Source organism: Pseudomonas sp. P1.8 (assembly GCF_001269805.1).
Lineage (GTDB): Bacteria > Pseudomonadota > Gammaproteobacteria > Pseudomonadales > Pseudomonadaceae > Aquipseudomonas.
Map to the genome: position 1 here is coordinate 345,023 of NZ_LHVM01000007.1, position 55,753 is coordinate 400,775.

52 protein-coding genes, 2 tRNA genes and 2 pseudogenes (2 of these 56 cut by a window edge) are annotated in these 55,753 nt (G+C 59.5%); 24 read left to right on the forward strand and 32 right to left on the reverse strand.

Annotation, left to right across the window (positions count from 1 at the left end; translation table 11 throughout):
- Both AD668_RS30280 and AD668_RS30285 read left to right on the forward strand, forming a co-directional pair.
- Positions 1-277: pseudogene (locus AD668_RS30280) on the forward strand (PAS domain-containing protein) (its annotated part extends 392 nt beyond the left edge of the window); the annotation flags it as partial.
- A 129-nt stretch (positions 278-406) separates the two neighbouring features.
- Positions 407-823, forward strand: a pseudogene (locus AD668_RS30285) (methyl-accepting chemotaxis protein); the annotation flags it as partial.
- 123 nt (positions 824-946) lie between these two features.
- On the opposite strand, the gene AD668_RS05370 reads toward AD668_RS30285, so the two are convergent.
- On the reverse strand, positions 947-1,579 hold the full coding sequence (locus AD668_RS05370; RefSeq protein WP_053155449.1) for a glutathione S-transferase family protein: 633 nt from the start codon (positions 1,577-1,579) through the stop codon (positions 947-949).
- A gap of 134 nt (positions 1,580-1,713) precedes the next feature.
- Complete coding sequence (locus AD668_RS05375; protein ID WP_053155451.1) at positions 1,714-2,745, reverse strand: LacI family DNA-binding transcriptional regulator; 1,032 nt, start codon at positions 2,743-2,745, stop codon at positions 1,714-1,716.
- A gap of 215 nt (positions 2,746-2,960) precedes the next feature.
- Between AD668_RS05375 and AD668_RS05380 the strand changes: the two genes are divergently transcribed.
- Both AD668_RS05380 and AD668_RS05385 read left to right on the forward strand, forming a co-directional pair.
- Complete coding sequence (locus AD668_RS05380) at positions 2,961-3,494, forward strand: gluconokinase (RefSeq protein ID WP_053155454.1); 534 nt, start codon at positions 2,961-2,963, stop codon at positions 3,492-3,494.
- 82 nt (positions 3,495-3,576) lie between these two features.
- A complete protein-coding gene (locus AD668_RS05385) occupies positions 3,577-4,929 on the forward strand; it encodes a GntP family permease (protein WP_053155456.1) in 1,353 nt (450 codons plus the stop codon).
- Positions 4,930-5,084: 155 nt separating this feature from the next.
- Here AD668_RS05385 and alaC read toward each other — a convergent pair whose 3' ends face one another.
- A complete protein-coding gene (alaC, locus tag AD668_RS05390) occupies positions 5,085-6,302 on the reverse strand; it encodes an alanine transaminase (RefSeq protein ID WP_053155458.1) in 1,218 nt (405 codons plus the stop codon).
- Between the two features lie 139 nt (positions 6,303-6,441).
- Here alaC and AD668_RS05395 point away from each other — a divergent pair, with 139 nt between their 5' ends.
- The 3 genes from AD668_RS05395 to AD668_RS05405 all read left to right on the forward strand — a co-directional run bounded on the left by AD668_RS05395 (position 6,442) and on the right by AD668_RS05405 (position 8,243).
- On the forward strand, positions 6,442-7,104 hold the full coding sequence (locus AD668_RS05395; RefSeq protein WP_053155459.1) for a LysE family translocator: 663 nt from the start codon (positions 6,442-6,444) through the stop codon (positions 7,102-7,104).
- A 67-nt stretch (positions 7,105-7,171) separates the two neighbouring features.
- Complete coding sequence (locus AD668_RS05400; protein WP_053155461.1) at positions 7,172-7,657, forward strand: GyrI-like domain-containing protein; 486 nt, start codon at positions 7,172-7,174, stop codon at positions 7,655-7,657.
- Between the two features lie 97 nt (positions 7,658-7,754).
- A complete protein-coding gene (locus AD668_RS05405) occupies positions 7,755-8,243 on the forward strand; it encodes a GNAT family N-acetyltransferase (protein ID WP_053155463.1) in 489 nt (162 codons plus the stop codon).
- Between the two features lie 108 nt (positions 8,244-8,351).
- Here AD668_RS05405 and AD668_RS05410 read toward each other — a convergent pair whose 3' ends face one another.
- Complete coding sequence (locus AD668_RS05410; RefSeq protein ID WP_053155465.1) at positions 8,352-8,837, reverse strand: N-acetyltransferase; 486 nt, start codon at positions 8,835-8,837, stop codon at positions 8,352-8,354.
- A 140-nt stretch (positions 8,838-8,977) separates the two neighbouring features.
- On the opposite strand from AD668_RS05410, the gene AD668_RS05415 reads away from it, so the two are divergent.
- The 3 genes from AD668_RS05415 to AD668_RS05425 all read left to right on the forward strand — a co-directional run bounded on the left by AD668_RS05415 (position 8,978) and on the right by AD668_RS05425 (position 11,052).
- Positions 8,978-9,403, forward strand: a complete 426-nt coding sequence (locus AD668_RS05415) for a nuclear transport factor 2 family protein (protein ID WP_053155467.1) — start codon at positions 8,978-8,980, stop codon at positions 9,401-9,403.
- A gap of 67 nt (positions 9,404-9,470) precedes the next feature.
- Positions 9,471-9,815, forward strand: a complete 345-nt coding sequence (locus tag AD668_RS05420) for a YciI family protein (RefSeq protein ID WP_053155469.1) — start codon at positions 9,471-9,473, stop codon at positions 9,813-9,815.
- Position 9,816: 1 nt separating this feature from the next.
- A complete protein-coding gene (locus AD668_RS05425) occupies positions 9,817-11,052 on the forward strand; it encodes an RNA polymerase sigma factor (RefSeq protein WP_053155471.1) in 1,236 nt (411 codons plus the stop codon).
- A gap of 294 nt (positions 11,053-11,346) precedes the next feature.
- Here the strand turns inward: AD668_RS05425 and AD668_RS05430 are convergent, their stop codons facing one another.
- The 4 genes from AD668_RS05430 to rimO all read right to left on the reverse strand — a co-directional run bounded on the left by AD668_RS05430 (position 11,347) and on the right by rimO (position 14,623).
- On the reverse strand, positions 11,347-11,817 hold the full coding sequence (locus AD668_RS05430; protein ID WP_046816549.1) for a DUF1456 family protein: 471 nt from the start codon (positions 11,815-11,817) through the stop codon (positions 11,347-11,349).
- A 75-nt stretch (positions 11,818-11,892) separates the two neighbouring features.
- Positions 11,893-12,603, reverse strand: coding sequence for an rRNA pseudouridine synthase (locus AD668_RS05435; RefSeq protein WP_053155473.1), 711 nt, complete (start codon positions 12,601-12,603; stop codon positions 11,893-11,895).
- Between the two features lie 97 nt (positions 12,604-12,700).
- Positions 12,701-13,174 (reverse strand): GNAT family N-acetyltransferase, encoded by a 474-nt coding sequence (locus AD668_RS05440; protein WP_053155475.1) that lies wholly within the window; start codon positions 13,172-13,174, stop codon positions 12,701-12,703.
- A 111-nt stretch (positions 13,175-13,285) separates the two neighbouring features.
- Positions 13,286-14,623, reverse strand: a complete 1,338-nt coding sequence (gene rimO / locus AD668_RS05445) for a 30S ribosomal protein S12 methylthiotransferase RimO (protein ID WP_034146797.1) — start codon at positions 14,621-14,623, stop codon at positions 13,286-13,288.
- 291 nt (positions 14,624-14,914) lie between these two features.
- On the opposite strand from rimO, the gene AD668_RS05450 reads away from it, so the two are divergent.
- A complete protein-coding gene (locus AD668_RS05450; protein WP_053155477.1) occupies positions 14,915-16,816 on the forward strand; it encodes a potassium transporter Kup in 1,902 nt (633 codons plus the stop codon).
- Between the two features lie 148 nt (positions 16,817-16,964).
- Here AD668_RS05450 and AD668_RS05455 read toward each other — a convergent pair whose 3' ends face one another.
- The 4 genes from AD668_RS05455 to AD668_RS05470 all read right to left on the reverse strand — a co-directional run bounded on the left by AD668_RS05455 (position 16,965) and on the right by AD668_RS05470 (position 21,702).
- Positions 16,965-18,269 (reverse strand): virulence factor family protein, encoded by a 1,305-nt coding sequence (locus AD668_RS05455; RefSeq protein WP_053155479.1) that lies wholly within the window; start codon positions 18,267-18,269, stop codon positions 16,965-16,967.
- On the reverse strand, positions 18,269-20,911 hold the full coding sequence (gene mprF / locus AD668_RS05460; protein WP_053155481.1) for a bifunctional lysylphosphatidylglycerol flippase/synthetase MprF: 2,643 nt from the start codon (positions 20,909-20,911) through the stop codon (positions 18,269-18,271). Before mprF ends, AD668_RS05455 begins: the two co-directional genes overlap by 1 nt.
- 278 nt (positions 20,912-21,189) lie before the next feature.
- Positions 21,190-21,266: transfer RNA gene (locus AD668_RS05465), tRNA-Met, on the reverse strand.
- 359 nt (positions 21,267-21,625) lie between these two features.
- Positions 21,626-21,702 (reverse strand) — tRNA-Met (locus tag AD668_RS05470).
- Between the two features lie 301 nt (positions 21,703-22,003).
- Between AD668_RS05470 and dinB the strand changes: the two genes are divergently transcribed.
- Positions 22,004-23,065 (forward strand): DNA polymerase IV, encoded by a 1,062-nt coding sequence (gene dinB / locus AD668_RS05475; RefSeq protein ID WP_053155483.1) that lies wholly within the window; start codon positions 22,004-22,006, stop codon positions 23,063-23,065.
- Positions 23,066-23,160: 95 nt separating this feature from the next.
- Here dinB and AD668_RS05480 read toward each other — a convergent pair whose 3' ends face one another.
- From AD668_RS05480 to AD668_RS05495, 4 genes are all read right to left on the reverse strand, one after another.
- Positions 23,161-24,114: a hypothetical protein gene (locus tag AD668_RS05480; RefSeq protein ID WP_053155484.1), complete on the reverse strand. Its 954-nt coding sequence runs from the start codon at positions 24,112-24,114 to the stop codon at positions 23,161-23,163.
- 17 nt (positions 24,115-24,131) lie between these two features.
- Complete coding sequence (locus tag AD668_RS05485) at positions 24,132-25,847, reverse strand: proline--tRNA ligase (protein ID WP_053155486.1); 1,716 nt, start codon at positions 25,845-25,847, stop codon at positions 24,132-24,134.
- Positions 25,848-25,990: 143 nt separating this feature from the next.
- The gene (locus tag AD668_RS05490; protein WP_053155488.1) at positions 25,991-27,550 is read right to left on the reverse strand and encodes an AmpG family muropeptide MFS transporter; all 1,560 of its coding nucleotides are present in this window, start codon (positions 27,548-27,550) and stop codon (positions 25,991-25,993) included.
- A gap of 44 nt (positions 27,551-27,594) precedes the next feature.
- Positions 27,595-27,975, reverse strand: coding sequence for an MGMT family protein (locus AD668_RS05495; protein WP_371259763.1), 381 nt, complete (start codon positions 27,973-27,975; stop codon positions 27,595-27,597).
- A 135-nt stretch (positions 27,976-28,110) separates the two neighbouring features.
- Here AD668_RS05495 and AD668_RS05500 point away from each other — a divergent pair, with 135 nt between their 5' ends.
- Positions 28,111-29,118 carry a DUF481 domain-containing protein gene (locus tag AD668_RS05500; RefSeq protein WP_053155492.1) on the forward strand — a complete coding sequence of 336 codons (1,008 nt, stop codon included), beginning with the start codon at positions 28,111-28,113 and terminating at the stop codon, positions 29,116-29,118.
- 162 nt (positions 29,119-29,280) lie between these two features.
- Here AD668_RS05500 and AD668_RS05505 read toward each other — a convergent pair whose 3' ends face one another.
- Positions 29,281-29,490: a cold-shock protein gene (locus tag AD668_RS05505; RefSeq protein ID WP_002554837.1), complete on the reverse strand. Its 210-nt coding sequence runs from the start codon at positions 29,488-29,490 to the stop codon at positions 29,281-29,283.
- Between the two features lie 352 nt (positions 29,491-29,842).
- Between AD668_RS05505 and dcd the strand changes: the two genes are divergently transcribed.
- Together dcd and AD668_RS05515 are read left to right on the forward strand one after the other, a co-directional pair.
- Positions 29,843-30,409, forward strand: a complete 567-nt coding sequence (gene dcd / locus AD668_RS05510; RefSeq protein WP_007904652.1) for a dCTP deaminase — start codon at positions 29,843-29,845, stop codon at positions 30,407-30,409.
- Between the two features lie 107 nt (positions 30,410-30,516).
- Positions 30,517-30,726, forward strand: a complete 210-nt coding sequence (locus AD668_RS05515) for a hypothetical protein (protein ID WP_053155493.1) — start codon at positions 30,517-30,519, stop codon at positions 30,724-30,726.
- Between the two features lie 71 nt (positions 30,727-30,797).
- On the opposite strand, the gene pdeM is transcribed toward AD668_RS05515, so the two are convergent.
- Both pdeM and AD668_RS05525 read right to left on the reverse strand, forming a co-directional pair.
- Entirely contained in the window at positions 30,798-31,484 is a 687-nt protein-coding gene (gene pdeM, locus AD668_RS05520; protein ID WP_053155495.1) for a ligase-associated DNA damage response endonuclease PdeM, read from the reverse strand.
- Positions 31,481-33,970: a ligase-associated DNA damage response DEXH box helicase gene (locus AD668_RS05525; RefSeq protein WP_053155497.1), complete on the reverse strand. Its 2,490-nt coding sequence runs from the start codon at positions 33,968-33,970 to the stop codon at positions 31,481-31,483. Before AD668_RS05525 ends, pdeM begins: the two co-directional genes overlap by 4 nt.
- A 243-nt stretch (positions 33,971-34,213) precedes the next feature.
- Here AD668_RS05525 and AD668_RS05530 point away from each other — a divergent pair, with 243 nt between their 5' ends.
- Positions 34,214-34,594, forward strand: a complete 381-nt coding sequence (locus AD668_RS05530; RefSeq protein WP_156322303.1) for a hypothetical protein — start codon at positions 34,214-34,216, stop codon at positions 34,592-34,594.
- A 54-nt stretch (positions 34,595-34,648) separates the two neighbouring features.
- Here AD668_RS05530 and AD668_RS05535 read toward each other — a convergent pair whose 3' ends face one another.
- The 8 genes from AD668_RS05535 to AD668_RS05570 all read right to left on the reverse strand — a co-directional run bounded on the left by AD668_RS05535 (position 34,649) and on the right by AD668_RS05570 (position 44,398).
- Positions 34,649-35,413: an ABC transporter ATP-binding protein gene (locus AD668_RS05535; protein ID WP_053155501.1), complete on the reverse strand. Its 765-nt coding sequence runs from the start codon at positions 35,411-35,413 to the stop codon at positions 34,649-34,651.
- A gap of 13 nt (positions 35,414-35,426) precedes the next feature.
- A complete protein-coding gene (locus tag AD668_RS05540) occupies positions 35,427-36,545 on the reverse strand; it encodes a succinylglutamate desuccinylase/aspartoacylase family protein (RefSeq protein ID WP_053155503.1) in 1,119 nt (372 codons plus the stop codon).
- Positions 36,546-36,557: 12 nt separating this feature from the next.
- Entirely contained in the window at positions 36,558-37,268 is a 711-nt protein-coding gene (locus AD668_RS05545) for an ABC transporter permease (RefSeq protein WP_053155505.1), read from the reverse strand.
- Positions 37,265-37,993, reverse strand: coding sequence for an ABC transporter permease (locus AD668_RS05550; RefSeq protein ID WP_053155507.1), 729 nt, complete (start codon positions 37,991-37,993; stop codon positions 37,265-37,267). Before AD668_RS05550 ends, AD668_RS05545 begins: the two co-directional genes overlap by 4 nt.
- 56 nt (positions 37,994-38,049) lie before the next feature.
- Entirely contained in the window at positions 38,050-38,832 is a 783-nt protein-coding gene (locus AD668_RS05555; protein WP_053155509.1) for a transporter substrate-binding domain-containing protein, read from the reverse strand.
- Positions 38,833-39,057: 225 nt separating this feature from the next.
- On the reverse strand, positions 39,058-40,737 hold the full coding sequence (locus tag AD668_RS05560) for an ATP-dependent DNA ligase (RefSeq protein ID WP_053155510.1): 1,680 nt from the start codon (positions 40,735-40,737) through the stop codon (positions 39,058-39,060).
- Positions 40,734-41,768 carry a ligase-associated DNA damage response exonuclease gene (locus tag AD668_RS05565; RefSeq protein WP_053155512.1) on the reverse strand — a complete coding sequence of 345 codons (1,035 nt, stop codon included), beginning with the start codon at positions 41,766-41,768 and terminating at the stop codon, positions 40,734-40,736. The genes AD668_RS05560 and AD668_RS05565 overlap by 4 nt, the downstream gene beginning before the upstream one ends.
- A gap of 179 nt (positions 41,769-41,947) precedes the next feature.
- The gene (locus AD668_RS05570) at positions 41,948-44,398 is read right to left on the reverse strand and encodes a penicillin acylase family protein (RefSeq protein WP_053155514.1); all 2,451 of its coding nucleotides are present in this window, start codon (positions 44,396-44,398) and stop codon (positions 41,948-41,950) included.
- Between the two features lie 254 nt (positions 44,399-44,652).
- Between AD668_RS05570 and AD668_RS05580 the strand changes: the two genes are divergently transcribed.
- On the forward strand, positions 44,653-45,210 hold the full coding sequence (locus AD668_RS05580; RefSeq protein WP_053155518.1) for a cysteine hydrolase family protein: 558 nt from the start codon (positions 44,653-44,655) through the stop codon (positions 45,208-45,210).
- Positions 45,211-45,408: 198 nt separating this feature from the next.
- Here AD668_RS05580 and AD668_RS05585 read toward each other — a convergent pair whose 3' ends face one another.
- The 4 genes from AD668_RS05585 to AD668_RS05600 are packed head-to-tail and all read right to left on the reverse strand — an operon-like array spanning position 45,409 to position 47,130.
- Positions 45,409-45,621, reverse strand: a complete 213-nt coding sequence (locus tag AD668_RS05585) for an SEC-C metal-binding domain-containing protein (RefSeq protein WP_053155520.1) — start codon at positions 45,619-45,621, stop codon at positions 45,409-45,411.
- Between the two features lie 5 nt (positions 45,622-45,626).
- Complete coding sequence (locus AD668_RS05590; RefSeq protein ID WP_053155522.1) at positions 45,627-46,112, reverse strand: LEA type 2 family protein; 486 nt, start codon at positions 46,110-46,112, stop codon at positions 45,627-45,629.
- A gap of 39 nt (positions 46,113-46,151) precedes the next feature.
- On the reverse strand, positions 46,152-46,628 hold the full coding sequence (locus AD668_RS05595) for a YchJ family protein (RefSeq protein WP_053155524.1): 477 nt from the start codon (positions 46,626-46,628) through the stop codon (positions 46,152-46,154).
- A 4-nt stretch (positions 46,629-46,632) separates the two neighbouring features.
- Entirely contained in the window at positions 46,633-47,130 is a 498-nt protein-coding gene (locus AD668_RS05600; protein WP_053155526.1) for a DUF6231 family protein, read from the reverse strand.
- 189 nt (positions 47,131-47,319) lie between these two features.
- Between AD668_RS05600 and AD668_RS05605 the strand changes: the two genes are divergently transcribed.
- The 4 genes from AD668_RS05605 (at position 47,320) to AD668_RS05620 (ending at position 49,993) form a co-directional block, all read left to right on the forward strand.
- Entirely contained in the window at positions 47,320-48,009 is a 690-nt protein-coding gene (locus tag AD668_RS05605; protein WP_053155528.1) for an OmpA family protein, read from the forward strand.
- A 90-nt stretch (positions 48,010-48,099) separates the two neighbouring features.
- Complete coding sequence (locus AD668_RS05610) at positions 48,100-48,816, forward strand: OmpA family protein (RefSeq protein WP_053155530.1); 717 nt, start codon at positions 48,100-48,102, stop codon at positions 48,814-48,816.
- Between the two features lie 147 nt (positions 48,817-48,963).
- On the forward strand, positions 48,964-49,242 hold the full coding sequence (locus AD668_RS05615) for a DUF1145 domain-containing protein (RefSeq protein ID WP_053155532.1): 279 nt from the start codon (positions 48,964-48,966) through the stop codon (positions 49,240-49,242).
- On the forward strand, positions 49,235-49,993 hold the full coding sequence (locus tag AD668_RS05620) for a collagen-like protein (RefSeq protein WP_053155534.1): 759 nt from the start codon (positions 49,235-49,237) through the stop codon (positions 49,991-49,993). The genes AD668_RS05615 and AD668_RS05620 overlap by 8 nt, the downstream gene beginning before the upstream one ends.
- 60 nt (positions 49,994-50,053) lie before the next feature.
- On the opposite strand, the gene AD668_RS05625 is transcribed toward AD668_RS05620, so the two are convergent.
- Positions 50,054-50,518, reverse strand: coding sequence for a CopD family protein (locus AD668_RS05625; RefSeq protein WP_053155537.1), 465 nt, complete (start codon positions 50,516-50,518; stop codon positions 50,054-50,056).
- Positions 50,519-50,616: 98 nt separating this feature from the next.
- Here AD668_RS05625 and dinG point away from each other — a divergent pair, with 98 nt between their 5' ends.
- The 3 genes from dinG to AD668_RS05640 form a co-directional block, all read left to right on the forward strand.
- On the forward strand, positions 50,617-52,761 hold the full coding sequence (gene dinG / locus AD668_RS05630) for an ATP-dependent DNA helicase DinG (RefSeq protein WP_053155539.1): 2,145 nt from the start codon (positions 50,617-50,619) through the stop codon (positions 52,759-52,761).
- 96 nt (positions 52,762-52,857) lie between these two features.
- A complete protein-coding gene (locus AD668_RS05635) occupies positions 52,858-55,341 on the forward strand; it encodes a beta-agarase (protein WP_053155541.1) in 2,484 nt (827 codons plus the stop codon).
- 160 nt (positions 55,342-55,501) lie between these two features.
- On the forward strand, positions 55,502-55,753 hold the beginning of the coding sequence (locus tag AD668_RS05640) for a serine hydrolase domain-containing protein (RefSeq protein WP_053155543.1). The gene runs 894 nt beyond the window's last position; 252 of the gene's 1,146 nt are visible here — the first part of the coding sequence; the start codon lies at positions 55,502-55,504; the stop codon falls past the right edge of the window.

Sequence of the window (55,753 nt, forward strand, 5' to 3'; positions counted from 1 at the left end):
GGTGATCACCGCCAATGAGAACTTCCTGAAAACCATGCAGTACTCGCTAAACGAAGTGATAGGTCAACACCACAGCCTGTTTTGTCACCGTGCTGAAGCCGAGTCTCAGGCATACAGGAATTTCTGGGCTTCGCTCAATCGCGGGGAATTTCACTCCCATCGTTTCGAGCGCAAGAACAAGCAAGGTCAGACGGTATTTCTCGAAGCGTCCTACAATCCATTGTTCGACGCGAAGGGCCGGCTGTACAAAGTCGTCAAGTTTGCCAGCGACATCACCCAGCAGATGACGACCCTGCAAACTGCGGCCGAATCGGCCCACAGCACGTCTGTGCAAAACGACGTTTGTGCGCGCAAAGGGTCCGAAGTGGTGCAGCAAACGGTGCAGATCATCCAGGATATTTCCAAGGATTTGAACGAAGCGGCGGTGAGCATCGACGCCGTCAGCAAACAGTCCGACATCATTGGCACCATTGTGCAGACCATCCGCGGTATTGCCGACCAGACCAATTTGCTGGCACTTAACGCCGCCATCGAAGCGGCCCGTGCCGGGGAGCACGGACGAGGATTTGCGGTGGTGGCCGATGAAGTGCGCAGCCTCGCGGCGCGTACCAGCCAGGCGACACTGGAAATTGTCGAGGTGGTGCGCAAGAACCACGACCTGTCCCTGAGCGCGGTGTCGAGCATGCAATCGAGCCTGAGTCGAACCGGGCTTGGGGTGGAACTGGCGAACGAGGCGGGGGAGGTGATTCTGGAGATTCAGCAGGGCTCCCGGCATGTGGTGGATGCGATCAGCCAGTTCAACTCGACGTTGCAGCTGAACTAGTCGCAACGCTGAACCTGTGGCGAGGGAGCTTGCTCCCGTTGAACTGCGCAGCAGTTCCTTTTTTGGGGCCGCTTCGCTGCCCAGCGGGAGCAAGCTCCCTCGCCACAGGGGTTTCGTTTCCGTTCACGGCAAGCCGTTGCAGCCGTATTTGAGAAAGCCGGGGCGTTGTGCCAGGCGCTGGAAATACTCATCGACTGCCGGATAATCAGGCCGATCAATCGGTGTCATCAGCCAGCGATTGACCGACAAACCGATGACAATATCTGCCAGGGTGAAGCGTGGCCCGGCCACGTATGCCTTGGTGGTCGCGAGCTGGTGTTCGAGGATGCCCATCTTCTGATTCCAGCCGCGGGCGCTGACGTCGATACGGTGCGCATCCTGAAATTCCGGGTCTTTGCGCACCAACGCCATGAACGCGTAGCTCCAGGAGGAGTTGAGCTCGGTGGCTTGCCAGTCCATCCACTGTTCTACTCGGGCGCGTGCCGCTGGGTCGGTAGGCAGCAGGTCGGCGTGATGGTGTTTGGCGGTCAGGTAGCGGCAGATGGTGTTGGATTCCCACAACACCCCGGCGTCATCGACGATCACCGGTACCTGGGCGTTAGGGTTCAGCCGAAGAAACTCGGGACTGTGAGTGGACGCAAAGCCACTGCCCCAATCCTCGCGTTCGTAGGCAATACCCAGTTCCTCACAGGTCCACAGGACTTTGCGGACGTTGATGGACGAGGCTTTGCCGAGAATTCTCAGTGCATGTTCCATGGGTTACTCCATCGAAAATGACGTATATGCAGTGTAGGAGCTGCCGAAGGCTGCGATCTTTTGATCTGGATTTTTTCAACGCGGATCCGGAGATCGCAGCCTTCGGCAACGCTTACGCATGTCGAGGCGGAGAACTATGTGCTCTCGCGCACCTTCAATTCAAACCCCATGTCCTGCACCGGTTTGGCCACGGTGTTGCCGGCCATCAGCGTCAGCATCTGCTCCGCCGCACGACGGCCAATGGCTTCACGCGGGGTGTTGATGCTGCTCAGGCGCGGGACCATGTGTTCAGACATGGGCAAATCGTTGAAACCCAGAATCGCTACCTGCTCCGGGATCTTGATCCCGCAGCGCATGGCTTCTAGGAGGGCGCCCTGGGCCAGGTCGTCATTGCCGAAGAAAATGGCATCGACATCGGGGTGACTGGCCAGCAGTTGCAAGAACAGTTCGCCACCGAGGCCCACAGAGGAGGAACGCGGGGTGAGCACTTCCAGGTCTGGGTCATACAGGTCGGCCTTCTTCAGCGCCTTGCGGAAACCTTCGCCGCGCAACAAAGTGCGCTGATCCAGTTGCGCACCGATGTAAGCCAGACGTTTGCGCCCACGGGACAGCAAATGTTCGGCCGCCGTTTCCCCGGCTGCCAGTTGCGAGAAGCCGACGCAATTGAGCCCGGCTGCGCTGTCCAGCTCCATCATGTACACACACGGAATATTGCTGGCTTCGATCATCCGTCGCGAACTTTCGGTGCGGTCGAAACCTGTCAGCAACAGGCCGCGCGGTTGATAGGCCATGTAATTGCGCAGCAGGTTTTCTTCTTCGTCGCGTGAATAATGGAAGTTGCCGATCAGCACTTCGAAGCCCTTGGGGCGCAACACCTGATGAATGGCTTCCAGGGTGTCGATGAAGAGCAGGTTGGACAGCGATGGCACCAACACCACCACTGAGTGGCTCTGTGCCGAAGCCAGGGCGCGTGCTGCCGGGTTGACCACGTAGTTGAGTTCGAGCGCCGCTTTCTGGACTTTTTCCACCAGTTCGGTGGCCACCGTGCTGACCCCACGCAGGGCTCGAGAGGCGGTAATCGGGCTGACGCCGGCCAGTCGCGCTACTTCGTTCAGGGTAGGGCGGCCAGTGGTGCGGGTATTTTTGTCGTTTTTAGTTGGGTTCATCGACGGCTTGCCAAACAAAATTCAAGGCACTAAGGTAGCGCTGTCTCGATGCAGCTGCAAATGCGTGAGCGAGGGTTCGCCTGATCCTCGCTTTTTGGCGTTGGGACTTAACCTGCTGCAACCCACAAAATGACAAGAAAGGCGTCGGCAACTTCTGCTTTTGGTCTAGTGTCATAACTGGCAAAGGTAGCGCTGTCTGCGCGCTGAGGTGTTACATGAATCATCCCATCACCGCCCTGGTCATCATGGGCGTTGCCGGTTGCGGCAAGACGTGCGTCAGCGAGGCCTTGTGCCATTTGAGCGGCGCCACGGCCATTGAAGGCGACTCTTTTCACCCTGCCGCCAATATCGAAAAGATGAGCGCGGGTATCCCCTTGAACGATGAAGACCGTGCCGGCTGGCTCGACAGTCTGTGCGATGAATTGCGCCGCATCGATGCCAGGGGCGAACGCCCGGTGCTGACCTGCTCGGCCCTCAAACAGATTTACCGCGAACGTCTGCGCAGTGCCTTGCCGGGCCTGGGTTTCGTGTTTCTTGAGTTGACCCCTGAAGTCGCTGCCGACCGCGTATCCCACCGGCCAGGGCATTTCATGCCGTCGACCCTGATCGACAGCCAGTTCGCCACCCTCGAATCACCCGTTGGCGAGCCGTTGACCCTGGCACTGGATGCCTCGACCAACAGTGTCGAGCAACTGGCTGCGAAGGCTCATGTCTGGTGGCAGGCCAACGGCCTGAAACAGGCGGTATGACTGTGTCGGCAAAGACAGCGCTGTCCTCGCGACTTCTGATTAACCCGCTTTAATAACAACAACAACCAGGAGACACCCCCCAATGTTTGGCATGTCCCACGAGACGTTCCTGCTGCTCGATGCAGTGGTTACGGTGATCGGGCTTATCGTTCTGATCACCAAGTTCAAGTTGCACCCATTCCTCGCACTGATCATCGCCGCAGCCTTCCTCGGGCTGACGTCCGGCATGCCGATCGGCACCATCATCAAGGCGTTCCAGGACGGCTTTGGGGGCGTGCTTGGTTTTGTCGGCATCATCCTGGCGCTGGGCACGATGCTCGGCAAAATGATGGCCGAATCAGGGGGGGCCGATCAGATTGCGCAGACGTTGATCCGCGCCTTCGGCAAGGACAAGGTGCAGTGGGCGATGATGTTCGCCGCGTTTCTGGTCGGTATCCCGCTGTTCTTCGAAATCGGCTTCGTATTGCTGATTCCGTTGGTGTTCATCGTGGCCCGCCGCACCGGTGTGTCGATCATCAAGATCGGTATCCCGCTGCTGGCCGGTCTGTCCGCGGTTCATGGCCTGGTGCCACCGCACCCGGGCCCGTTGCTGGCCATCGGCGTGTTCGGTGCCGATATCGGCAAGACCATTCTGTACGGCCTGATCGTAGCGCTGCCAACCGCCATCATCGCTGGCCCGATCTTCGGTACGTTCATTGCCAAGCATATTCCGGGGCATCCGAACCAGGAGCTGGTGGATCAACTGGCGCGCGAAACCGATTCGGCTGAACTGCCAAGCTTCGGCATCACGCTGGTGACCGTGCTGCTGCCAGTGTTCTTGATGCTACTCAAGACCTTTGCCGACGTGGTGCTGCCCGATGGCAACATCTTCCGCGCCTTCATGGACCTGATCGGTCACCCGATTTCGGCATTGCTGCTGGCATTGCTGCTGTCGTTGTATACCTTCGGCTACAAGCAGGGCATCGGTTCCAGCCAAATGATGAAATGGCTGGATGCGAGCCTCGCGCCGACCGCCGCGATCATCCTGATCATCGGTGCCGGTGGTGGCTTCAAGCAGATGCTGGTGACCAGTGGTGTGGGCGACGTGATCGGCCACATGGCGGTGAATGCACAGATCTCGCCGATCCTGCTGGCTTGGCTGGTGGCAGCGGTAATCCGTATCGCCACAGGTTCCGCAACCGTTGCGACCATTACCGGCGCGGGCATCGTGGTGCCGGTGGTGGGGATGATCCCGGGTGTGAACCGTGAGCTGCTGGTGCTCGCCACCGGTGCCGGTTCCCTGATCCTGTCTCACGTCAACGACGCCGGTTTCTGGCTGGTCAAGCAGTACTTCAACATGACCGTGGCCGAAACCTTCAAGACCTGGACCGCGATGGAAACCATTCTGTCGGTGGTGGCCCTGGGCTTTATCCTGTTGTTGTCGCTGTTCGTTTAAGCGATTCGACAGACACAAAAAAACCGCATCGCTGCGGTTTTTTTGTGGGTGATGCAAACCTATGTAGGAGCCGGCTTGCTGGCGATGCAGGCGACACGGTGTAACGTCTGACCGAGTCGATGCGATCGCCAGCAAGCCGGCTCCTACAGGTTCGGTCAGGCGTTGGATTTGGTGACGAGCCCATCCGCCCGGAACATCCCGCGAATCCCGCGTACGGCCTGGCGAATCCGGTCCTGGTTTTCGATCAGGGCAAAACGCACGTGATCATCGCCGTACTCGCCAAATCCAACACCCGGCGAGACGCAAACCTTGGCCTCGGCCAGCAGTTTCTTGGCGAACTCCAGCGAACCCAGGTGCGCGTAAGCCTCAGGGATCTTCGCCCAGACATACATCGAAGCCTTCGGATTCTCGACCATCCAGCCCAGTTCATGCAGTCCTTTGACCAGCACGTTACGGCGTTGGCGATACTGCTCGGCGATGTCGCGCACGCATTGCTGATCGCCTTCCAGTGCAGCAATTGCGGCCACTTGCAGCGGGGTGAAGGTGCCGTAGTCGTGATAGCTCTTGATCCGCGCCAGGGCGTTGACCAGTTCCGGGTTGCCGACCATGAAGCCGATGCGCCAGCCAGCCATGTTGTAGCTCTTGGACAGGGTGAAAAACTCCACCGCAATGTCCTTGGCGCCTGGCACCTGCATGATCGACGGGGCTTTCCAGCCGTCATAGACGATGTCGGCGTAGGCCAGGTCGTGCACCACCAGCACGTCGTATTGTTTGGCGAGGGCGATCACCCGCTCGAAGAAGTCCAGCTCCACGCACTGTGCGGTGGGGTTGGACGGGAAGCCGAGGATCATCATCTTCGGTTTCGGGATCGAGCCGCGAATGGCCCGTTCCAGCTCCGCGAAGAAATCCACGCCCGGTACCAGTGGCACGGACCGCACCTGGGCGCCGGCAATCACGGCACCGTAGATGTGAATCGGGTAGCTCGGATTCGGCACCAGTACCGTGTCGCCCTGGTCGAGGGTGGCCAGCATCAAATGCGCCAGGCCTTCCTTGGAGCCGATGGTGACAATGGCTTCGCTTTCCGGGTCGATGTCGACCTCGTAGCGCTCCTTGTACCAGTTGGAAATCGCCCGGCGCAGACGCGGAATCCCCTTGGACGTGGAGTAACCGTGGGTGTCTTCACGCTGGGCGACCTGCACAAGTTTTTCGACGATGTGCGGCGGCGTGGCGCCGTCGGGGTTGCCCATGCTCAAGTCGATGATGTCTTCGCCACGACGACGGGCGGCCATCTTCAGCTCGGCAGTGATGTTGAAAACGTAAGGGGGGAGTCGATCTATGCGCGCAAAGCGGCGCGGCGAACCTTGTTCGGCCATTGTTGCCTCGGATAACGTAAGCGCCCGGAACCGTCCGAGCGACGCAGGTCACTGCGGTGACCTGTGGCGGAATGTACGGTCAGCTGTGGCAGACTGTCCAGCCTCAAAGTAAACAAATTTGTCCGAAGGATAGGGTTCGATGGAATTTACCAGTGGCTTCTTGTTGAGCCTGTCGCTGTGCCTGGACATCGGCGTGGCCAACATCGCGATGATCACGCTGGCCATGCAGCGCGGCTATTTCCAAGGCTTTGCGCTGGGGTTGGGGACTTGCGTGGGTGACCTGATCTACGCCGTGCTGGCGCTGGCCGGCATGACGGTGTTGCTACAGTACGAAACCGTGCGTTGGGTGCTGTGGATTGGCGGTTCGGCGCTGCTGGTCTACTTCGCGGCGAAAATGATCTATTCGGCGATCCACCATGAAGCGCTGTTGGCCGAAACGGCAGAAGTCGGGAACAACTCCCACCGCAAGGAGTTCTTTCGCGGGATTTTTCTCGCCATGTCGTCGCCCAGTGCCATTCTTTGGTTCGCCGCGGTGGGTGGCACACTGATTGCCCGTTCCGGTGGCGGTGGCCCACTCAGTTCAGCACTGTTTCTCGGCGGCTTTCTCTGCGCCGGACTGCTCTGGTCGGCCGGCCTGTGCTTCGCCGCGAGCCATGGCGGCAAGTTGCTCGGCGACAAATTGCTGCGCTATTCCTACATGGCATCGGCAGCGATCTTCTGCTATTTCGCGGTCTACGTGATCCTGTCGGGGTACAACGAGTTTGTCGGCTCTGGCGCCGCCGAGCAGTTGCACGCCCTATAAGTGGGCGAATCGGGTTTGGCTTCTATACTCCCAGCCGAACCCATTTTTAAGCTCCAGGAGACGAGCCATGGATGAGCAAACACGCGTTGAGGTGACGCAGCCGCGCTTCGAGCACGGACACTTTCTGCTGATCGCCGGGCTTGGCGGGAATTTTACCCAGCAAACCGTCAAGGGCATCCCCGAACTCTGGGAAAAGTTCATTCCTCATCTAGGGAAGATTCCGGGTCAAAAAGGCGAAGTGACCTACGGCGTCTGCTGCAACTTCGACGGCAAGGGCGGCTTCGATTACATCGCCGGGGTGGAGATCAGCAGGCTCGACGATTTGCCGGAGACATACCGCTGGGTAGAGGTTCAGCCCCAGCAATACGTGGTGTTCGAACACAAAGGGCCGTTGGAATCCTTGCCGCAAACCTTCCAATACATCCATGGCACATGGCTGCCACAGTCCGGACGCGAACTGCTCAATGCCCCGGAGTTCGAGCGCTACAGCGAAGATTTCAACCCCAGGCTCAATACCGGCAAGCTGGAACTCTGGTTGCCGCTCAAGGCCTGACGCCGACATCGAGAGACGGATCGCTTGATTCGTTTCTCGATGTCGCACGGCGGCTGATTTATGATTGCGGGCTTTCCCACGCTGATCCCGAGTTGCCATGAACGCCGTCATCCGTCACGTCACGCCTGCCGATCTGGACCGCTGCTACGCCATCGAAACCGTTGCCTACGAAGGCGACGAAGCCGCTACCCGGGAGAAAATCTCCACCCGCATCGCCACCTGGCCCGAAGGGTTTATCGTGGCGGAAGTGGACGGCGTTGTCGCCGGATTCATCAATTCCGGTGCGGCGTTCCAGGTGGAAATGTCGGACGAGGCGTTCAAGGAACTGATCGGCCACGACCCGGCCGGGCCGCACGTGGTGATCATGTCGGTGGTGGTGCACCCGGATTATCAAGGGCAGGGCCTGGCCAAGCGCCTGATGGGCGAGTTCATCGAGCGTATGCGTGCGATGGGCAAGGTCTCCATCAACCTGATGTGCAAGGAACGGCATATTCCGTTGTATGCCGGTTTTGGCTTTGCCTACATCAAACCCTCGGCGTCCGACCATGGCGGCATGGCGTGGCATGAGATGGTTTTGACGCTTTAATCTCTGTAGGAGCTGCCGAAGGCTGCGATCTTTTGACGTTGGCCTTCAAAAAAAAGATCGAAAGATCGCAGCCTGCGGCAACTCCTACCAAGGTTCATCGACGCGCAGTTAAAACACCAACCCCATCCGCCGCTCATAACCGATCCGCCCCTTGTACGCCTCGCCGCTGTCGACAAAGCCAAACCTGGCGTACAGGGCGATGGCGGCTTCGTTGTCGGCGTCCACCGACAACTCCAGCCCCTTGATTTCCGGCCAGGCCAGGCGCGCAACTTCGGGAAGCGCTTGCAGGCAGGCCTTGCCGTAGCCTTTGCCCTGAGCGCGTTGATCGACTTGCAGCGCATGCAGGGTCGCGCTGTGTTCATCGGCCCAGCCCGGCAGCACTGGCGGGCGCTTGAGCAGCAGGAACGCCACGGGAATGTCCTCGGCCAGCAAGGCAAAGCCCTTGACCCCGGGGCCGGGTTTGGACAACAACGTGTGCAAGGCACCGTGGATGTCACCCGAGAATTTGATCTGTTGCGAATGCACTTCAATAGCCTCGACCTGTTGGCGCTGCAGCGCGTTCAGGCTTTCATAAGGCACGAGTCGGGCTGTCACTGGAGTGTCCTTTTCCAACGCAAATGAGCCTCGGATTCTAGCGAGTTTGGCTTTATGGTTTATTTTTATTTCGTCTGTCGATTTGCCGGATCGCCGGACGACTAAGGGTGTCTTCCTGATAAAAACCACGGAGAACCACCATGAGCGCACACACTCAGATCCAGAACCTGATCGACAGCTACCGCCAGGCCGTCATGGCCAAGGATGTGGACAGGGTCATGGCACTGTACGCCGATGACATCGTTTCGTTCGACGCGGTCAAGGCCCTGCAATTCAAGGGCAAGGAGGCCTATCGAGCGCATTGGCAGGAGTGTATGGAGATGTGTCCGGGTCCGCATCTCTTCGAGTTTCACGAGGTCAGCATCGAAACCTCGGAAACTCTCGCTTTCGCCCACTGGCTGGCGCATTGCGGCGGCACCAACGACAAGGGCGAAACCCAGGCATGCTGGATGCGCGTGTCTGCATGCTATCGGCAGGACGGCGGGTTGTGGCAGATCGTCCATGAGCACTGGTCTTCGCCGTTTGATATGCAGACTGGCGCGCCGCTGTTCGATCTGAAGCCCTGATCATCGGAAAAACAGGTCAAAGCCCCCGGCTGCCGCCATAGTTGATCGGTTCCTCAAGGAGAGCGTGATGAAGTATTTATGCCTGGTCTACAGCGATGAGCAACTGCTGCATTCGCTGCCGGAGAGCCCGCATGATTCTGAATGCATGGCCTATGCCGAGTCGATCCAGGGCAGCGGCCGGATGGTCGCCGCCGAGGCGCTGGAGTCGGTACAGACCGCCACCACGGTGCGTATGCGCAACGGCAAGATGTCGATCACCGATGGCCCGTTCGCAGAAACCAAAGAGCAGTTGGCCGGCTTCTACCTGATCGATGCCAAAGACCTCAACGAAGCCATCCAGGTCGCCGCAAACATACCGGCGGCTCGGGTCGGCAGCGTCGAAGTGCGGCCCGTTCGGCAGTTGAATCCCTAAGATGCCAGGGTTACCGGTGCAGGCGCAGGTCGAGCGGGTTTATCGCCAGGAGTCGCGGCGCATTCTGGCGACGCTGATTCGCTTGCTTGGCGATTTCGACCTCGCTGAGGAGGCCTTGCATGAAGCGTTTTTCATCGCGGTCCAGCGCTGGCAGCGTGATGGTGTGCCGGAAAATCCTCGCGCCTGGCTGGTCTCCACCGGGCGCTTCAAGGCCATTGATGCCTTGCGTCGAAGCGCAAGGTTTGCGGCATCTCGGCCGCTGCTGGTGGCGCAACTGGAAGCGCTGGAGCAGGCCGACTGGAGTGGAGAAGATGTGGAAGACGACCGCCTGCGTTTGATCTTCACCTGCTGTCACCCGGCCCTCGCATCGGATGCGCAGGTGTCGCTGACGCTGCGGGAAGTTTGTGACCTGACCACTGAAGAAATCGCCCGCGCGTTCCTTTCGGCACCGGCCACCATTGCCCAGCGCATCGTGCGCGCCAAGGCGAAGATCCGCGACGCGAAAATCCCTTATCAGGTGCCCAGTCTTGCCGAACTGCCCGAGCGCCTCGACAGCGTGTTGCGGGTGATTTACCTGGTGTTCAACGAGGGGTATTCGGCGTCTGTCGGCGAGTCGCTGATTCGTGAAGATTTGACTCGGGAAGCCATTCGTCTTGGGCGATTGTTAATGGAGTTGTTGCCAGACCCCGAAGTGATGGGGCTGTTGGCGCTGATGCTGTTGCACGAGTCGCGGCGGCCAGCCAGAACCTGCGCCAGCGGCGAGTTGATCGTGCTGGACGAGCAGGACCGTGCGTTATGGGACGCCGACCTGATTGCCGAGGGCTGTGCCTTGATTGAACGGGCGCTGACCCTTGGGCGTTTTGGGCCCTATTGCCTGCAAGCGGCGATTGCGGCAGTACATGCCGAAGCGTCGACGGCGGAGCAAACCGACTGGCCGCAGATCGTCGGTCTGTATGACGTGCTGCTGCGAGCGGTGCCATCGCCGGTCGTCGAGTTGAACCGGGCTGCGGCATTGGCGCGACGCGATGGGCCGTTGGCGGGGCTGACGCTGGTCGAGCGAATTCTTTCGCGGGGAGATTTACAGGATTACCACTTGGCGCATTCGGCGCGGGCGGAGTTTTGCCGGCAACTGGGTCGGTTCGACGAGGCACGGGCGGCGTGGGAACGGGCGCTGGAATTGACTCAGCAGGCGCCCGAGAGGCGATTTATCGAAGGGCGGCTCAAGACACTGGAGTGACGTCGCTCAAGCCGCCTCATCGGGTTAGAGGCTGAACCCACCGTAGCTAGCCGATGTTGATGATGCGCGGCGGATTGGCGGCTCTTGGTAGATACCGCTTGAACCTCACGGAGCAAGCGTTGTTCGAGGCCGCCTTCGCCGGCAAGCCGGCTCCTACAGGAAATCATGCCTCGCACGCTCTTCGTAGGAGCTGGCTTGCCAGCGATGGTCGTTAACGATTGCGCGGATCGGTTGGATCAACGCGACGTTATGGGGTCCTTCGCCGGCAAGCCGGCTCCTGAACAGGCCATCCGCTTATTGCGGGCGCACGCGCAGAGTCAGGCCCTTGAGGAAGTTGCGCAGCAACTGGTCGCCGCACGGACGATAGTTGGTGTGGCCGAACTTGCGGAACAGCGCGCTCAGTTCTGGCTTGGACACCGGGAATTCGGCTGCCTTGAGGATCGCGTGCATGTCGTCTTCTTTCAGTTCGAAAGCGACGCGCAGCTTCTTCAGGATGATGTTGTTGGTCACCGGCACTTCGATCGGCTGCGGCGGACGGCTTTCGTCCTTGCCACGCTTGAAGATCACCAGACCGTCGAGGAAATGCGCCATGACTTCATCCGGGCAGCGGACAAAGCCTTCCTCGTCTTCCTCTTTCTTGTCGAGGTAGGTCAAAAGGTCCGGCAGGGTCACGTCCATGCCGCCGAGCTTGATGATCTCGATGACTTTCTTGTCGCTGATGTCGAGCATGTAGCGCACGCTGCGCAGTACGTCGTTATGAATCATGTGGGCAGTCCTGATATTCAGCTGTGGGCGTCGCGGCCAGGCGCGGCGCCGAAATGTGTGGCGGCAAAAGAAGCCTTAGAACTTCTCTTTGCCGGACAGGTAGCGCCATTGCCCTAGCGGCACTTTGCCGATGGACACGCCGCCGATGCGGATGCGGCGGATACCGATGACCTTCAGGCCGACAGCCTGGCAGAGCAGGGCGATGATGCCCGGCTGCGGGTTTTTCATGGCGAAGCGCAGACGGTTTTCGTTCTGCCAACTGGCCTTGACCGCCGGTAGCTCTTTGCCTTTGTAGGTCAGGCCGTGGTTCAAGCGATTGAGGCCGTGTGCCACCATCTCGCCTTCGACTTCGACGACGTACTCCTGCTCGATCTTGTTCGAGTCGGCGGTGAGTTTGCGCAGGATTTTCCAGTCCTGAGTGAACACCAGCAGACCGCTGGCATTGGCCTGCAGGTCGGTGCTGGCGGTCAAGCGCAGGAAGTGGCCCCGCAGCGGACGTTTGCCGTAGCGGTGCTCTTCGCTGAGGGTCTCGGCGCTGATGCTGGCCATGGCGGTATCTGCGTCCATGCCGGCAGGCACGTTGAGCAGCAGGGTCACCGGCTCGGGCGCGGTGGCCTTGGCTTCCGGGTCCAGTTCGACTTTCTGGTTGTCGACCTTGAACTGCGGCTCGTCGATGACTTCGCCGTCGACGGTGACCCAGCCGCCCTCAATGAACAGCTCAGCCTCCCGACGGGAGCAGCCGACGAGTTCGATGAGGCGTTTGGAGAGACGAATCGGGTCAGTCATGTCAGGGCCGTAACAAAAAGGGGGTGGGCATTGTACCTGCCTGGCGCCGGTTAATCCCGGCTCCATTTGCACCGTAGAGTTTTTTGTAGGGTGCGTGTCAGCCATTGCGCGTCAATAGTTGCGGCTGGCGCATGCGCATGTGCAACAACGGATACGGCTGCCCCATGCCATCGACTTCAGAGCGACCGATTACTTCAAACCCTAGCTTGAAATAAAAGCCCAGGGCTTGCGGGTTCTGCTCGTTGACGTCCAGTTGATCGGCGTTGAGGTTTTCCAGGGCATAACGCAGTAACCGTTTGCCAAGGCCCTGGCCGCGATACGTCGGCTCGATGAAAAGCATTTCGATCTTGCCCGCCGCGACTCCGGCAAACCCGGTGATGCGCTGGTCCGAATCCTTTGTGCAGATCAACATCACTGCATCCAGGTAGCGGGTCAGTACCAGGTTTTTCAGCAGGTTGATGTAGCTGTCCGGCAGAAAGTCATGGGTGGCACGCACGGACGCCTCCCAGACCCGGGTCAGTTCTTCGTAATCGCTTTGTTTCGGCGTGTGGATGACCGAATGCTGACGCATGCCTGTCTGCCCTATATGCGTGATTGATGAGAATCCTTTCAACCTCAAACGATAGCCGTAAAAAAGCCCCGCATCTCGTCAAGAGAGCGGGGCGTTGTGTATTTTTTGCGTTTAGATCTGTTCAGCCCACAGATCGTATTCGTCGGCGTCAGTCACCTTGCACCAGACTTTGTCGCCCGGCTTGAGGTTGCTGCCGTTGTCGATGAATACGTTGCCATCGATTTCCGGGGCATCGAAGAAGCAGCGGCCAACGGCGCCTTGCTCGTCGACTTCATCGACCAGCACTTCGATCTCACGGCCGATGCGCATTTGCAGGCGAGCCGAGCTGATGGCCTGCTGGTGTGCCATGAAACGGTCCCAACGGTCCTGCTTGACGTCGTCAGGGACGACTTCCAGGTCCAGGTCGTTGGCCGGAGCGCCTTCGACCGGCGAGTACTGGAAGCAGCCGACACGATCAAGCTGGGCTTCGGTCAGCCAGTTCAACAGGTACTGGAAGTCTTCTTCGGTTTCGCCGGGGAAGCCGACGATGAAGGTCGAACGGATGATCAGGTCCGGGCAGATCTCGCGCCAGTTCTTGATGCGCGCCAGGGTCTTGTCTTCGAAGGCCGGGCGTTTCATCGACTTCAACACTTTCGGGCTGGCGTGCTGGAACGGGATGTCCAGGTACGGCAGGATCTTGCCGGCGGCCATCAGCGGGATCAGTTCGTCGACGTGCGGGTACGGGTAAACGTAGTGCAGGCGAACCCATACGCCGAGGGTGCTCAGGGCTTCGCAAAGTTCGGTCATGCGGGTTTTCACCGGCGCGCCGTTCCAGAAGCCGGTGCGGTATTTCACGTCGACGCCATAGGCGCTGGTGTCTTGGGAAATGACCAGCAACTCTTTGACGCCGGACTTGACCAGGCGCTGGGCCTCGTCCAGCACATCACCGACTGGACGGCTGACCAGTTTGCCGCGCATCGACGGAATGATGCAGAAGCTGCAGCTGTGGTTGCAGCCTTCGGAAATCTTCAGGTAGGCGTAGTGGCGCGGGGTCAGCTTGATGCCTTGAGGCGGCACCAGGTCGATCAGCGGGTTATGGTCCTGACGCGGCGGCACGACTTCGTGCACGGCATTGACCACTTGCTCGTACTGCTGCGGACCGGTCACGGCCAGCACGCTCGGGTGTACGTTGCGAATGTTGCCTTCTTCGACGCCCATGCAGCCGGTGACGATGACCTTGCCGTTTTCCTTGATGGCTTCACCGATCACTTCCAAAGACTCGGCCTTGGCCGAATCGATGAAACCGCAGGTGTTGACCACCACGACGTCGGCGTCCTGATAGGTGGACACCACGTCATAACCTTCCATGCGCAACTGGGTCAGGATGCGCTCGGAGTCGACCAGTGCTTTGGGGCAACCCAGAGATACGAAGCCAACCTTTGGATTGGCCGGCGCAGGAGTGGTGGACATGTCTAACCTCGGTGTTTTGTGACGCCGCTGCCGCGTAGGGCAAACCGACGGACGGGCGCTTGAAGTGCGCCTCTGATCAAAAAGTGCGCAATTCTAGCGATGAGTCGTTCACTTGACCAGCTTTATGCAGGGAAATACGACGAGTGCTGCGCTATGCTTCGCGCCGTTGGGGTTTACCGATTTTTTACAGTCAACAATTCGTCTGTAACCTGAAGTAAAACAGCGCATGCTGCACCTCAAAGCATAGTGCTTCTTTCAAAGAAGCCCGGGTCTGGGTAGTAGGAGTGGTGGATGGGTCAGGCAAGTAGTCAGGCTGCGGGCGCCGAGCATTCGGCGGCGAAACCGATCGGCATGCTGGTCGCCGCAGTCGGGGTGGTATATGGCGACATCGGCACCAGTCCGTTGTACACCCTCAAGGAAGTGTTTTCCGGCGGCTATGGCGTACCGGTCAACCACGACGGCGTGCTGGGGATTCTGGCACTGATCTTCTGGTCGCTGATCTGGGTCGTGTCGATCAAGTACATGATGTTTGTCCTGCGCGCCGACAACCAGGGTGAAGGCGGGATCATGGCCTTGACCGCGCTGGCCCGGCGAGCGGCGGCGGGGCATGCCAAACTGCGCGGCTTTCTGGTGGTCTGCGGGCTGATTGGTGCGGCGCTGTTCTATGGCGACAGCATGATCACCCCGGCGATTTCCGTGCTCTCGGCGATTGAAGGCCTGGGGCTGGCGTTCGATGGTATCGACCATTGGGTGGTGCCGCTGTCATTGGTGGTGTTGGTCGCGCTGTTTCTGATCCAGCGTCACGGCACGGCGCGGATTGGCATTCTGTTCGGGCCGATCATGGTCACCTGGTTTCTGGTGCTGGGCGCACTGGGCGTCTACGGCATCATTCAGCACCCGGAAGTGTTGCAAGCGATGAACCCGGCGTGGGGTGTGCGCTTTTTCATCGTGCATCCGGGCATGGGCGTGGCGATACTTGGCGCCGTGGTGCTGGCATTGACCGGTGCCGAAGCGCTGTACGCGGACATGGGCCACTTCGGCCGTAAACCGATTGCCCGTGCGTGGTTCATCCTCGTGCTGCCGGCGCTGGTGCTGAACTATTTCGGTCAGGGTGCCTTGCTGCTCGGTGACCCGGAAGCGGCCCGCAACCCGTTCTATCTGCTGGCGCCAAGCTGGGCGTTGATCCCGCTGGTGGGGCTGTCGACCCTGGCGACGGTCATTGCCTCGCAAGCGGTGATTTCCGGTGCGTTCTCCCTGACCCGTCAGGCGATCCAGCTCGGTTACATTCCGCGAATGCACATCCAGCACACCTCAAGCGCCGAGCAGGGCCAGATCTACATCGGTGCGGTCAACTGGGCGCTGATGGTCGGCGTGGTCCTGCTGGTGCTGGGCTTTGAATCCTCTGGTGCTCTGGCTTCGGCCTATGGCGTGGCCGTGACCGGGACCATGCTGATGACCAGCATTCTGGTGTCGGCAGTGATTTTGCTGCTGTGGAAGTGGCCGCCAGTCCTGGTGGTGCCGGTTCTGTTGGGCTTCGTGTTGGTCGACGGTTTGTACTTCGCCGCCAACGTGCCGAAAATCGTTCAGGGCGGTGCGTTTCCGGTGATCGCCGGTCTCGCGCTGTTCGTGCTGATGACCACCTGGAAGCGTGGCAAGCAGTTGCTGGTCGATCGTATCGATGAGGGTGGATTGCCGCTGCCGATCTTCATCAGCAGTATCGCCGTACAGCCGCCGCACCGTGTTCAGGGCACTGCCGTATTCCTGACGGCGCGCCCGGATGCCGTGCCCCATGCGCTGTTGCACAACCTGTTGCACAACCAGGTGCTGCACGAGCAAGTGGTGTTGCTGACGGTGGTGTACGAAGACATCCCGCGGGTGCCACCGTCCCGGCGCTTTGAAGTCGATTCCTACGGTGAAGGCTTCTTCCGGGTCATCCTGCACTTTGGCTTCACCGACGAGCCGGATGTACCCAAAGCGTTGAAACTGTGCCACCTCGACGAGTTGGACTTCAGCCCGATGCGCACCACGTATTTCCTCAGCCGTGAGACGGTTATTGCCTCCAAGCTCGAAGGCATGTCCCGCTGGCGCGAGGCGCTGTTTGCTTTCATGTTGCAGAACGCCAATGGCAATTTGCGCTTCTTCAATCTGCCGCTGAATCGGGTGATTGAGCTGGGGACGCAGGTGGAGATGTAAGCCCCAACAAATAGCCCCCGTTGCCATTGCGGCAGCGGGGGCTTTTTTGTGTTCAAAAGATCGCAGCCTTCGGCAACTCCTACGGGGCGTACGCCGCTCCATGTGGGAGCTGCCGAAGGCTGCGATCTTTTTGGGAGGCTCTATCAGGTCACTCTTGAGCGCTCGCTTCGGCTTCCTTCGCCTGACGCTTCTCGATCACATCCACCAGGCGCTGGGCCAGCGCCGGGTAGTTCTCGTCGAAGTGGTGGCCGCCAGGCAGCTTGATGGCTTCGCCCACCGCAGTCTTGTCGGTGCAGCCACTCTCGTCGCTTTCTTCTTCACCGTAGATGCACACCACTTTGGCGGCTGGCAGCTTGGCCATTTCCGGGCCGGTGGCGGCTTCTTTGCCGGCGTTGCCGAGCCAGCCTTCGACTTCGATTTCGAAGCTGCCGGTGCGGGCGAAAGCCAGCAGGATGATCGCGTCGACACGCTGCTGTTCCGATTCGGCCAGACGGTTGTAGATAGCCGGCAGGACGTCCGCACCGAACGAGTAGCCAGTCAGGATGAAGCGCTTGGTGCCCCATTTCTGCCGGTAATGCTGCATCAGTTCGGCCAGGTCCAGCGCGCTTTGTTCAGGGCTTTTGTGTTGCCAGTAATAGCGCAGGGTGTCGATGCCGACCACCGGATAGCCGATCTTCGCCATTTCGCCAGCTACGTCGCGGTCGAGGTCGCGCCAGCCGCCGTCACCGGACAGGAACAGGGTCACGGTGTCCTTGGCCTGACCCGCTGGCACTTCGACCACCGGGATCTGCAGGCCGCCAGCGGCTTTGTCACCGCCGACGAGGATCTTGCGCAGTTCGTTGTTCAGCACTTGCGGCAGGTTGATGTCGTAGTCGCTGATGCTGGTTTCGGCGTTGGGCTGGTCACGCACGAAGCCGGCACTGGTATCGTCCGGGTTGTCATTCCACGCTACCAGCCAGTGACCGTGGGCAGCACTTTTCGGTAACAGGTGGGTGCAACCGCCGGGTTTTTCCAGGGCCAGGTCCACAGAAACCGCCTGGGCCTTGTCGTTCTTCTGCTCCGACAACCAGCGCCAGGCGAGCACGGCGCCAGGGCCAATACCGCTGACCAGGGTTGCCGGGCCTTTCAATTCGCGCAGGCCGGCTTGCAGGGCGCGACTTTGCAGCAGGCAGTCCTTGGGCAGGATCACCTGGACGATTTGCGCTGAAGCGCTACGGCTCAGGGTGGTCAATTGTTTGTCATTGAGCTTCTGGTCATCATTGACCGCCACCAGCACCTGAGCCTTGGGCGTCGTGCCGGGGGTAACGCGGGTCATGACGGCGCCATCGGCCGGTGTGAGTTGTTCCAGGGTCGGTTCCGGTGCCGGGCGTTTGAGGTACCAGAAACCGCCACCGAGAATCACGGCCAGCACAATCAGTACCGCCAGGATGTACTTCAGGGAGCGTTGAATCATCAGCGTTTCACCAATCCAGTCAAGCCGCCCGCGATCAGGGCAGCAGTGTCGGCCAGGGCAACCAGCGGATCGAGTCCGGCGGGCACGGCCATATAACGGGGTTCCCAGTCAGGCTGGAACTTGTCTTTGAAGCGGCGCAAGCCTTGGAAGTTGTAGAGCTGCTCACCACGGCGGAATACCATCGAGCCCAGGCGCTGGGTCAACGGTGCGCCACGACGGGGTTGCAACCCCGACAACGGCACCATGCCCAGGCTGAAACGCGCGTATCCATGATTTTTATAATGTTGAATCAGGCCGACCATCATGAACTCCATGGTCAGTTTCGGGGCCTCCGGATGCGCTCGCATCAGGTCGAGGCTGGCCAGGTCATGGTTGTAGGTCTCGAGCAGGTTGGCGAACGCCACCGGGCGCCCTTCGAAACGAATCACTGCAATGCGGAAATGCTTGAGATAGTCATCGCTGAAGCGGCCGAGCGAGAAGCCTTTCTCGCGCACGTTCTTGCCGGTCAGCCAGGCATCGGAAATGACCTTGAGCTCATCCATCGGTGCCTGCCCCGGCTCATGGATCTCCAGGGACAAGCCGTCACGGGTGCCGCGGTTCCAGGTGTAGCGCAGGTCCTTCATCTCTTTGCCCTTGGCTTCGAGATCAAAGCGCTTGAGGTCGACCCGGGCTTCTTCGCCGAGCTTGATCGCGGTCAAGCCGATGTCCATGTAGTACGGAAGGTTCTCCGCACGTACTTGATAAAACACGGGACGGGCGTGATGGATGTCGCACAGGTCGCGGAACTGCCAGATCATTTCGGCCCGTTGCTGGCCAGGTCCGATAGGGTCGTACAGCGCCACCAGGCTGCGGCCACGGCGGGCGTACATCAGGAACGCCTCGTCGTTAGGGTGAAACAGCAGCGCCTTGTCACCGGTCAGCGCGAGGCCACCGTCCGGTTGCGCGGAGGCCATGAGGATCCTGCTCGCTCGCTCTAGCTCTTCAGGTGTCGGTAGATGGATCACCGGGCGAGCGGTGCGCAGCAGCCAGGTCAGGGACACCACCACCAACAGCACTGCCGCGCCGAGCAGCGAGCGCAAACCGCGTGGGGCATCGGCGTCGAGGGTGAACTGCCACCACAGTTGATGGCTATACGGAACGTCCTGATAGGCGAACAGCAGCAGCCACATGGACGCACCGAGTACGCACAGGCTGGCGACCAGATAAAGCGGCGAAAATGGCAATTCGGTCAGGCGGCTCGGGCGATAGAACGAACGCCGGAAAACCCCCAGCAGGCTCGCCGTCAGCACCATCAGGCTGGCTTCCTCCCAGTCAAAACCCTTGAGCAGCGAGAGCAGGGCGCCCACCAGCAGCAGAATGGTGGTCAGCATCCACGCAGCCGACAGACGACGACGCAAGCCTTGGGCCAGCAGCAGGCACAGCACACCGATCAGGCTGGCGCCAAAGTGCGAAGCATCGACCAAACGATGAGGGATCAGAAATCCGATGTGTTCCAGGCGTGTATCGATTTCCGGCGTTGCCCCGGAGAACAGCAGCACCACACCGGACAGGAACACCAGCACCGCCAGGATCGGCGCGGCCAAGCCAGAAGCTGCGCGCAAGGTCTGGCGCGTCTGGAACAGGCGTTGACCTTCGTTGATCAGCAGCAGCAGGCAAGCGATCAGCAGCGGCAGCACGACATAGATCAAGCGATAGAGCAGCAGGGCGGCGGCCAGTGGCGCAGCGCCCAGTGTGTCGGAGAAAGCCGCCAGCAAGATCGCTTCGAACACGCCGACACCGCCCGGCACATGGCTGAGCACGCCGGCGGCCAGGGCCAGCAGATACACCAGCAGGAATGCGCCGAATGGTGGCGCTTCGGGCAACAAGAGATACAGCACGGTTGCGGCGGCGGCCACGTCCAGGGCGGTGATGATCAATTGCAGGAAGGTCAGGCGCCGACCCGGCAGGCGCAACGTGCGGCGTCCGATCTTGACCAGCAGATTGTCAGGTAAAGGCTGTTCCGGCAGGCGACGTCGGTAGATCCCGATGGCCAGAACCGAGAACAGCAGCAGCACGGCTGTTGCAATGATGCCCAAGAGGGTCGCGGAGAGTCCCAGGGCGGCGGAAGCCGCAGGCAGGTTGCTGAGGGTTGCCAGTGCGGCCAGCGGGGGCAGGGCGCAGCCCAGCGACAGGCTGGCAAACAATGTCATGCGGGCGACTTCGGCCGCGCCTACACCATCACGGGCATATAGGCGGTAGCGAACCGAACCGCCCGACAACATCGAAAGGCCGATGGCGTTGCCGATGGCAAATGCCGTGAACCCCCCCAGCGCTAATGTGCGGGGTGCAAGTCTGACGCCAGCGTAGCGGCTGGCGGACCACTCGTAACCCAGCAGAATGATGAAACCCGCCACGGTTGCGCCCAGAGCGCCAAGCAAGGCCGGTTGCGGAACTTCGAGAATCGAGTCGTGCAGCGCGTCGAGGTCGAGTTCGCTCAGCAAGTGTCGACAGGCAATTAGAGCGATCGTGAACAGCAAAAGTGTGACCGCCAGGCCGATGGGTTGGCGGTACTTGCTGATCTGATCAAGCAGGCGTAAACGCTCAGCCTTGATCGGTTGTGTCGCTGTGACGGGGTCTTTTGGGTCAGACGAGTTGGCGAGCATCAATCACCTCTTGGATTGTGCGCGACAGGATGGAGGTATCGAGCCAAGTTACCAATCCCTGTAGAAAAAAATAATCACAAATATTGACGTCCATCACCGGATGCTTGGGACGGTTCATTATCAGCTGTAAGGGTTTCAGCCTGCGAATGAGCATAGTCTGAACTCGGGGCATTGGGCGGCCCGAACGGCTCGCTACACAGTGACAGATCATTGTTGCGAAAGGACTTTTTCGACAGATACAAAAAAGGCCACTCTTTCGAGTAGCCTTTTTTGATGTTTGGTTGCGGGAGCCGGATTTGAACCGACGACCTTCGGGTTATGAGCCCGACGAGCTACCAGACTGCTCCATCCCGCGTCTGTGTGGCGGCATTCTATAGAGAAACGCTGGGGTGTCAACCGTTAATACCGAATTGGGTCAAATAAACCTAAAGCAGCGGTAAACGGTCGCAGGGTTGGCTTAAGTTTTGGAATCTGAAGGATTTCTCATTTCTGTATGGCCAGGGCGTCTGCCTTGATTTGTAGGAGCCCGGCTTGCCGGCGAAGGCGTCATTGAATCTTGCATCAACAGGAAGAGTTGCTTCGCTGGCAAGCCAGCTCCTGCAGGAAAGACGTCAGTGAGTATGGCGGCGGAGCAAGGGTCACCTTCGCTGGCGTCTAAGAGGAAATACGCGCGCACAAAAAAGGCCACTCTTTCGAGTAGCCTTTTTTGATGTTTGGTTGCGGGAGCCGGATTTGAACCGACGACCTTCGGGTTATGAGCCCGACGAGCTACCAGACTGCTCCATCCCGCGTCTGTGTGGCTCATTCTATAGAGAAGCGCTCGGGTGTCAACCTTCAATTCCGATAAAACCTGTTCATCTTCAATCGCTTAGATCGTTTTGTGGGTGATTGAAAGGGCTGAGAGTGAGGCGGGGCAAGGGCTGTGGCTCTATTGTGATGAGCTTTCTGATTGAAAAAATAAATTCATCAGTGTGTTTTCCTGCACGGGGAAAAGAACATTCAGCACTACTGGTGCTATATACAGGGGTCAGTGAGATACTGTTTATCCGGCACACCATGACCCCCTTTTCCTGCCATGAACACTGCTTCGACATGACCCAGCGAAAGATCATTCACGTCGATTGCGACTGCTTTTATGCCGCTATCGAAATGCGCGACGACCCACGATTGGCGGGTAAGCCGCTGGCGGTAGGCGGCTCGGCGGATCGCCGTGGGGTCATTGCCACCTGCAATTATGAGGCGCGAGCCTATGGTGTGCGTTCGGCCATGTCTTCGGGGCATGCTCTGAAACTGTGCCCGGACCTGACCATCGTCAAGCCGCGCATGGAGGCCTATCGGGAAGCCTCGAAGGAAATTCACACGATCTTTCGCGATTACACCGACATCATTGAACCCCTTTCCCTTGATGAAGCGTATCTCGACGTGTCGGACAGCGCGCATTTCGCGGGTAGCGCGACACGCATCGCCCAAGACATCCGGCGCCGCGTTTCCAATCAGTTGCATATCACCGTGTCTGCCGGGGTGGCGCCGAACAAGTTTCTCGCCAAGATCGCCAGCGACTGGAAAAAGCCCAATGGGTTGTTTGTGATTACGCCGGGTCAGGTCGAAGAGTTTGTCAGTGGTTTGCCGGTGAGCAAGTTGCACGGGGTCGGTAAAGTCACCGCCGACAAGCTTGGCAAGCTCGGTATCGCCGATTGCTCGCAATTGCGCGAATGGGACAAATTGGCACTGGTTCGCGAATTCGGCAGTTTTGGTGAGCGACTCTGGTGTCTGGCCCGTGGGATCGATGACCGAGTAGTACATAACGACAGCCGTCGTCAGTCGATCAGTGTCGAAAACACTTACGACGTGGATCTGCCGGATCTGCGCAGTTGTCTGGATAAGTTGCCCGAGCTGCTGGAAACCCTTGCAGGTCGCATGGCGCGAATCGACAGCAGTTATCGGCCGGGCAAGCCTTTCGTCAAAGTGAAGTTCCACGACTTTACCCAGACCACACTTGAACAGGCCGGAGCAGGGCGGGATCTGGGGAGTTATCAGTTGATGCTGACCCAGGCCTTCAATCGCGGCGGTAAACCGGTTCGGCTGCTTGGGGTTGGGGTGCGGCTGGAGGATTTGCGCAGTGGCTTCGAGCAGATGGAGTTGTTTGAGCGTTAAGTCCTGTAAAGCAAAAGATCGCAGCCTTCGGCAGCTCCTACAGGGAAATGCATTCCAATGTAGGAGCTGCCGAAGGCTGCGATCTTTTTTGGCCTTTAGTTCGGCCGGGGGTTCGCCACCAGTCGCTTACCATCCTTGGCCAATGACTTCAGGAATTCATCCTGTAACTCCGGGTCATTGCGCGTCAGTTCAATCAGGCTCTGTTCCAGTTCGCTGGCTTCTTCTTCAAGGCCCAGCTCCGACAGGCGCTTGACCCGGTGTACCCATTGGCTCACTTCGTCGCCTTCAAGGTCGTCATAGATCAGCCCATGAGCTTCATACAGCTTGCTGCGCAAGGTGCTGCTGACGGCGAGCGAGGAGTCGGTGTGCACGTCGTCCTGGGCGTCTTCGACCTTGATCAGCAGTCGGCTCAGATGATTGATGTCATGTTCGGCAAAAGGACTGTCCAGCAAGTTCAAGCGCAGCACGCCGTTCTTGTCGGTACTCAGCTCGAAGGTTTCCTTGCCGGCCTTGACCTCGACCGGGCGTTCGCTCCACGGCAGGCTTGAGTATTCAGTGCGTTTATCGCGCTGGACCTCATCGATGCCCGCCAGATTTTGCTGGGCCCGACCGTGAGACTGCACGTTCATGAACGGGTTGAGACCGGCAAAACCGTAGCTGAGCCAGTCCTTGGTCACGCTGTCCGGCAGGTTGCCGAGGGTGAATACATTGACCACGTTGGCGCCGACACCCGCCACCACAGCCACCGCACCCAGCGGAATTTCGTAAACCTCCCGCCAGGGTTGGTAAGGCGTATAGCGATCGTAGTGTCGCGTAACTTCGAATTCGGTGACTTCGAAGGTCTTTTGCTCGTGGATCTTCACCCGCCGTTGCGGCAGCTCAAGCACCTTGGGCTCACCAACATCGATCTGCAGGCTGTGATCGAGCAATTTGCGCTCGACACGTTCCTCGTGCTCGCTGCGTTGTGACATGTGATTGGCACAGCCGCTGACCAGCAGGGCGCCGCACAGGGCGGCACCACCGAGGCCTAAGGTGTTTCGCTTGAACATGACGTCTCTATCTGGTTTCAGCGGCGGATACGGGCCTGAAGGAACGACAGCACGTCGGCGACCGGCAGCGCTTGCGCCTCGGCCTCGGTGCGGCTCTTGTATTCCAGGTTGCCTTCGGCGAGGCCGCGGTCACTGACCACGATCCGGTGCGGAATGCCGATCAGTTCCATGTCTGCGAACTTGATGCCCGGGCTGGTTTTTTTGTCGCGGTCGTCCAGCAGCACTTCGAAGCCGGCCGCGGTCAGTTCCGCGTACAGCTTGTCGGTAGCTTCGCGAACCTGTTCGGTTTCATAGCGCAACGGTACCAGGGCAATCTGGAATGGCGCGAGGGTATCGCTCCAGATGATCCCTTTTTCGTCGCTGTTCTGCTCGATGGCAGCCGCCACGACGCGGGACACGCCGATGCCGTAGCAACCCATTTCCAGGGTGACCGGCTTGCCGTTCTCGCCCAGCACTTCGCACTTCATCGCCTTGCTGTACTTGTTGCCCAGCTGGAAGATGTGCCCGACTTCGATGCCGCGCTTGATTTCCAGGGTGCCTTTGCCGTCAGGGCTTGGGTCGCCAGCGACGACATTACGCAGGTCGGCTACGGTCGGAACAGGCAAGTCGCGCTCCCAGTTCACGCCGAAGTAGTGCTTGTCGTCGATGTTGGCACCAATGCCGAAGTCGCTCATCAGTTCGACGGAACGGTCGATGATGATCGGCAGCGGCAGGTTCAACGGGCCGAGAGAGCCGGCACCGGCGCCGATGGCGTCGCGCAGTTCGCTTTCGGACGCCATGACCAGCGGGCTGGCAACGCCAGGCTGGTTGGCGGCCTTGATTTCGTTCAGCTCGTGGTCGCCACGGATGATCAGGGCAATCAGCTTGCCTGGCTCTTCAGCGTGAACCACGAGGGTCTTGATGGTTTTTTCGATCGGCAGGTTGAAGCCTTCGACCAGTTGCGCAATGGTCTTGGCGTTCGGGGTGTCGACCAGGCGTAGCTCTTCGCTCGGTGCTGCGCGGGAGGTTTCGCGAGGCACTGCTTCGGCTTTCTCGATGTTCGCCGCGTAGTCGGAACCGTTGCTGAAGACGATGTCGTCTTCGCCGGACTCGGCCAGTACGTGGAACTCGTGGGAACCGGCGCCGCCGATGGAACCGTTGTCGGCTTCTACAGGGCGGAACTTCAGGCCCAGGCGAGTGAACACGTTGCAGTAAGCCTGGTGCATACGGTCGTAGGTGACCTGCAGCGAAGGCTGGTCAGCGTGGAACGAGTAGGCGTCCTTCATGATGAATTCGCGGCCGCGCATCAAGCCGAAGCGTGGGCGGATTTCGTCACGGAACTTGGTCTGGATCTGGTACAGGTTGATCGGCAGCTGCTTGTAGCTGCTCAATTCGTTGCGCATCAGATCGGTGATGACTTCTTCGTGGGTGGGGCCTGCACAGAAGTCGCGACCGTGGCGATCCTTGAAGCGCAGCAATTCCGGGCCGTACTCTTCCCAGCGACCGGATTCCTGCCACAGCTCAGCCGGTTGAGTGCTCGGCATCAACACTTCGAGAGAGCCGGCGGCGTTCATTTCTTCACGAACGACGGCTTCGACCTTGCGCATTACCCGCAGGCCCATCGGCAGCCAGGTGTACAGGCCCGAGGCGAGTTTGCGGATCATGCCGGCGCGCAGCATCAGCTGATGGCTGATCACGACCGCGTCTGAAGGCGTTTCTTTCTGTGTGGCGAGCAAAAATTGACTGGTGCGCATGGTTGGCCGTTATCGATTGCTGATGACGAGAAATGACGGAGCATTGTACGGGCGAGATCCGCTGGCGTACAGGCGTGCGGTCGGCGGTGTGGCGGCGGGTGGAATTCACGCCGCCCGCGGCAAAGGTTCCTGCAAAAAGCTTCTTATGATTCTTCCGCGACCTGGGTCGGTACCGGTTCCTGTTTGGGGGTCGGGCCTGCGCGGCGGTTCTCCTGGAACCAGTGCAAGGCGATCAGCAGCAGTGTCGGGACGCCCAGAAGAGCAGTGATCAGGAAGAAATTGTGGTAACCGAACTTTTCCACCATGACGCCCGAGTAACCGCCGATCAGGCGTGGCAGCAGGAGCATGATCGAGCTGAGCAGGGCGTACTGGGTGGCGGAGAACTTGAGGTTGGTCAGGCTCGACAGGTAGGCGACGAACGCCGAGGTGGCGAGGCCGGAGCTGAAGTTGTCCAGGGAGATGGTGAGGATCAGCATGTTCAGGTTGGCGCCCATGTCGGCGAGCATCAGGAACAGGATGTTAGTGCCCGCTGATGCGGCGCCGCCGATGAACAGGATCGGCAGAATACCGAATCGCACGATCAGCAGGCCACCCATGCCGGCGCCCACGAGGGTCATGATCAAGCCGAAGATTTTGCTGACGCTGGCGATCTGATCCTTGGTGAAACCCTGGTCGATGTAGAACACATTCGCCATGACGCCCATGACCGTATCGGACATCCGATAGGTGGCGATCAGTCCGAGCAGCAGCAGCGCTTGCCAACGGTAACGCAAAATGAAGTCGTTGATCGGTGTCAGCACTGGTGCCAGCCCGCGGCGGCCCATGGCTGACAGGCACAGGGCGGTGAGGGTGGTGTAGAGGATCGCCCGCAGGAATGCGCGGTCATCGAGCAGTAGGTCGAGCAAGCTCGATCCTTCAAACAACACGCTGGCAAAATCGGTGTTGTAGAGCTGGGTAAACATGGCCGGTACAGAGACCAGCAGCACGATCAGGACGAACACCGAGGCCAGTTGATGCACGAAGCTGTAGCGCCCCGCTTGCAGTTGTGTGCGCAGTGGCACTGGTGGTTCGCGCATGAAAAAGGAAGTGAGCAGCGCAGGAACCATCAGGGCGCCGAACAGCAGATACGTACCGGCCCAGGCCGAATGCTTGTAGTTGAAGCCGGTAGAGCCAAAGCCTTCGGCGAAGAATAAGGCGCCAGCCGTGGCCAGCAGGGCGGCTATCCGATACCCGGACATGTAACTGGCGGCCAGGGCAGCCTGGCGGCTGTCGTCGGCGATTTCCAGGCGGTAGGCATCTACCGCAATGTCTTGGGTCGCCGAAGCGAAAGCTACGACCACGGCAATGGCGATCAGCCAGGACAAGTGCTTTTGCGGGTCGCAGAAACCCATCCCGACCAGGCCGAGAATCACCAGCGCCTGTGACAGCACCAGCCAGGATCGTCGTCGACCGAGTTTGCCGAGCAATGGCAGGCGCCATTGGTCGAGCAACGGGGACCAGACCCATTTGAAGGCGTAGGCCAGTCCGATCAGGCTTGCGTAGCCAATGGTTTCGCGCGCCACACCGGCTTCACGCAACCAGACCGAAAGCGTCGAAAACACCAGCATGTAAGGCAGGCCGGCGGCGAAACCAAGCAGCAACAGCACGAGTGTCGATGGGCTGGCATAAGCGGCGAGCGCGGCGCGCCAGGTTTTACGGGGCATGGGCTGAAGTCTGCCTCAACAAATACGGAAACAAAGCGCGCACTCTAACCGCTGTGCTCTACCGGACGCCAGCCATGACGCTGAATATCAACACGATTATTCAGGACACTGACGCCTTCCATGCGTAGCCGAGCGCGCTGTTCGTCGCCCGAAGGGCTTCCGGCCGGCAGACTCAGGCGGCCACCTGCACCCAGCACGCGATGCCAAGGCAATTTGCTGTCGCCCGGCAATTGGCTGAGTGTGCGACCGACCCAGCGGGCGGCCCGGCCCAATCCCGCCAGTTCAGCCAATTGACCGTAGCTCACGACTTTGCCCGCGGGTACTTGCGCGAGGGTCAGGTACAGCGCCGCGCGTCGGATTTGCGCCGCACTTTCGGGTTCGTTGGTGGATTCGTTCACGATTGCAGCGTCCTGGAAAATGCACAGTACCGTTTGTAGAGTAAATCCTCGATTGCCAGTTGAGAAATGAACTCAATAGAAATCGTCGGGTCAGTCCTTGCTAGTGCCTTATTCCTGCGGATAATGCCGACTTTTTTCGCAATCCTGAGCCTTTATTTGCTTATGTTGTCCAGAACCCTGCTATGCCTCGCTGTCGTCAGTGCCTCCACGCCCTTGCTCGCTGATACCGTCTGGTTGAAAAACGGTGACAAGTTGAGCGGCAAAATCATTCTGTTCGATGGTGGCAAGCTGTTGGTTCAGACCGAGTATGCCGGAACGGTGCCGATTGACTGGAGCAAGGTGAAAACCCTGGAGAGTGACCAACACCTGTTGGTCAAGCAGGATGCCTATACCGGGGAGGTGACCAAGTCGCTGCAGGCGGCGGGGGATGGCAAAGTGACCCTCGCCAACGGTGACGCGCCCAAAACCGTGGAGTTGGCGAGCATCCAGCAGATGCTCAAGCCCAGGCCGGTGGTCGAGGATCTGGTCTGGAAAGGCAACATTGATGCTGCTTTGGATTATCAGCGCGCCGATAAGGATACCGACGATTACGATATCGACTTCAAGACATCTGCGCGTCATGGCCGTTGGCGACATATAGCCGAAGGCGAGTACAACCGGGAATTCCAGGATGACGTGGTCACGACGGACAACTGGCGGGCCGAATATTCCCTTGACCGCTTCCTGACGGAGCAATGGTTCTGGCAGGGTCGTCTGGTCTACAAGCGTGACAAGGTTGAAGATCTTTCCCGCCAGCGCACGGTCGGTACGGGTCCCGGTTATCAGTTCTGGGATAACGAACTGGGCGCGTTCTCCCTGGGTTCGCTGGTCAACCGCACGGACTATGAGTTCGCCGATGGCAGCAAGGAAAACTTCTATTCCGTGGCCATGAAGTGGGATTACAACCGCTACCTGGTGGGCAAGAAAGTTGAGTTCTTCACTAATGGTGAGGTGGGCAAGCCGCTGACGGACGTGGCTGATTACGCATTGGACTCAGAGATAGGCCTGCGCTACAAGGTGACGGACTGGGCTTCGCTCAATCTGAAGGCTGAGCGCAATATCATCAGCGGTACCGACGATGCGGATCTGGATAAGACTCGATACACCGCAGGGTTTGGCGTGACCTGGTAAACGCCAGAAGAAAAGATCGCAGCCTTCGCCAGCTCCTACAGTTTTACACGAGACTCTGTAGGGGCTGGCGAAGGCTGCGATCTTTTTTGTGCGGGTAAAAAACAATCGCCCACAAAAAAGCCCCGCTGTTGAGGCGGGGCTTTTTACTAAAGCAAGTACAAGTTAGATAACTTGAACTTCTTCAGCTTGCATGCCTTTCTGACCGCGGGTAGCGATGAAAGAAACCTGTTGGCCTTCTTTCAGGCTTTTGAAGCCGTCGGATTGGATAGCTTTGAAGTGAACGAACAGGTCGTCACCGGATTGTGGGGTGATGAAGCCGAAGCCTTTTTCATCGTTGAACCACTTAACGGTACCGGTTTGGCGATTAGACATGGTGTAACTCCTTGAACAAAGATAACTGCGACTCAGGAAGAACCCTGGCCGAGACTGAGTGCAAAGAGCAGGAAAAATTCTTGTAGATGGTTGGATCGAAATTCAACATATCGTGTAGAGATTCTCAGTGACACAAGCAGCACAGTGGCGCCACCTTAACCCTTTTTCCGGAACGTGCCAATGCTTCTTGCGAAGGTTTCTCTGTTTTAGTGACTGACGGTGCGGCGAATTGCCCCGAAGGTCCATTAATCCGGGAGGATCGCGAGAATTGCGACAGGCGCTTTGAACCCGACGGCGCGCCCCGGTAAGATGCCGGACAGATTTTCTCCACCTCGCTATTCAGGACACCGCCATGAGCATCAAATCGGACAAGTGGATTCGCCGCATGGCGCAAGAGCACGGCATGATCGAACCTTTCGTCGAGCGCCAGGTGCGCGGCAGCGACGATAGCCGTGTGATCTCCTACGGCGTGTCGAGCTACGGCTACGATGTGCGTTGCACCAATCATTTCAAGGTGTTCACCAACATCAATTCGGCCATCGTTGACCCGAAAAACTTCGATGCCGGCAGCTTCGTCGACATCCACAGCGATGTTTGCATCATTCCGCCGAACTCCTTCGCCCTGGCCAGCACCGTTGAATACTTCCGCATTCCGCGCAATGTATTGACCATTTGCCTGGGTAAAAGCACCTACGCGCGCTGCGGCATCATCGTCAATGTCACGCCGCTTGAGCCGGAGTGGGAAGGTCACGTGACCCTGGAATTTTCCAACACCACCAACCTGCCGGCGAAGATCTACGCCAACGAAGGCGTGGCGCAGATGCTGTTCCTTGAGTCTGACGAAGAATGTGAAGTGTCCTACAAGGACCGTGGCGGCAAGTATCAGGGGCAGCGTGGCGTGACCCTGCCGCGGACCTGAGTCAGCCGTCTGACAATCCGTGGGAATTCTTGAGCGAGCGTACACTCTATGGGGTGTACTGCTCCGGTCCGCGCAAGGCGGACCGGGCCATCGCTCAGGAGTGCATTATGAAGATCGACCCGCGAATCAGTGCCGAACTGGCAAGGCTTGAGCCCAATCAGGTTGGCGTTATGGCTTGGTCCTTGCTGGCTCACCCGCCCATTAGCATGACCGGCGGTATCCCTGGTCAGCCTGATCCCGATACCCCCAACGAACAACCCACCGAACCAGGCGAGCCCACGCTGCCGGACGAGCCACCGCCCGCGCCTGTTGTCTGACAGGGTTATGCAGGAGCGAACCTGTGCCGCACGGCGCTCCGATGATGAATTGAATGGCAACGCGTCTTCATTCACGTTTTTCGCGAGCAAGCTCGCTCCTGCAAAATGACAGGCCAGATTTCATTGGCGCCAATGACGAAGATCCTGCTGTCGTCGTCCTGCTCGACCTGATAGCCGCCGGTAAATGCACCGAAGGCAGGTAACAGGCTGACCTCGACACCGAGTCTGAAGCACGCGAGCCGCAGGCTTTGCCGACCTCGACCATTGAGCCGATAAACCGGGTGTACATGGCCGGCCAACACATGGCGGTCCGGGTGCGGGATCGGTTCATGCTGCAGCGAGAAAGGCCCGAGCAACATGGGCTCGGGTATCACACGAATGTTCAGCGAGGCGGGTGGATCGCCTGCGCGTTTATCGTGGTTGCCACGTATCAGGGTCATGGGTAAGTCAGCCTGTCGTGCTCGCCATTGGGCCAATGCTTCAAGCGTGGCTGTTGCATGGGAACCTGGCCCGTGGAGAAAGTCGCCGAGGAAAATCAGCTGCCGGCAGGGCAGGGCCTCCAGTATTGCATCCAGCACCGCAATGTTTTGCGATGTGGTGCCTCGAGGCACCGGTTGGCCGAGCCTTCGGTACGCAGCCGCTTTGCCAAAATGCACGTCGGCAATCAATAGCGTCTGCCGTTCCGGCCAGTAAATCGCCCTTTCCGGCAACAACCAGAGTTCTTCACCTGCGAGTTGAACCGGATAGGGCGTGCTCATCGGACTTCCCCCGATTCGGCGGTTTTTTCCAGATCGCTGACCATGCGCCTGATCCGGTCGGCGAGTTTTTCCGAACTCATGCTTTCGCGCATGCGCTCCACCAGCAATGGGAACCCCAGGGGCGTAGGACGTTTGATCGAGTGCAGGTCGAGCCGCAATCGATTGATATGCTCCAGCGTCCTCTCCAGACGCCTGATATCCAGTTCCTCACGCAAGACTTCTTCCCCGGCTTGAGCCAGTAATAGATTCTGCGCGTCGTATTGTTTGAACACTTCAAAGAACAAGCCGCTCGAAGCCTGAACCTGGCGAGTGCTTTTGGGGGCACCCGGGTACCCTGCGAACACCAGTCCGGCAATTCTCGCGATTTCCCGAAAGCGGCGTAACGCCAACTCACCTGCATTGAGGCTGGCGAGCACGTCATCGAGCAAATGTGCAGGGCTAAACAAATCACGATTCAGCTGTGCGGGCCAATTCACATAAGTCGCGCTCAGCAACTCCAGCCCGTAATCATTGACGGCGATGGAAAATGTCACCGATTGCCGCTGGCTGACTCGCCACGCCAACAGGCTCGCCAACCCCAAATGCACCTGACGGCCAGCGAAGGGATAAAGGAAAAGATGCCAGCCTTCGCGAGATTTCAGCGTTTCGGCCAGCAGACTGTGTTCGGTTGGCAATCCGGACCAACGTTGTTGCACGGCTATTAGCGGTCGCAATGCCTGCATTTCCGGGCCCGTAAATGTGCCTTGTGCCGCAGCGCTGAACCGCGCAACCACGGCATTGGCCAGCTCGTTGGAAAGAGGCATGCGCCCACCATTCCAGCGGGGCACAGCGGCTTTTTTCAGTGTGCTGCGCTTGACGTATGCAGTCATGTTTTCCACCCGGACCAGCTCCAGCAAACGACCTGCGAACAGAAAGCCGTCGCCGGGCTTGAGGCGTGCGATAAAGCCTTCTTCGACACTGCCCAGTTGCTTGCCACCGCCACCCTTGCTCCAGAATTTCAATTGAATGCTTGCATCACTGACGATGGTGCCGATGCTCATGCGATGACGGCGGGCCAGTCGCGCATCAGGTACACGCCAAACGCCCTGTTCGTCGGGTTCGACACGGCGGTAATCCGGATAGGCCGTCAGAGAAAGCCCGCCGTGGCGTACGAAAGCCAATGCCCACGTCCAGTCCGCCGGACTGAGGTCGCGATAGGCCCAGGCTCCACGTACTTCTTCGTACAGCTCATCGGGATCAAATCCCCCTCCCAATGCCATGCTGACCAAATGTTGAACCAATACATCCAGAGGTTTATCGGGAGACTCTCGCGGTTCGATGCGACGTTGCGCCACCGCATCCTGAGCGGCAGCGGCTTCGATCAGTTCAAGATTATGGGTCGGTACCAGTGTGACTCGCGACACGCGCCCTGGCGCATGACCGGAACGGCCGGCACGCTGCATCAGGCGCGCCACGCCTTTTGCCGAACCAATTTGCAGCACCCGCTCCACCGGCAGGAAATCCACACCCAGATCCAGGCTGGACGTGCAGACGACCACTTTGAGGCGCCCCTCCTTGAGTGCCCGCTCAACCCAGTTACGGGTTTCACGGGACAACGAACTGTGATGCAGCGCAATCAACCCTGCCCATTCCGGTCTGGCATCGAGCAAGGCCTGGTACCAGATTTCCGATTGGGCGCGTGTATTGGTGAATACGAGGCTGCTGGCGCTGCAGTCCAATTGCGCCGCGACCTGCGGCAACATCTTCAGCCCGATGTGTCCGGCCCACGGGAACCGCTCGCTCGTGGGAGGCAGCAACGTGTCGATCAGCAGTTTTTTACCGGTCTGACCCTGAATGCTGATGCCTCGTCCCTGTGGGATCAAGACCTGTTCGGCATGAACCTGATTGCCCAGCGTTGCGGAAACACCCCAGACGATCAGCTCGGGGTGCCAGCGGCGTAAACGCGCCAGAGCCAGTTGCAATTGCACGCCGCGCTTGTTGCCGAGCAATTCGTGCCATTCGTCGACCACCACCATGCGCAAGGTTGAGAGTGCTGATTGCGCATCGGCTCGGGCAAGCATCAGGGTGAGGCTTTCCGGCGTGGTAATCAGCGTGGTAGGCAGGCGCCGAGTCTGGCGTGCCCGTTCGCTATTGCTGGTATCACCCGTGCGCAGGCCGACGCTCCACGGAATCTGCAAGTCGAGCAGCGGCGCTTCCAGGGCTCGGGCGGTGTCAGCGGCGAGGGCGCGCATCGGGGTGATCCACAGCACGGTCAAGGGGGCGCTGGCAGGATTGCGCTTGCGTGTCGTTTCAGCAGGCGGGAGGGGGCGGGCAAATCGATTGAGCGCGCCAAACCAGATCGCATAGGTCTTGCCGGCTCCGGTGCTGGCGTGCAGCAATCCGCAGTGGCCTTTTTCGACGGCTGTCCAAACCTGTTTCTGAAAAGCGAACGGAATCCAGCCGCGAGTGGTGAACCAGCGTTTTGCAAAGTCGGCGGGCGTTCCCATTCGGACGACAGGCTCTGATAGGCTCCTTTCAATGACCACAGTGCAATGCCGAAGGTTTAATCAAACGCGAGTCACGAACGTCCGACTCCAACCCGGTGTATTTCATATTCGGAAAAAACTGTGTCAGTTATTGACACCTATGGACGGACGAGCCGTGTTTTTATCGCACCCTTGCACGGCCGAGGCCTCATTGAAGGGGCTTTTGGGCAGCATTTATTCCATAAACTTGAAAGGAAAATTCGGATGGCTTTGAATCGAGCAGGAAGCTTGAGTGCGGATATAAAGACAACTGGCGGGGTTCTGGAGTTTCGAGTGACAGACGGGCTCGAATACTTTGAGCGGTCGGGCCTGCACTGCATTATTGCCAGCAATGGTCAGGGAAAAGAGTTTTACGTTTATTTGCCGTTGGCTATTGCGAGCGGCCGTTACAGTTTGGGGCTCAGTGAGCGGTCACCGATGATCTTCCACGTGACGGGTAATTCCGAATCGGATGTTCATCGAGGCTCGCTTGAACTGACGGTCGGGGGCGATGCACAGTTTGCCGGAAGCTTCAGCGGGATGGATGCAGATGGGCTGGAGGTGGAAAACGGCACCTTCAGGCTGGAATACCACGCCCTCGCCTGATCCGAGTCGAACGGGGTAGCCGGACTGGCGGGCTACCCTCCGATCCGTCTGTGGTTATTTCAGGTTGCCACTGAGGAACTGCTTCAACCGCTCACTCTTCGGATTGCCCAGCACGTCTTCCGGCGCGCCCTCTTCCTCCACCAGCCCCTGATGCAGAAACAGCACCTGGCTCGATACTTTACGGGCGAAGCTCATTTCGTGGGTCACCATGATCATGGTTCGGCCTTCTTCGGCCAGCCCCTGAATCACCTTCAGCACTTCACCCACCAGCTCCGGATCCAGCGCTGAGGTCGGTTCGTCAAACAGCATGACCTCCGGCTCCATGGCCAATGCGCGGGCGATGGCGACCCGCTGCTGCTGACCGCCGGACAGGAATGCCGGGTATTGGTCAGCCACGCGGGAGGCCAGGCCTACCTTGTCGAGGTACCGCCGGGCGCGATCCTCCGCTTCTTTCTTGTCGCAGCCCAGCACCCGGCGCGGGGCCATGGTGATGTTTTCCAGCACCGTCATGTGGCTCCACAGGTTGAAATGCTGAAACACCATGGCCAGCCGGGTGCGGATCCGTTGCAGTTCATCGGCGTCAGCCACATGCATGCCGTGGCGATCCTTGATCATGCGCACGTTCTGTCCGTCGAGGCTCATGGCGCCCTCGTTGGGTTGTTCCAGAAAGTTGATGCAGCGCAAAAAGGTGCTTTTGCCCGAACCGCTGGCGCCGATCAGGCTGATGACGTCGCCGGTCTTGGCCTTGAGCGAAACACCTTTGAGGACTTCATGATCGCCGTAGCTTTTATGCAGGCCTTCGATGGTCAATTTGTACATGGGGCATGCATCCTCAAGGCGAAAGTAGGTAGCCGCTGCGATAGGCTTCAGCGCCTGCGACATGGGCGATCACCATGCCGGCGGTGGCCATGCGGCGCAGCGAGCGGGCGTACATCAGCCCGGTGGCGGAGCAATGAACGGGAGTGACCCGATCATTGATCGGGTCAATGATTTCGGCGATCAATTGCCCTGCTTTCAGGTATTCACCCGGCAGCGCAGTGAACACCAGCAGTCCACCCACGGGGGTGGCCACCGGCTCGACACCGGCCAGCGGCGTTGCCGGATAAGGCAGTCCGGGCAAGGGCGCGGGCTCACCGGCAATGGCGCCAAAATGGACCAGGTAGTCGATCAATGCCTGGCAATCGAGGCTGGCCAGCGGATGATTGACGTCACCCTGGCCGCGCAGTTCGACGGTCACCGAAAAGCTGCCCGCCGGGATCTCGAACTGCTCGCCGAAGCGCTCTTGTAACTGCCACCAGAGCAGGGTGAAACATTCGTCGAACGACTGGCCCCCGGAATCGGTGGCCAACAAGCTGGCTTCAGCCCCGATGTAGCGGGCCAGCGGCTCGACCTGCGGCCAGGCTTGCGGCGTGGTGTACAGGTGCGCCACCGCTTCGAAATCGCAATGCAGGTCCAGCACCATATCGGCATCGCAGGCCAGTCGTTGGAGGGTCAGACGCTGGGATTGAAGTTGGGTTTCGGCGGTCTGCCGGGTCAGCGCATCGCGCAGGCTGCTGCGGATCAGTTGCAGGTTGTGCTGTGGATCGTCGCTGAGTTTGCCCTCGATCTCGTTGCCGACTTCTTCACTGAGGTCGACAAACCAGCGGTTGAAGTTCTGACCGCTTTCCAACTCGTAGCGGCCGAGCGGCACATCCATCAGCACCTGTTCCAGCCCGACCGGATTGGCGATGGGTACCAGCACGATTTCACTGCGCAGGCGGCCGGCGGCTTCCAGCTCTGCCAGGCGTTGCTTGAGGTGCCAGGCGACCAGCATGCCGGGCATCTCGTCGGCGTGAAGGGATGCCTGGATGTAGATCTTGCGGTTGCTCGGTTGCGGGCCGAAGTGGAAGCTGTGGATCTGTCGTGCGGTCCCCGGTAGCGGGGCCAGCAGGTCATGAATCTGGTGGCGCATTTGTAGATTGTCCTAGTGGGTCGGCCCGAGGAAGGCCAGCCAGCGGCGTTCGGCGAGACGAAACAGGCCGACCAGCGCGAAGGTGATGGTCAGGTAGATCAGCGCAGCGATACCGAACGACTGGAAGGTCAGGAATGTCGCTGAGTTGGCGTCCCGAGCCACTTTGAGCACGTCGGGGATCGTCGCGGTGAAGGCCACGGTGGTCGAGTGCAGCATCAGGATCACTTCGTTACTGTAGTACGGCAGCGAGCGACGCAGGGCTGAGGGCATGATCACGTAGGCATACAGCTTCCAGCCAGTCAGACCATACGCCTTGGCAGCTTCGACTTCACCATGGTTCATGCTGCGAATGGCCCCGGCGAAAATCTCCGTGGTGTAGGCGCAGGTGTTGAGGGCGAAGGCCAGTATCGTGCAATTCATCGCATCGCGAAAAAACGCATCGAGTACCGGCTGTGCGCGAATCGCCGCCAGGCTGTAGATCCCGGTGTAGCAGATCAACAGCTGGATATACAAAGGCGTACCACGGAACAGGTAGGTGTAGAACTGCACAGGCCAGCGGATGTAGCGGTGCGGCGACACTCGCGCGATGGACAGCGGGATCGACACCAGAAAGCCAATGAAAATCGATGCGCTCAGGAGCCACATCGTCATGGCCAGACCGGTGATGTTGTTACCGTCGCTATATAGGAAGGGGCGCCAGTATTCCTGAAGAAGCTCGATCATCGTACGGCCTCCCGGGTTCCGGCGGAGTAGCGACGTTCAAGCCAGCGCAGGATGAAGTTCGAGGCGCTGGTGATCAATAGATAGATCAGTGCGGCAAGCACCAGGAAATAAAACAGCTGGTAGGTGCTTTTGCCCGCGTCCTGTGCAGCTTTGACCAGATCGGCCAGACCGATGATCGATACCAGCGCAGTGGCCTTGAGCATCACCATCCAGTTGTTGCCGATGCCCGGCAGGGCGAAACGCATCATCTGCGGGAAGACCACGATCCAGAATCGCTGGCCGCGCTTGAGGCCGTAGGCTGTGGCGGCTTCGACCTGGCCCCGCGGGACGGCAAGGATTGCGCCGCGAAACGTTTCGGTGAAGTAGGCGCCGTAGATAAAGCCCAGGGTGATGACCCCGGCGCTGAACGGGTTGATCTCGATGTATTCCCATTCCATGTAGTCGGTGAACGAGGTCAGCCAGGTTTGCAGGCTGTAGAAGATCAGCAGCATCAGGACCAGGTCCGGTACGCCGCGAATCAGCGTGGTGTAGCACTGGGCAGGCAGGCGCAGCAATTTGACTTTCGACAGTTTGGCACTGGCGCCCAACAGGCCGAGCAATACGGCCACCAGCAGCGACATCGCCGACAATTTGATGGTCATCCAGGTGCCTTCCAACAGCAATGGACCGAAGCCCTGGAGGCTGAAGGCGGAGAGCCCCAGATTTTGTAAGAGGTTTTCGAACATAAATCAGCAACCTGATCGGATGAAAAAAGCGCCCATCGCGAGATGGGCGCCGGGCATTACTTGCCGCTGTACAGATTCAGATCGCCAAAGTGTTTCTTCTGAATGGTGGCGTAGGTGCCATCATCGTGTAACGCTTTGATACCTTTATCCAAAAGTGCTTTCAGCTCGGTGTTACCTTTCTTAATACCAACGGCAGTTTTGGCAGGCAGCAGTTCGCTGTCGACGGGCTGGGTGATTTCGTAGTCAGCGCCTTTAGGCGACTTCAAAAAGCCCAGTTCGGCTTGCAGCATGTCCTGGATCCCGGCGTCGAGACGGCCGGACGTCAGGTCGGAATACACCTGGTCCTGGTTCTGATAGGCCTGGGTTTTCACCCCAGCCTTGTCGAGAACGGCTTTGGCGTAGGCTTCCTGGATGGTGCCTTGTTCATAGCCGACCGTCTTGCCCTTCAGCGACGCGACGTCGGCGGTGATGCCCGAACCTTTCTTGGCCACGTAGGCGGTTGGGCCGGAGAACAGCTCGCTGGAGAAGTCGATGACTTTTTCGCGGGCCGGGGTCACGGTCATCGACGAGATCACACCGTCGAATTTGTTGGCTTTGAGGCCCGGAATCATGCCGTCAAAATCGCTTTCAACCCATTTGCACTTGACCTTCAACTCGGCGCAGATTGCGTTCCCCAGATCGACGTCGAAGCCGACCAGGTTGCCGTCGGCCGCTTTCGACTCGAACGGTGCGTACGAAGGGTCAACGCCGAAACGCAATTCCTTGTATTCCTTCGCCAGGGCGGAGCCCGCAGCCACGCACAACGCCAGTGCAGAAAGGGTCAGCATTGCTTTTTTCATTATTCAATCCCTAAAACCAATATGAGCGCTTGTGGCGCAGAATTATTGTTACTGGAAAGCGTAAGACGTTAGAAAGTAGCAATTTCCGAACCAGAGTGGCGAACAAGCGTTTTAAAAGGTGCTCGACGAACGGCCGGAGCACGATTTATGCACGAAAACGGGCGCAGGGAAATGGGCGCACCAGATCGGCCCGAAAAGAATCAGGTCAGAAGTTGGCCGGGGGCCTTAGCCAAGCAGATCCTGCAGCGTCGCCAGGCTGTCAGCCTCATCGACCGACTTGTCCTTGCGCCAGCGCAACATGCGTGGAAATCGCACTGCGATGCCGCTCTTGTGGCGTCTGGACAAGGCGATGCCTTCGAAGCCCAGTTCGAACACCAGGCTCGGCTGAACGCTGCTCACCGGTCCGAACTTTTCCACGGTGGTCTTGCGTACGATGTTGTCGACCTGGCGGATTTCTTCGTCGGTCAGACCCGAGTAGGCCTTGGCAAACGGTACCAGTGAGCGTTCGTTGGCGTCTGGGGGGCCATCCCAGACGGCGAAGGTGTAATCGCTGTAGAGGCTGGCGCGCCGCCCATGCCCGCGCTGCGCATAAATGAGCACGGCATCGACGCTGAACGGGTCGACTTTCCATTTCCACCAGACGCCCATGTCTTTGGTCCGGCCGACGCCATACAGGGCATCACGGGATTTGAGCATCAATCCTTCGACTCCGAGCTGGCGTGAAGCTTCCCGCTGGCGAGCGAGGTCAAGCCAACTGTCACCGCTGACTAATGGTGAAAGGCGCAACAACGGATGCGCGCAGGCGTGTACCACTTGCTCCAGTTGCGAGCGACGTCGGGACTGAGGCTGGTTGCGCCAGTCTTCGCCTTGCCATTCGAGCAAGTCGTAGGCAAGGACCACCACCGGCACCGCCTCGAGGATTTTGCGGTCCAGCGTCTTGCGACCGATGCGTTGTTGCAGCAAGGCGAACGGAAGGACCGACGGGGTTTGCTGATCGAGCGTCTCTTCGGTGCCGGGCGGTGCGGTTTTCCAGGCAACGATTTCGCCATCGATGACGGTGCCGTCGGGCAGCTCCTGAAGCAGGCTGTCGAGCTCGGGAAAACGGTCGGTGACCAGCTCTTCACCCCGCGACCAGATCCACAGACGTCCGTCGCGCTTGATCACCTGGGCACGGATGCCGTCCCATTTCCATTCCGCCTGCCAGTGATGAACGGGGCCAAGCAGTGCTTCGAATTGCTCAACCGAAGGCGACAGGGCGTGGGCAAGAAAGAAAGGGTAGGGCTGGCCGCCGCGCTGGGCGTGTTCATCGGACGATTCGGCGGCGATCAGTTTCTGGTAGCTGGTGGCATCGGGGCGGTGGGTCTGGTCGGTATATCCCACCATCCGCTGGGCCACGCGTTTGCTGTCCAGATGGGCCATGGATGCCAGCGCACGGGTCACCAGCAACTTGGAAACGCCGACGCGGAAGCTGCCGGTGATCAACTTGATGCACAGCATCAGACTTTGGCGGTCCAGTTGCGCCCACAACGCGGGTAGCTGATGCGCGAGCACTTGCGGGGTTTCACCGCGCAGCGGCAGCAGTTTTTGCTCGACCCATGTGGCCAGTCCCTCGGTCGAGCTGTGGGGGGATTCGGGCAATACCAGGGAAATGGTTTCCGCCAGATCGCCCACGGCCTGATAACTCTCTTCGAACAGCCACGATGACAGGCCGGAATACGCGACGGCAAGTTCGCGCAGAACGCGCACCGGCACCAACTGCCGAGGGCGTCCGCCGGACAGAAAGTACACTGCCCACGCGGCATCTTGCGGTGTCGCTTGAGCAAAATAATTCTGCATGGCCGCCAGCTTGGCGTTGTTCGACGTCGAGGCGTCAAGCTCGCCATAGAGCTCGGCGAAGGCTTTCATGGCAGTGCCTCGGCACGTTCGGGGGCGGCCGCTATTGCATCCTCTTCGTCGTCGCCATATTCAGTGCTGAAGGCCATGGCATCCAGTCCTTGCTCGCACAGATGACGCACCAGCACCCCGACCGAACCGTGGGTCACCATGATCCGCTCGGCCCCGGTCTGTTCGATGGCCCACAGCAGGCCGGGCCAGTCGGCATGGTCAGACAGCACGAAGCCACGGTCGACGCCACGCCGCCGTCGAGTGCCGCGCAACCGCATCCAGCCACTGGCGAACCCGTCACTGTAGTCGCCAAAGCGCCGCATCCAGCTACTGCCCCCGGCGGACGGTGGCGCAAGCACCAGGGACTTGCGCATGATCGGGTCGCTTTTTTTCAGTTCCGTGGCATTTATTGTCGGCGGCAGATGAACGCCTGCTTCCCGGTAGACCCGGTTCAACGGCTCCACTGCGCCGTGCACCAGGATGGGACCGAGGTTGGCGTCGATGCCATGGAGAATGCGTTGGGCCTTGCCGAAGGAATAGCAGAACAACACGCTGGTTTTGTCGGCGGCGGCATTGGCTTGCCACCACTGATTGATCTCGGCAAATACCTGTGCCTGGGGTTGCCAGCGGTAGATCGGCAGGCCGAAGGTCGATTCGGTGATGAAAGTGTTGCAGCGTACCGGTTCGAACGGTTCGCACGTGCCGTCCGGTTCAATTTTGTAGTCCCCCGAGGCGACCCAGACTTCCCCGCCATATTCCAGACGCACCTGCGCCGAACCGAGCACATGCCCGGCTGGGTGAAAGCTCAGGTGCACACCGTGATGCAGCAGACGCTCGCCATACCGCAGGGTTTGCAGATTGATGTCCTGGCCAAGCCGTGCACGCAGTATGCCTGCACCGGGCGCTGCGGCCAGATAGTGCTGATTGCCGCTGCGGGCATGATCGCCGTGGGCGTGGGTGATTACCGAGCGTTCGACGGGTCGCCACGGGTCGATATAAAAATCCCCGGCGGGGCAATACAAGCCTTCGGGACGCGAGATAACAAGGTCCATGATGTGGCCACGATGGAGGGGAGTTGTTAGCTATGAGGATGGCGCGAGGGGAGAAGTTCTATCTGTTTTTCGGGATCCTGTAGGAGTGATCCTGCTCGCGATGGCGTCATACCAGCCAAGTTCGTTGGTGTCTGGCATGCCGCAATCGCAAGCAGGCTCGCTCCTGCAGGGTATTGCGGTTACTTTCCGGGTGTCAGGGTCAACCGTGCCTTGCCATAGGCAGTATCGAAGTTCTGCGGCTGCATCGGCAGGCTCATGTACTGACCCTTGAGCCATGGCTCGATACTGTTGAGATAGTTCGGGCTGGCCGGGTTGCCGGATTGGCCGGTGCCGTTCTGGGCCATCAACGGTTCGGTCTGGCCGAAGTCGACGATAAAGCGCATGGCCGGCGCCAGTGTGGTGTTGAAGTCCTGGCCCCAGGCGAACGCGGCGGTGTTGAGCGTGGTGTGGTCGCCGCCGGCGGGAAGAGGGCCGCGCACGGTCTGGCCGCTGGCATTCTTCCAGTCATAGCGATGCAGTTTGCCCCATTGCCAGGCCTTGTGGTCAGCGCCCAACTGGCTGTCGCCCGCGCTGATCGCTGCCGCAAGGCTGCGCGCGAGAATCGCCGGTTTGTCTTCTTTCTGCGCGGTGCGCACGTCATCCCAGAACGGACTGTCTTCACGGCCCAACAGGTGATCCGCTTGCGCGGCGTAGGACAACTTGCCATCAGCGACAAAGGCTTTCCACGCCGGGCTGTTTTGCGGGCCCAGTTCATCGAGGAAAATCTGCCGTGTGCTTTCCTGCAGGAACAGTTCGTAAATCGCCGCGTCGGTGGACGCCGGTGCGAGTTTTCCGTCGAACGCCATCAAGCGGCTGTAGGCCTCGTGCGCCTTGGCGCGATCGGTCACCGGCAACGCATCAATGGCTTGCTTGAGAGGCTGGGACATGCCCGGCGCTTCAAACATTTTCTTCAGTTTGGCGGCGAACGTGGTGGTCTGGTCGTACTGCATGGCGATCATGCTGCGGCTGTCGTGTTTACCGGCACCGGCCAGTTCAGCCAAGCGCTCGCCACGTTCCGGAGCCGACCACGAGTTGGACAGTTGCATACCGTAACCGTGGGGGATGACCCGCTGGTTGGCAGTCCCGAGCCAGCCTTGAGCCGGGTCCTGGTCGTAGGGATGCAGCATCGGGTCGGCGTATCCGTCCCAGTCGTAGCGACCTTCCCAACCCGGTGAGGGCAACAGACCTTCGCCTAAGCGGCGGTTCGGATAGCGCCCGGTGACTTGCCAGCCGATGTTGCTGGCATCGGCAAACACCAGATTCAAGGCGATAGCGCGGATTTCGCGGCTGGCGTCCGAGGCTTTTTCGATGTTCTGGGCGCGGGTCAGGTCGAAGAACGCGTCCAGGGTCTTGTCGTCGGTGAAGCTCGGCGTCTGCAAGGCCAGGCCGAAACCATTGGCCAGCGTGGTGCCTTGGGCGCTGTTGAGCAGCGGACCATGGCGGGTTTCGTACACCGCTTCGCGAATCGGCCGCTGGCCTTTGACGAAATAGGTTTCGTTGCGCACGACCACTGGCTGCCACTTGCCGGCGTTTTCGTAGGTCAGGCCGTTGCCCTGGCGTTTGATCTTCTCCAGGAACAGGTCCTGGTTATCGCCCATGACGGACGTCATGCTCCACGCCACTTTGCCGTTGAAGCCCGCCAGCACCATCGGCAACCCGGCGACGGTCACACCAGAGGCCTGATACTTCGGCGCACGGATCTGCACATAGCTGAACAATGACGGAACGCCCAGTGGGCCGTGGCTGTCGCTGGCCAGCAGACTTTTACCGCTGCGGCTGCGTTGCGGGGCAATGGCCCAGTTGTTCGACGAAGTTGCGCCCAGCAGGTTCAGGTCAGACAGTTGTGCGCTGGCTTTACTGATTTGCTCCAGTCCCGGGACTTGCCCGTTGAGCTTGATGCCTTGCAGCTTTTCACTTTCGGCCGCCGGCAGTTTTTCGTCGGGCGCGGACGGTGACAGCCACGCGAGCTTGTCGGTGGTGACCGTTTGAGCCAGCACCAACGAGGCAACTTCTTCCGGCAGGTTGGCCGACTGGCTGAAATTCAGCAGGCAGAAAATCAATGCTGAGTCTTCCGGTTGCCAGTATTCAGGCTTGTAACCAGTGGCCGCGAGGTCTGCCGGTAACTTGTCGCGGTAACGGAACAGGTAAGCGTTGACGCCTCGGGCATAGACTTCAAAGAAGCGTTTGAGCCGCGGCGAAGATGCCTTGTACAGCTCGCCGGCGCTTTTCTTCAGGTTGACGGCGCGCATGTAGCGGTCGGCATCCAGCAGTTCCGCGCCGTGCATTTCGGACAAGCGGCCCTGTGCCAGCAGGCGCAGGGTGGCCATTTGCGTGATGCGATCGCTGGCGTGCACGTAGCCCAGAGCGAAGAGCGCATCGTGGAAGCTGTTGCTTTCAATCAGCGGCATACCCATGGCATTGCGCCGTACCGAAACGTTCTGCGCCAGCCCCTTGAGTGGCTGCACGCCGGAGGTGGGCGGGAGGGTGTCCTGGGCGTTGAACGTCTGACAACCGGTCAGGCTCAAGACACCGGCCACTGCTGCGGCAACGCCGAACCGGGGTAGAAAATGAGTAAGGGCTGGCGAGGCCATGGCAAAGCTCCTGCGGGGGTGGTGGCGCAATAAAGCCGCTACGTTAGTGAGCAGGCGATGGCCGCGCAAGCGGGGTAAGAGGTTATTTCAAGATTTGTCAAAGATCGCGGCCTCGGCAGCATCTGCGCGGTCTCGGCGTATTCCCTGTAGGAGCTGCCGAAGGCTGCGATCTTTTGATCCTCATAGTGACTTGCCACCCCGTAACCGGTGATGTTCAAGTGCAACACGCTCAATAATCCTGGAGAACAGTCAGCATGGAGCTCAAGACAAACGCAGCACTGATCATCATCGATCAACAAAAAGGCATCCTTCACCCCAGGTTGGGTTGCAGGAATAATTCCCAGGCCGAAGAGCGCATGCTGGAGTTACTGAGCCATTGGCGACGCACCGGCCGGCCGGTGATCCATGTTCAGCATTTGTCCCGGTCAGAGGATTCGGTGTTCTGGCCACAGCAAGCGGGGGTGGAATTTCAGGAGCGCTTTGAACCGGTCCCTGGCGAGCGATTGATCCAGAAACAGGTGCCGGATGCGTTTTGTTCGACGCAACTGGAGGCGGCGTTGCGCGAGGCAGGAATCGGGCAGTTGGTGATCGTCGGCGTCGCGACGCACAACTCGGTGGAGTCAACAGCGCGCTCGGCTGGAAATCTGGGCTTTGATGCGTGGGTGGTGGAGGATGCCTGCTTTACCTTCGACAAGGCTGACTTCTATGGCCATGCCCATTCAGCCGAGGAAGTGCATGCGATGTCGCTGGGCAACCTGCATGGCGAATACGCAACGGTCGTCGGCACCGCAACCATCCTGAAGAACGACTGAAACCGCTGTAGGAGCGAGCTTGCTCGCGATAGCGGTCTGACGGAGACACTGGTGATGAATGTGCTGCCGCCATCGCGAGCAAGCTCGCTCCTACAGGGATCTGCATTCACAGGACCGTTGTCTGGCGCAGATCGAGTGTAGGTGCGAGCCTGTTCGCGCAGGCAATTCAATGGGCGAAGACAGTTTTCGCCCGAAGCATCAAGCGCCGTGGCACTTCTTGAATTTCTTGCCGTTGCCGCATGGGCATGGATCGTTGCGGCCGACGTCTTTCAAGGCGTTGCGCACCGGTTCCTGGTGAGCGTGGCCGCAATTCGGACCGTGGACATGACCGTGGTCGTGATCATGATCATGCTGGTGATGGTCATGATCGTGGTTGCAGTCAGGGCCATGGACGTGGGGTTGTTGGGTCATCGGGGTTACTCCGGAATTAAATCGGCGGGGATTATCACGCCATTACGCGTCAGGTGCACGTAGTGGGCGATGAATAAACCGGTTTCCATTTCACCTTCCAGACGATAGGGGATGCCTTGCTTGGGGTTTTTGAGTTGTTTGACCAGATCCTTGGCCCTGGGCCACAGGTTGGTGCGGATCGGCACCTTGAAATAGACGCTGTGTTTGGGGCCGACCGTAAACCACTGTTCATGCTCGCCTTCGGCAAGCAAGATGTCCGCCAGGTGAATGCGATATTCCAGGCCACGCACCGTCAGGTCGCTGTCGTTGGGGTTGTCGACACGAAAGTGCAGGATGAATTTCTGATCAAGCAGCCTGGCCCGCACGACTTCGACTTTTACCAGGTGGACCTCGGGATCCGGCTCGTCGCTGCTGAACCAGGACGCACAGCCCCCGAGCCCGAGGAACAAAAACAGAGTGAAGGTCTGCAAGAAACGTCTGTGACTGGTCATGTCGAGGTTCTCCCTTAAGGCCAGTCTAGTCCCTTCATCTCATGCGCCGAAGTATCCCGCGCAGCACTTCTTGAACTTCTGCCCGCTGTCACATGGACAGGCATCATTGCGCCCGAGTTTGAGCTGCACAGTGGGATCAATGAAATACCAGCGTCCGGCGATCTGCACGAACGATGAGCGCTCGCGGTGGCTGTGCTCGCCGTTACTGTCATGCCAGCGCGCAGTGAATGTCACAAAGGCGTGCTCGGGCTGCCCACCCAGCACTTCCGAGCTTTCCACCTCAAGCCCCAGCCAGGTGCTTTGGGCGCTCCAGTCACTGATGGATTGACGATCAAGGCCTGCCTGTAGCGCCGGCAAAGTCGTGGCCACCAGATAATCGATCAAGCCCAGCACATAGGCGCTGTAGCGCGAACGCATCAAGGCTTCGGCGCACGGGGCAGGGTGACCGGTATGGTAATGGCCGCAACAGGCGTCGAGCAGGGTGCCGCTACCGCAGGGGCAAATGGATGTACTCATTGCATTACCACCAATATTTCCCGAAGTTTTCCGGATTGGCCCAGAAGCGTGAATTGAGCCAGTCGGGTACTTGCTTGTATTCAAGCAGATCGTAGGTAAACAGGGTCAATACCTGTTCATCACGGGCAAAGCGTTCGCTGGCTTGCAGGGCCAGGGAAAAGAAATCCGTTTCCTGCCAGCCGCAGGCCGTAAGGTCCGCCAAGACCGCGATGCGACTGGCGTTGAGATTGCGGATCCCGCCCAACAGATTCAGACCATCACGCTTGGGCAGATGCTCCAGGCAATCGACCACCAGGGCCAGATCGAAACGGCGGGCCGCCAACTCGGCAGGCAACGGTCCCGGTGCGGCGCACGCGACGAAGGTGTCCGGGTGAGCCAGTTTGAATGCCTCCAGCGCCGGGAATTCGCTGGCGCCGATCAACAACAGTCGCGCAGGGGCATAACGGTCAAGTAGCGCAGCCAATGCCTGTTGCGGCGTGCGTGAAGAATTACCTGCAATCATCGAAGTTCCTCAATCAGATCCGACAAGACTAGCCTGCCCGATCGTTCGGGCCTAGAGCGGCTTGACGACAAAAGCGCCAACCTGTCGTTATTACGCGAATAAACAGCATGGCCCATTGCTGGCGGAGTTTAAATCTCGGGTCTTTACTACCTGAATCGGTTCTAAGCCGATCCCTCAGGAGAAAACTAGATGAGCATAGTTCGGACAGCATTACCCTTGGTTCTGTTAACCAGTTTGTTGACTGGTTGCGCAGGTTTGCAGAAAACCGACTGGCCGACCTGTGCGGCAGTCGGTGGTGTCGTGGGTGCCGGTCTCGGTGCGACCGAGAGCTCGGCATGGGCAGGGTATGGTGCTCTGCTCGTTGGCGGTACCGCAGCGGCTTATTGCTGGGTTCACGGTGATGGCGACGAAGACGGCGATGGTGTGCCGGACAGCCGCGACAAGTGCCCGGGTACGCCTAAAGGCGTACAAGTCGATGCTGACGGTTGCCCACCACCTGCACCGGTGGTTGAAGAAGCGGTTGTGGTCAAGGAAGAAACCATCGTCATTCGCGATGTTCACTTCCAGTTTGACAAGGCCACACTGACCTCGTCCGACAAAGCGGTCCTCGACAAGATTGCCACCCGCCTGAAAGCCGAAGCCCCGACTGCTCAACTGACCGTCACCGGTCATACCGACAGCGTAGGCAGCGACACCTACAACGCGAAGCTTTCGGAAAAACGCGCCCACTCGGTGGTTGAATACCTGATCGAGCAAGGCGTACCTCGCAGTAACTTCGTGTCGGTTGTCGGTGCCGGTGAAAGCCAGCCAGTGGCGGACAACTCAACCGATGACGGTCGTGCACAGAACCGTCGCACGGAAATCAAAATCCAGCGTTAAGCCCCCTCGCATCCGCGCCTTGTGCAGTCGCGGATGCGGGTCTTTACTCCTGTGTAACCGGTATCGGCCGGTGACACAGGAGCTTTCAACATGATCTTTCTCACAAGGACCGTCTTGCCGGTTCTGCTTCTTGGCAGCCTGTTGACCGGCTGCGCTACCCATAGCGATGGCACTGCCCCTCTCAATCAACGCACCTGGCCCATTTGCAGCCTTATCGGCGGCCTGGTTGGCGGAGGCCTGGGCGCGATTGAAAGTGCCGGTTGGGCCGGTGGTGGCGCGGCGCTGGGCATCTTGACCGGCGGTTTGATCTGCTATGCCCAGGATGGCGACGAAGACAGCGATGGCGTTTTCGACCGACGCGACCGCTGCGCCGATACGCCCGAAAATACCCCGGTCGATCATCGCGGTTGTCCGCTGCCGCAGTACCCGGTCAATGAGAAGCCTGCCCCCGTGCAATCGGAAGTCATCACGCTGAACGATGCCGGCGACGTCATGTTTGCGTTCAACCAGGCCGACCTGACCCCCGCGGCACAGAGCCAGCTGGACGGGATCATGGGCAAGCTGGAGGACGCCGGTGTGGTCAGCGTCAAAGTGGTCGGCCACACCGACAGCGTGGGTGCGGATGCCTACAATCAGGCCTTGTCGGAGCGGCGCGCCAGCAGCGTGGCGGATTACCTGCTGCTCCAGGGCGTAGCGCCAAGCAAAGTCACCAGCGAAGGCAAGGGTGAAAGTCAGCCGATAGCCGATAACGAAACCGAAGAGGGGCGCGCGAAAAACCGTCGCGTAGAACTGCATATCAATCGCTGAGCCTTGGAATAGAGCCGTCGGACGATAATTGTGAGCGTCGCGACGGCCATTCGGCGGCCTTGATGAAGAATTTTCCCTTGCCCTCTGGCTTATCCTGCGTGGAAGCCGTTACTGTGCGTGCAAATAATAATTCTCATCGGGGGGCGTATGAACGCGTTATGGGGGCTGGGGAAGTTGTTGACCCTGCTGTTCTGGCTGGTGGTGCTGTTCAATCTGCTCTCGCCGTTTGTTTTTCCGCTGCACCCTCTGGTCAATCTGGCCGGTGGCCTGCTGGCATTCTTCCATCTGCTTGAAGTGCTGCTGTGCAATCGCAGCCTCAAAGGTCGCGCGCACCCTTGGCGTGACCGCCTGAAGATTGTCATTTTCGGCGTTTTCCATCTGCAAACCATTCCCGCCCCCACCGCACCTAAGGCTTCCCATGCGTAAACTCTGTCTGCTTGCCGTACTCATCAGTCCTTTGGCCTGCGCACAGGTGGTAAGTGTCGAAACCAATTCGCTGATGCGCTTGCCCAACACCGCCAGCACCCTGCAACTCGAACGCCTGGAAGTCGCCGATTACGGCACCTTGCTGATCCCCTCGAACGTGACCGAAGTCACTGTGGGCGAATTACACTTGGGGCGTGACGCGCGCATCGCGATCGTGCCCGGCGAGCAGGTGTTGGCGTTGAAGGTCCATCGGGCTGATTTGTCCGAGGGCAGCCAGATCACGGCTCGTGGTGCGCCGGGAACGTATCAGAAAGCGGCCCGTTCGGGGCGTAACCTGGATTTACAGATCAAGACCCTGAACGCGCAGCAACTGCAGGTGGATGCTCGCGGTGGCGCCGGAGCTCCCGGCTTTGTCGGACTCGACGGAGCCAATGGTCAGAATCCGGGATGCACTTGGGGCCAGGCCGGTCGTGGTGCCGATGGCAGCGACGGCAGTAATGGCCAGCCTGGCGCGCCGGGGGCTTTGGTCAAGCTGGTGGTGCCGCGTGACTATCCGGTAGATCGGATCAAGGTTCAGGTGGCCGGCGGTGCCGGTGGTCTGGCCGGGCCTGGCGGCAAGCCGGGGGCGGGTGGCAAAGCCAAGGGTTGCTTCGTTTACGAGGCTGATGGTGGCAAGGGCGGCAAGCCAGGAGCTGAGGGTCAGCCTGGGCCCGAAGGCGCAGCGGGTTCGGTGACCGTGCAGCGGTTGTAAATCCAGCGCAAACTCTGTGGCGAGGGCGCAAGCTCCCTCGCCACATAAACTTCGACAGAATCAAAAAACCGGCCGTACCGCAGCAATCGCCACCAAAGCCAACCCCACCAGCAGATTGATCCCCACCAACTTGCGGATCCGCCCCAACACTGCGGCCCCTGCCGACCAATCCTGCGCTTGCACGGCCGTGCGCAGTTCCGGCAGCATCAGCGCCTGTATCCGGATAAACAACGCCGTCATCACCACATACAAGCCCATCATCACCTGCACGTAACGCGGCGCGGCTTCAAAACCGTTGAACTGCAGATGCAGCATGCCGACTCCGCTGACTGGCAGCAGCACCACTGCCACCCAGACCCAGCGGAAAAATCCTTGAAACACTTCTACCCACAGCTTCAGCCGGGCAGGGCCTTCCAATGCCTTCAACGCCGCAGGGCGCAGGACCATCCAGGCGAAAAACATGCCGCCGACCCACACCAGTGCGGCCAGTACATGCAGGCTATAAATGAGGCTAAAAGGTGTCATTGGGGTACTCCGTTCTGCGCGGGATTCATTAGCGGGGTATGATAGCGGCCAAACCGAACCACTGAAAATTTATCCAGCGTTTTTGCGCCCGACAAACAATGATCAGCACCGAACTCAAAACCACGATCCAGGGCGCCTATTCGCGTTTTCTCGAAGCCAAGAGCCTCAAGCCGCGTTATGGCCAGCGCCTGATGATCGCCGAAGTCGCCAAGGTCCTCGGTGACATCGACACCGACGACGAAGGCCGGCGCAGTGGCGACCCCGCGATTGTCGCGGTGGAAGCCGGCACCGGTACCGGCAAGACTGTGGCCTACAGCCTGGCGGCGATCCCCACCGCCAAGGCCGCCGGCAAACGGTTGGTGATCGCCACGGCCACCGTGGCTCTGCAGGAGCAGATCGTCTACAAGGACCTGCCCGACCTGATGCGTAACAGCGGGCTGAATTTCAGCTTCGCCCTGGCCAAGGGGCGCGGGCGCTATATGTGCCTGTCCAAGCTCGACATGCTGCTCCAGGAAGGCCACGCGCAAACCGCCACGGCGCAGTTGTTCGAAGAAGAGGGTTTCAAGATCGAGGTCGACGAGGCCAGCCAGAAGCTGTTCACCAGCATGATCGAGAAACTCGCCGGCAATAAGTGGGACGGCGACCGCGACAGTTGGTCCACCGCCCTGGAAGACGCCGATTGGGCGCGTCTGACCACCGATCACAGCCAGTGCACCAACCGTCATTGCCCGAACTTCGGCCAGTGCGCCTTCTACAAGGCCCGCGAAGGCATGGGCAAGGTCGACGTGATCGTTACCAACCACGACATGGTGCTGGCCGACCTGGCTTTGGGCGGCGGCGCCGTGCTGCCGGACCCGCGCGACACCATCTACGTGTTCGACGAAGGCCACCACCTGCCGGATAAAGCCATCGGCCACTTTGCCCATTACACGCGCCTGCGTTCCACGGCTGACTGGCTGGAAACCACCGCCAAGAATCTCACCAAGCTGCTGGCTCAGCACCCGTTGCCTGGCGATCTGGGCAAATTGATTGAACAAGTGCCGGAGCTGGCGCGAGAGATCAAGACCCAGCAGCAATTCATGTTCACTGCGTGCGAGCAGATTGCCGACTTCAAGCCCGGCGAAGACGTCGAAGGCCGCGAGCGCCCGCGTCACCGTTTTGTCGGCGGGGTGATTCCCGATCACATGCGTGAAATGGGCATCGAGCTGAAGAAAGGTTTCGCGCGCCTGACCGACTTGTTCACGCGCCTGACCGAACTGCTCAAGGAAGGCATGGACGGTGAGGTCAACATCGGCATCGCCAGCAACCAGGCCGAAGAGTGGTATCCATTGTTCGGCAGCTTGTTGTCCCGCTCCTCGGGCAACTGGGAATTGTGGACCGCGTTCACCGTCGAAGACCCGGAAGACAACCCGCCCATGGCTCGCTGGCTGACCCTGGCAGAAAGCGGTTCGCTGTTCGACATTGAGGTCAACGCCAGCCCGATCCTCGCGGCGGAAATGCTCCGGCGCAATTTGTGGAACGTGGCCTATGGCTGCCTCGTCACATCGGCGACCCTGACCGCGCTCGGTACTTTCGACCGCTTCCGCATGCGCGCCGGGCTGCCGAAAAAGGCCGTTACCGCCGTGGTGCCCAGCCCGTTCCACCATGCCGACGCCGGTGTGTTGCGAGTGCCAAACCTGAACGCAGACCCGCGGGATGCAGCAGCGCACACCGCGGCGATCATCCGCGATCTGCCAGACCTGGTCGAAGGCTCGCGGGGTACGCTGGTGCTGTTTTCCTCGCGTAAACAGATGCAGGACGTGTTCGATGGCCTCGACCGAGACTGGCGCAAACAAGTGTTCATCCAGGGCAACCTGTCGAAACAGGAAACCCTGAACAAGCACAAAGCGCGGGTCGATGGCGGGGATTCCAGCGTGCTGTTCGGCCTGGCGAGTTTTGCCGAAGGGGTCGACTTGCCCGGTGCGTATTGCGAGCATGTGGTCATCGCCAAAATTCCGTTCTCGGTGCCGGATGATCCCGTCGAAGCAGCACTGGCTGAATGGATCGAAGCCCGGGGTGGTAATCCGTTCATGGAAATCTCCGTACCGGACGCCTCGCTGAAACTGGTCCAGGCCTGCGGTCGCCTGCTACGTACCGAAGAAGACCGCGGCACCATCACCTTGCTCGACCGGCGCCTGGTCACTCAGCGCTATGGCAAGGCGATCCTCAATGCGTTGCCTCCTTTCCGACGCGAAATTTCCTGAAACACCGGTGGGCGGTTTCGCCCACCGCGTTGTCTATCTTTCAGCCATCGCTTTTCCATTGGCCCATTGAAGGTCGTTAGGGAGAATTTCGTTCTCATGATTCGCCGTTCGTTGCCTGCCGTTTTCGCCCTGTTGTTCGCAACACCCTTGCTGGCCGCTCCCGCTGGACAGCAGACGCTGTTCAACTTTGTACGCCCCGCCGACGTGGTTCAGGTGGCGACTCAGGACGCCAGCTTGCCGCAATCCAACGCCGAGCAAACCCCCGAGGGCGAAGTGCTGCGCCGGGTAACGTTCAATCCGGTGGCCCGGCCAACCTTGCGCCTGAGTCCGCAAACCGGTGCATGGGACTGGTCACAATCGGGGTTCATGAGCCTGCGGATCCAGAGTGCGATGGACTGGGCGCTGACTCTGTACGTCACGATCCAGAGCAACGATGGCAAGACGCTGGTCAGCCGCGTCGACCTGCCGGCCGGCCCTGCGCAAACCCTGTTGGTGCCGTTACAAGCGACTTCACCCTTGAGCCTGGGCATGAAAGCCGGGCCACCGATGCCGATGACAGTTGATGGCCAGCGAGTGTTGCTGGCCAGCAGCGCAGGTGAACTGGACCGTGGCCAAGTGGTGTCGGTGAGCGTGTCGATGGATCAGCCGAACGTCGCGCAAAGCATTCTGCTGGAGCGCTTTGGTGTGCAGGACGGTGAAGCGGTGACCCAAACCGTATATGGCGGATTGGTCGATGCCTACGGTCAATCGACACGGGCCAAGTGGCCAGAGAAAATCAGCAGTGACGATCAGCTCAAAGGCGCCGCGGTCAAGGAGCAGCAACAACTGAAAACCTGGCTGGCCGAGCGGGAGAAGTCGTCACTGGACAAATTCGGCGGCTTGAACAAAGGCCCATCGTTCAAGGCCAGTGGTTTTTTCCGCACCGAGAAGCGCGATGGTCGCTGGTACCTGGTGACGCCGCAGGGTCATCCATTCTATTCGCTGGGCGTCAACACGGTCACTGCGGACGTCAACCAGACTTACGTGGCCGGTCGCGAGTGGATGTTCGAATCCCTGCCCAAGCCGGACGATGTTTTGGTCGGTCATTACGGCGAAGGCGACAACCGTGGCGGCAACGGTGCCGATCAGGGTCGTGGCTACAACGCCGGTCGCTGGTACGATTTTTACGGGGCCAATTTGCAGCGTCTGTACGGTGATCCGTGCGCCCTAGGCAGTGACACCAAGGCCGGCGTTGCCGCTGCCGCCAAGGCCGATGCGGTTGAGGCCGCGGCAGAGAAAGCCGTTGAACGAACGGTTGTGCCGCCGAGTCCTGAGTCCGGTGTCGCAGAAGCTGCCCGGGTTGAAGCGAAAGCGCCAGCCCCCGAGGCTGTGGAGCCTTGCAAGGCGGTTTTTGACGAGCAACGCTGGGCCAACCATACCCTCGATCGTCTGCAAGCCTGGGGCTTCAACACAATCGGCAACTGGAGTGCACCAGTGCTGGGTAACGCCGACCGTGTACCGTACACCTTGCCGTTAGCGATCGTCGGCGATTACGCCAGTATCAGCACGGGCAGTGATTGGTGGGGCGGCATGCCCGATCCCTTCGACCCGCGCTTCGCCATGGCCACCGAGCGTGCAGTGGCCATCGCCACCCGCGATCATCGTGATGATCCATGGCTGATCGGCTACTACGCCGACAATGAACTGGCCTGGGCCGGGCCTGGCGATGATCCGAAAGATCGTTATGCCTTGGCCTACGGCACCTTGAAAATGACCACCGACGTGCCGGCCAAACGCGCGTTTCTCAAGCAGTTGCGTGACAAGTACCGCAATCAGGCAGGTCTGTCGAAAGCCTGGGGCATTGATCTGCCCGCGTGGGAGTTGATGGAAGACCCGGGTTTCGTGCCACCATTGCCTGACGCCGCACACCCGGAAATCGAAGCTGACTTCAGATATTTCCAGAAAATCTTCGCCGACACTTACTTCAAGACGATCTCCGACTCGCTCGAGTGGCACGCACCGAATCAGTTATTGCTCGGTGGCCGTTTCGCCATCAGTACGCCGGAAGCGGTGGAGTCCTGCGCCCAGTACTGCGACGTGTTGAGTTTCAACATGTACACGCTGCAACCTCAGGATGGTTACGACTTTGCCAAACTGCGCAACCTCGACAAGCCGGTGCTGATTACCGAGTTCAATTTCGGCTCGGCTGATCGTGGACCGTTCTGGGGAGGTGTCACACCATTGGCCAAAGAAGACGACCGGGGGCCGGCCTACGCGAATTTCCTCAAACAGGCGATGAGCGAGCCGTCGATTGTCGGTGTGCATTGGTTCCAGTACCTCGACCAACCGGTAACCGGCCGCCTGCTCGATGGTGAAAACGGCCACTTCGGTCTGGTCGGGATTACCGATCTGCCGTTCCAGGGCTTCGTCGACAGCGTGCGCAAGAGCAATCTGGCGGCGGTCGATCAAATGGGTAAAGAAGCCGAAAAAGCTGCAGCCGAGGCTGACAAAGCGAGCCACGATGCCGAAGGGGGCCGCAAGGCCGACGCCGGGAAAGGGCCGGGCAAGGGCGCGGGCGGTCATTCTGGCAAAGGCCATTAAACCCGTTTTGCAGCCTGTGGCACCTGTAGAAGCTGTCGCAGGCTGCGATCTTTCGATCTTGATCATCAATTGACCGCCCGGCCCAACCCTGTTCCCAAAACCCTCAAGGGCTGGAACAATGCCCGCCACTTTGTAGAGCGTTAATCCGGGGGAGTTGCGGGTGCAGATTCAGGGTCATTACGAGCTTAAGTTCGAGCCAGTGCGTGAGGCGTTCGCGGCGCTGTTCGACGATCCTCAGGAACGTGGCGCGGCGTTGTGCATTCAGGTCGGTGGCGAAACCGTTCTCGATCTTTGGTCCGGCACGGCGGACAAGGACGGTGCCGAAGCCTGGCACAGCGATACCATCGCCAACCTGTTCTCCTGCACCAAAACCTTCACCGCCGTTACCGCGCTGCAATTGGTGGCCGAAGGC

What these genes read in the sequence shown, in the direction of transcription:
- AD668_RS05405 (WP_053155463.1), top strand. Translation starts at nt 7,755, where the DNA reads ATGAACGCCGTCATCCGTCACGTCACGCCTGCCGATCTGGACCGCTGC.
- AD668_RS05565 (WP_053155512.1), bottom strand. Translation starts at nt 41,768, where the DNA reads ATGGACCTTGTTATCTCGCGTCCCGAAGGCTTGTATTGCCCCGCCGGG.
- AD668_RS05385 (WP_053155456.1), top strand. Translation starts at nt 3,577, where the DNA reads ATGTTTGGCATGTCCCACGAGACGTTCCTGCTGCTCGATGCAGTGGTT.
- AD668_RS05535 (WP_053155501.1), bottom strand. Translation starts at nt 35,413, where the DNA reads ATGTACAAATTGACCATCGAAGGCCTGCATAAAAGCTACGGCGATCAT.
- AD668_RS05625 (WP_053155537.1), bottom strand. Translation starts at nt 50,518, where the DNA reads ATGACACCTTTTAGCCTCATTTATAGCCTGCATGTACTGGCCGCACTG.
- AD668_RS05455 (WP_053155479.1), bottom strand. Translation starts at nt 18,269, where the DNA reads ATGATTCAACGCTCCCTGAAGTACATCCTGGCGGTACTGATTGTGCTG.
- AD668_RS05590 (WP_053155522.1), bottom strand. Translation starts at nt 46,112, where the DNA reads ATGACCAGTCACAGACGTTTCTTGCAGACCTTCACTCTGTTTTTGTTC.
- AD668_RS05425 (WP_053155471.1), top strand. Translation starts at nt 9,817, where the DNA reads ATGCCAGGGTTACCGGTGCAGGCGCAGGTCGAGCGGGTTTATCGCCAG.
- AD668_RS05610 (WP_053155530.1), top strand. Translation starts at nt 48,100, where the DNA reads ATGATCTTTCTCACAAGGACCGTCTTGCCGGTTCTGCTTCTTGGCAGC.
- AD668_RS05450 (WP_053155477.1), top strand. Translation starts at nt 14,915, where the DNA reads ATGGGTCAGGCAAGTAGTCAGGCTGCGGGCGCCGAGCATTCGGCGGCG.
- AD668_RS05600 (WP_053155526.1), bottom strand. Translation starts at nt 47,130, where the DNA reads ATGATTGCAGGTAATTCTTCACGCACGCCGCAACAGGCATTGGCTGCG.
- AD668_RS05515 (WP_053155493.1), top strand. Translation starts at nt 30,517, where the DNA reads ATGAAGATCGACCCGCGAATCAGTGCCGAACTGGCAAGGCTTGAGCCC.
- AD668_RS05505 (WP_002554837.1), bottom strand. Translation starts at nt 29,490, where the DNA reads ATGTCTAATCGCCAAACCGGTACCGTTAAGTGGTTCAACGATGAAAAA.
- AD668_RS05595 (WP_053155524.1), bottom strand. Translation starts at nt 46,628, where the DNA reads ATGAGTACATCCATTTGCCCCTGCGGTAGCGGCACCCTGCTCGACGCC.
- AD668_RS05490 (WP_053155488.1), bottom strand. Translation starts at nt 27,550, where the DNA reads ATGCCCCGTAAAACCTGGCGCGCCGCGCTCGCCGCTTATGCCAGCCCA.
- AD668_RS05420 (WP_053155469.1), top strand. Translation starts at nt 9,471, where the DNA reads ATGAAGTATTTATGCCTGGTCTACAGCGATGAGCAACTGCTGCATTCG.
- AD668_RS05370 (WP_053155449.1), bottom strand. Translation starts at nt 1,579, where the DNA reads ATGGAACATGCACTGAGAATTCTCGGCAAAGCCTCGTCCATCAACGTC.
- AD668_RS05430 (WP_046816549.1), bottom strand. Translation starts at nt 11,817, where the DNA reads ATGATTCATAACGACGTACTGCGCAGCGTGCGCTACATGCTCGACATC.
- AD668_RS05440 (WP_053155475.1), bottom strand. Translation starts at nt 13,174, where the DNA reads ATGCGTCAGCATTCGGTCATCCACACGCCGAAACAAAGCGATTACGAA.
- AD668_RS05480 (WP_053155484.1), bottom strand. Translation starts at nt 24,114, where the DNA reads ATGTTCAAGCGAAACACCTTAGGCCTCGGTGGTGCCGCCCTGTGCGGC.
- AD668_RS05570 (WP_053155514.1), bottom strand. Translation starts at nt 44,398, where the DNA reads ATGGCCTCGCCAGCCCTTACTCATTTTCTACCCCGGTTCGGCGTTGCC.
- pdeM (WP_053155495.1), bottom strand. Translation starts at nt 31,484, where the DNA reads ATGAGCACGCCCTATCCGGTTCAACTCGCAGGTGAAGAACTCTGGTTG.
- AD668_RS05375 (WP_053155451.1), bottom strand. Translation starts at nt 2,745, where the DNA reads ATGAACCCAACTAAAAACGACAAAAATACCCGCACCACTGGCCGCCCT.
- AD668_RS05540 (WP_053155503.1), bottom strand. Translation starts at nt 36,545, where the DNA reads ATGCGCCACCAGATTCATGACCTGCTGGCCCCGCTACCGGGGACCGCA.
- rimO (WP_034146797.1), bottom strand. Translation starts at nt 14,623, where the DNA reads ATGTCCACCACTCCTGCGCCGGCCAATCCAAAGGTTGGCTTCGTATCT.
- AD668_RS05605 (WP_053155528.1), top strand. Translation starts at nt 47,320, where the DNA reads ATGAGCATAGTTCGGACAGCATTACCCTTGGTTCTGTTAACCAGTTTG.
- AD668_RS05550 (WP_053155507.1), bottom strand. Translation starts at nt 37,993, where the DNA reads ATGTTCGAAAACCTCTTACAAAATCTGGGGCTCTCCGCCTTCAGCCTC.
- AD668_RS05380 (WP_053155454.1), top strand. Translation starts at nt 2,961, where the DNA reads ATGAATCATCCCATCACCGCCCTGGTCATCATGGGCGTTGCCGGTTGC.
- AD668_RS05485 (WP_053155486.1), bottom strand. Translation starts at nt 25,847, where the DNA reads ATGCGCACCAGTCAATTTTTGCTCGCCACACAGAAAGAAACGCCTTCA.
- AD668_RS05525 (WP_053155497.1), bottom strand. Translation starts at nt 33,970, where the DNA reads ATGGGAACGCCCGCCGACTTTGCAAAACGCTGGTTCACCACTCGCGGC.
- AD668_RS05435 (WP_053155473.1), bottom strand. Translation starts at nt 12,603, where the DNA reads ATGACTGACCCGATTCGTCTCTCCAAACGCCTCATCGAACTCGTCGGC.
- AD668_RS05560 (WP_053155510.1), bottom strand. Translation starts at nt 40,737, where the DNA reads ATGAAAGCCTTCGCCGAGCTCTATGGCGAGCTTGACGCCTCGACGTCG.
- AD668_RS05400 (WP_053155461.1), top strand. Translation starts at nt 7,172, where the DNA reads ATGGATGAGCAAACACGCGTTGAGGTGACGCAGCCGCGCTTCGAGCAC.
- AD668_RS05395 (WP_053155459.1), top strand. Translation starts at nt 6,442, where the DNA reads ATGGAATTTACCAGTGGCTTCTTGTTGAGCCTGTCGCTGTGCCTGGAC.
- AD668_RS05580 (WP_053155518.1), top strand. Translation starts at nt 44,653, where the DNA reads ATGGAGCTCAAGACAAACGCAGCACTGATCATCATCGATCAACAAAAA.
- AD668_RS05555 (WP_053155509.1), bottom strand. Translation starts at nt 38,832, where the DNA reads ATGAAAAAAGCAATGCTGACCCTTTCTGCACTGGCGTTGTGCGTGGCT.
- AD668_RS05500 (WP_053155492.1), top strand. Translation starts at nt 28,111, where the DNA reads ATGTTGTCCAGAACCCTGCTATGCCTCGCTGTCGTCAGTGCCTCCACG.
- AD668_RS05635 (WP_053155541.1), top strand. Translation starts at nt 52,858, where the DNA reads ATGATTCGCCGTTCGTTGCCTGCCGTTTTCGCCCTGTTGTTCGCAACA.
- AD668_RS05415 (WP_053155467.1), top strand. Translation starts at nt 8,978, where the DNA reads ATGAGCGCACACACTCAGATCCAGAACCTGATCGACAGCTACCGCCAG.
- dinB (WP_053155483.1), top strand. Translation starts at nt 22,004, where the DNA reads ATGACCCAGCGAAAGATCATTCACGTCGATTGCGACTGCTTTTATGCC.
- mprF (WP_053155481.1), bottom strand. Translation starts at nt 20,911, where the DNA reads ATGCTCGCCAACTCGTCTGACCCAAAAGACCCCGTCACAGCGACACAA.
- AD668_RS05615 (WP_053155532.1), top strand. Translation starts at nt 48,964, where the DNA reads ATGAACGCGTTATGGGGGCTGGGGAAGTTGTTGACCCTGCTGTTCTGG.
- AD668_RS05545 (WP_053155505.1), bottom strand. Translation starts at nt 37,268, where the DNA reads ATGATCGAGCTTCTTCAGGAATACTGGCGCCCCTTCCTATATAGCGAC.
- AD668_RS05620 (WP_053155534.1), top strand. Translation starts at nt 49,235, where the DNA reads ATGCGTAAACTCTGTCTGCTTGCCGTACTCATCAGTCCTTTGGCCTGC.
- AD668_RS05585 (WP_053155520.1), bottom strand. Translation starts at nt 45,621, where the DNA reads ATGACCCAACAACCCCACGTCCATGGCCCTGACTGCAACCACGATCAT.
- alaC (WP_053155458.1), bottom strand. Translation starts at nt 6,302, where the DNA reads ATGGCCGAACAAGGTTCGCCGCGCCGCTTTGCGCGCATAGATCGACTC.
- AD668_RS05530 (WP_156322303.1), top strand. Translation starts at nt 34,214, where the DNA reads ATGGCTTTGAATCGAGCAGGAAGCTTGAGTGCGGATATAAAGACAACT.
- dcd (WP_007904652.1), top strand. Translation starts at nt 29,843, where the DNA reads ATGAGCATCAAATCGGACAAGTGGATTCGCCGCATGGCGCAAGAGCAC.
- dinG (WP_053155539.1), top strand. Translation starts at nt 50,617, where the DNA reads ATGATCAGCACCGAACTCAAAACCACGATCCAGGGCGCCTATTCGCGT.